Consider the following 56914-nt stretch of genomic DNA (forward strand, 5'->3'; position numbering starts at 1 on the left):
CCTGATGCCACAAGCGACAACTGGCGCAGCGCAGCTCGCTGAACGCCTGAACGAGGTGCTGATGCAACCCGAGAAACTCAACGTCATGGCAGGCACCGCACGGCGCCTGGCCAAACCTGCCGCAACCAGCACCGTGGTCGATATCTGCCTGGAGGTGGCCCATGGTTGAGAGCCAGAAAGCCATGCCCCAGCCGAAGATGGGCCGTATCCGCCGTATTCACTTCGTCGGTATCGGCGGCGTAGGCATGTGTGGCATTGCCGAAGTGTTGCTGAACCTGGGCTATGAAGTGTCCGGTTCCGACCTGAAAGCCTCGCCGGTCACCGAGCGCCTGGAATCGTTCGGCGCCCAGATCTTCGTCGGCCACCGCGCCGAGAACGCCGCCACCGCCGATGTGCTTGTGGTGTCGAGTGCCATCAACCCGGCCAACCCGGAAGTCGCCACCGCCCTCGAACGGCGCATTCCGGTGGTGCCGCGTGCCGAGATGCTCGCCGAGCTGATGCGCTACCGCCACGGTGTGGCCGTTGCCGGTACCCACGGCAAGACCACCACCACCAGCCTGCTGGCTTCGGTGTTCGCCGCCGGTGGCCTGGATCCGACTTTCGTCATCGGTGGCCGCCTGACCGCTGCCGGCACCAATGCCCAACTGGGCACCAGCCGCTATCTGATTGCCGAAGCGGACGAGAGCGATGCCAGCTTCCTGCACCTGCAGCCGATGGTGGCCGTGGTTACCAACATCGACGCCGACCACATGGCGACCTACGAAGGTGACTTCAACAAGCTGAAGAAGACCTTCGTCGAGTTCCTGCACAACCTGCCGTTCTACGGCCTGGCCGTGATGTGCCTGGACGACCCGGTAGTGCGCGAGATCCTGCCACAGGTCAAGCGCCCGACCGTGACCTACGGCTTCAGCGACGAGGCCGACATCCGTGCCATCAACGTGCGCCAGATGGGCATGCAGACCCACTTCACCGTGCTGCGCCGTGACCGCGAGCCGCTTGAGGTGTCGGTGAACATGCCCGGCAACCACAACGTGCTCAACGCCTTGGCCACCATCGCCATCGCCACCGACGAAGGCATCACTGACGAGGCCATCGTCCAGGGCCTGTCCGGCTTCCAGGGCGTCGGCCGCCGCTTCCAGGTGTACGGCGAACTGCCGGTCGATGGCGGTAGCGTGATGCTGGTCGACGACTACGGCCACCACCCGACCGAAGTCGCCGCAGTGATCAAGGCTGTGCGCGGTGGCTGGCCAAGCCGTCGCCTGGTGATCGTCTACCAGCCGCACCGCTACAGCCGTACCCGCGACCTGTACGACGATTTTGTCCAGGTGCTGGGCGATGCCAACGTGTTGCTGCTGATGGAGGTCTACCCGGCCGGCGAAGAGCCGATCCCCGGTGCCGACAGCCGCCAGCTGTGCCACAGCATCCGCCAGCGCGGCAAGCTGGACCCGATCTACATCGAACGTGGCGTCGACCTGGCGCCGCTGGTCAAGCCACTGCTGCGCGCTGGCGACATCCTGATCTGCCAGGGTGCCGGTGATGTCGGCGGCCTGGCCCCGCAATTGATGAAAAGCCCGCTGTTCGCTGGCGCCAAGCAGGAGAAGTCGAAATGACCAGCGCCTACGAAAAGCTGCACTCGACCCTGGACGTCAAGGCGTTCGGCCGTGTTGCCGTGCTGTACGGCGGCAAGAGTGCCGAGCGTGAAGTGTCGCTCAAATCCGGCGCCGCAGTGATCGACGCGCTGACCACCGCCGGTGTCGACGTGGTCGCCATCGACGTGGGTGACGACCTGCTCGACCGCCTGCAAAGCGAGAAGATCGACCGCGCCTTCATCATCCTCCACGGTCGTGGCGGTGAAGACGGCAGCATGCAAGGCCTGCTCGAGTGCCTGGGCATCCCCTACACCGGCAGTGGCATCCTTGCCTCGGCACTGGCCATGGACAAGCTGCGCACCAAGCAGGTATGGCAGAGCCTGGGCATTCCGACCCCGCGCCACGCCGTGCTGGCGAGCGAAAGCGATTGTTTGGTGGCCGCTACGGAACTGGGCTTCCCGCTTATCGTCAAACCCGCCCATGAAGGGTCCAGCATCGGCATGGCCAAGGTGAACAGCGCCCAGGAACTGGTCGCCGCCTGGCAGGATGCCGCCAGATACGATTCCCAGGTACTGGTGGAGCAGTGGATCCACGGCCCGGAGTTCACCGTCGCGGTATTGCGCGGCCAGGTGCTACCTCCGATCGCCCTGGGGACGCCGCACGTGTTCTACGACTACGACGCCAAGTACATCGCCAACGATACCCAGTACCGCATTCCGTGCGGCCTGGACAGCGTCAAGGAACAGGAACTGATCGACCTGACCGCGCGCGCCTGCGATGCCATCGGCATCGAAGGCTGGGGGCGGCTGGACGTGATGCAGGACGAGCAGGGCCGGTTCTGGCTGCTCGAAGTCAACACCGCACCCGGCATGACCGACCATAGCCTGGTGCCCATGGCGGCCCGCGCGGCCGGCCTGGACTTCCAGCAACTGGTGCTGGCGATCCTGGCCGAAAGCGTGGCGACGCGAGGTTAACAACCATGCAAGGCGCGATGATACGTCAGCAGCAACCCGTTACCGGCCGTAGCAAGCCGGTGCCGCGTGGTGCCAGCCGGCTGGTGGCCGACGAGCCCGTATCGGCGCGCCTGCCGCGGCCAAGCCTGGGTGGCCTCAAGCGCCTGCTGTGGCCGGTGCTGCTGGTAGCGGCCGGGTTTGGTGCCTACGAGGGCGCCATCCGCCTGATGCCGTACGCCGACCGGCCGATCACCAAGATCGACGTGCAGGGCGACCTCAGCTACATCAGCCAGCAGTCGGTGCAGCAGCGTATCGCGCCCTACGTGGCGGCGAGCTTCTTCAGTGTCGATCTGCCGGCGATGCGCGCAGAGCTCGAACAGATGCCGTGGATCGCGCATGCCGAAGTGCGCCGGGTGTGGCCCGACGAGGTGGTGATCCGCCTGGAAGAACAGTTGCCGGTGGCACGCTGGGGTGACGAAGCCTTGCTCAACAACCAGGGCCAGGCCTTCACCCCGCGCGAACTGGCCAACTACGAGCACCTGCCGCAGCTGGCCGGGCCGCAGCGTGCTCAGCAACAAGTGATGCAGCAGTATCAGGTATTGAGCCAGATGCTGCGCCCCCTGGGCTTTTCCATCGCTCGCCTGGAGCTGCGCGAGCGAGGCAGCTGGTTCCTGACCACGGGCGCGAGCAGCGCCGGGCCGGGCATCGAGCTGCTGCTGGGGCGCGATCATCTGGTGGAGAAGATGCGCCGTTTCATTGCCATTTACGACAAAACACTCAAAGACCAGATCACCACTATCGCCCGCATTGATCTGCGTTACTCCAACGGACTTGCCGTTGGTTGGCGGGAACCGATTGCACCGACGACGGCCCAACCCGCCGTTGCGAAGAATTAGAGAGAGGCAGGACCATGGCAAACGCGCATAGCGGCAAAATGATCGTCGGGCTGGACATCGGCACCTCCAAGGTGGTGGCGCTGGTGGGCGAAGTGGGCGAGGACGGCACCCTGGAAATCGTCGGGATCGGTACCCATCCGTCCCGCGGCCTGAAAAAAGGCGTGGTGGTGAACATCGAGTCCACCGTGCAGTCGATCCAGCGCGCCGTGGAAGAAGCGCAGTTGATGGCCGGCTGCCGCATCCACTCGGCCTTCGTCGGCGTGGCCGGCAACCACATCCGCAGCCTGAACTCCCACGGGATCGTCGCCATCCGCGACCGCGAGGTCAGCCTGGCCGACCTGGAGCGCGTACTCGACGCCGCCCAGGCCGTGGCCATCCCGGCCGACCAGCGCGTGCTGCACACCCTGCCGCAGGACTACGTGATCGACAACCAGGAAGGCGTGCGCGAGCCGCTGGGCATGTCTGGCGTACGTCTGGAAGCCAAGGTCCATGTGGTCACCTGCGCGGTCAACGCGGCGCAGAACATCGAGAAATGCGTACGCCGCTGCGGCCTGGAAATCGACGACATCATCCTTGAGCAGCTGGCTTCGGCCTACTCGGTGCTGACCGACGATGAAAAAGAGCTGGGCGTGTGCCTGGTGGACATCGGTGGCGGCACCACCGACATCGCCATCTTCACCGAGGGCGCGATCCGTCACACTGCGGTGATCCCGATTGCTGGCGACCAGGTGACCAATGACATCGCCATGGCCCTGCGTACCCCTACCCAGTACGCCGAAGAAATCAAGATCCGCTACGCCTGCGCCCTGGCCAAACTGGCTGGTGCGGGCGAGACCATCAAGGTGCCGAGCGTGGGTGATCGCCCACCGCGCGAGCTGTCGCGCCAGGCCCTGGCCGAGGTGGTGGAGCCACGTTACGACGAGCTCTTCACCCTGATCCAGGCCGAACTGCGCCGCAGCGGCTACGAGGACCTGGTGCCGGCCGGCATCGTCCTCACCGGCGGCACCGCGAAGATGGAAGGCGCCGTGGAACTGGCCGAGGAAATTTTCCACATGCCGGTACGCCTGGGCGTGCCGCACAGCGTTCGGGGGCTTAGCGACGTGGTTCGCAACCCGATCTATTCCACCGGCGTGGGCTTGCTCACCTACGGCCTGCAGAAGCAGACCGAAGACCTGCCCCTGACCGGTAACAGCAGCAACAACAGCTATGGCGATGAACCGAAGGCTCCAGTGCTTGAACGCTTCAAGCGCTGGGTCCAGGGCAACTTCTAAGTTTCAAAGCAGTAGTGGTAGGCGCGACAACTAGAGAACTGTAAGGAGAGGGAAAATGTTCGAGCTCGTAGACAACGTCCCGCAAAGCCCGGTCATCAAAGTGATCGGTGTTGGCGGTGGTGGCGGCAATGCCGTCAACCACATGGTCAAGAGCAGCATCGAAGGCGTGGAATTCATCTGCGCCAACACTGATGCTCAGGCGCTGAAGAACATCGGCGCGCGCACCATCCTGCAATTGGGCACTGGCGTGACCAAGGGCCTGGGTGCCGGTGCCAATCCGGAAGTCGGCCGCCAGGCCGCGCTGGAAGACCGTGAGCGCATCGCTGAAGTGCTGCAGGGCACCAACATGGTGTTCATCACCACTGGCATGGGCGGCGGTACCGGTACCGGTGCAGCGCCGATCATCGCCGAAGTGGCCAAGGAAATGGGCATTCTCACCGTTGCCGTGGTGACCCGTCCGTTCCCGTTCGAAGGCCGCAAGCGCATGCAGATCGCCGATGAAGGCATCCGCATGCTGGCTGAAAGCGTCGACTCGTTGATCACCATCCCCAACGAGAAGCTGCTGACCATCCTGGGCAAGGATGCCAGTCTGCTGTCCGCCTTCGCCAAGGCTGACGACGTACTGGCCGGTGCCGTGCGCGGTATCTCCGATATCATCAAGCGCCCGGGCATGATCAACGTCGACTTCGCCGACGTGCGTACCGTGATGGGTGAAATGGGCATGGCCATGATGGGTACTGGCTGCGCCAGCGGCCCGAACCGTGCGCGTGAAGCCACCGAGGCAGCGATCCGCAACCCGCTGCTGGAAGACGTCAACCTGCAGGGCGCCCGCGGCATCCTGGTGAACATCACCGCAGGCCCGGACCTGTCGCTGGGTGAGTACTCCGACGTGGGTAGCATCATCGAAGCCTTCGCCTCCGACCACGCCATGGTCAAGGTCGGCACCGTGATCGACCCGGACATGCGTGACGAACTGCACGTGACCGTAGTGGCCACCGGCCTGGGCGCGCGCATCGAGAAGCCTGTGAAGGTGGTCGACAACACCCTGCAGACTGCCCAGCAGGTGTACGAAGCGTCCAACCCGGCGCCGGTTCGCCAGGAGCAGCCTGCGGTCAACTACCGTGACCTGGAGCGCCCGACCGTAATGCGCAACCAGGCCCATGCAGGTGCTGCAGCAGCCGCTAAACTGAACCCTCAGGATGACCTGGACTACCTCGATATCCCGGCATTCCTGCGTCGTCAGGCTGATTAATGGAATTTATCAGGGGTATAAAGGTGATTGGTATTCATCAAAGGTTGGGTCTGTTATCATCCCCAGCCTTTGTTGATACCTGTTCGCAATTTGCGCTGAAGCGGCCAATGCCATGATTAAACAACGCACCCTGAAGAATACCATCCGTGCCACAGGTGTCGGTCTGCACTCCGGGGAGAAGGTTTACCTGACCCTCAAGCCTGCACCTGTTGACACCGGCATCGTCTTCCGCCGCGCCGACCTCGACCCTGTGGTCGAAATCCCGGCGCGCGCGGCCAACGTCGGCGAGACAACCATGTCGACGACGCTGGTCAACGGTGACGTCAAGGTCGATACGGTCGAGCACCTGCTCTCCGCCATGGCGGGCCTGGGCATCGATAACGCCTACGTCGAGCTCTCCGCCTCGGAAGTGCCGATCATGGATGGCAGCGCCGGACCCTTTGTATTCCTGATTCAGTCTGCCGGCCTGGAAGAACAGGACGCAGCCAAGAAGTTCATCCGCATCCTGCGTGAGGTGACTGTGGAAGAGGGCGACAAGCGCGCCACTTTCCTGCCTTTCGACGGCTTCAAGGTGAGCTTCGAGATCGACTTCGATCATCCGGTGCTTCGCAACCGGACCCAGAGCGCCAGCGTCGACTTTTCCAGCACCTCGTTCGTGAAGGAAGTCAGCCGCGCGCGTACCTTCGGTTTCATGCGTGACATCGAGTACCTGCGCAAGCACAACCTTGCGCTGGGTGGCAGTGTCGAGAACGCCATCGTGGTCGATGAGGACGGCGTGCTCAACGAAGACGGCCTTCGTTACGAAGACGAATTCGTCAAGCACAAGATCCTCGACGCCATCGGCGACCTCTACCTGCTGGGCAACAGCCTGATCGGCGAGTTCAAGGGCTACAAGTCCGGACACGCGCTGAACAACCAGCTGCTGCGCAAGCTGATCGCCGAGAAAGACGCCTGGGAAGTGGTCACTTTCGAAGATGCCAGCACGGCACCGATCTCGTACATGCGCCCTGTTGCGGCCGTGTAAGTTCGAACACTCTCTAGTTCATTAAGGCCACCTTCGGGTGGCCTTTTTTATGGCTTGTCCTGGGCGTGGGCGGCCAATCGTTCCAGTGCTGCGCGCAGTTTGGGGTCGGTGATGCCCTCGGCAGTATCGCGCAGGCTCTCGGCTGCGTTGTTCGACAGCTCTGCAGCATGGCCAGCACGCTTGGCTGGCACCAGCGGCGGCTGCACCTTGTACAGGATGCGCCTGAGGTTGCCGAAGGCTTCCATGCCCTGCAATGCCGCCAGCAAGCGCTTCTGCTGGTAGCGCAGGCGGGTTGCCCAGTGGCCGTCGGTTACCACCAGCAGCAAGGTGCCGTCACGCCACGACGCCACGTGGCAGTGCTCGCGGGCAGCCGGTTGCAGCTGGCTTTCCAGCAGGCGCTGCAGGTGTTCCAGGCGTTCGGCCTGGTTCAGCAGCAGGCGCAGCGGGCGCACCTGGCGGAGCAGGGCCGAGGGTGGCTGGGCGGGGGAGGGTTTGTAGGCCATGGGGGTACGCATGAGGTTACATGGTCCGCAGTCTAACATCTCTATAGCCTGCACTGGCCTCTTCGCGGGTGAACCCGCTCCCACAGGATCACCTATACATCAAGGGCGGTGCTTTACCCGCGAAGAGGCCAGGACAGGCCAGAAAGATGCAACTCATTCTCGATACGTTTCATCTTCCCGAACCTTGAACTCAGGGAAAATACCCCTATCTAAAACAAGCCCCCGCCAAAACGCTGTACAAGCATCGTGGCAATCCACCACTTTCCTCACCATCGTTTCCGGGTAGAATGCTCGTTCGCATGCGGCCTCAGGGCTGCACGGGCGACTCATGGGGCCGCCCTCCATCCCTACGTGTGGAAGATCCTGCCGATATGTTTGCGCCTTTGTTAAAAAAACTTTTTGGAAGCAAGAACGAGCGTGAAGTCAAACGCATGCTCAAGACGGTGAACATCGTCAATGCTCTCGAAGAGAAGATGGTGGCCCTCTCCGACGAGCAACTGCGGGGCAAGACCGCAGAGTTCAAGGAGCGCCTGGCCAAAGGCGAGACACTGGACCAGTTGCTGCCTGAAGCCTTCGCCGTGGCCCGTGAGGCCGGCAAGCGCGTGATGGGCATGCGCCACTTCGACGTGCAGTTGATCGGTGGCATGACCCTGCACGAGGGCATGATCGCAGAAATGCGTACCGGTGAAGGCAAGACCTTGGTCGGTACCCTGGCCGTGTACCTCAACGCACTGTCCGGCAAGGGCGTGCACGTGGTCACCGTCAACGACTACCTGGCCCGCCGCGACGCCAACTGGATGCGCCCGCTGTACGAGTTCCTCGGCCTGTCGGTCGGCATCGTCTCGGCCTTCCAGCCGCCGGAAGAAAAGCGCGCCGCCTACGCGTCCGACATCACCTACGGCACCAACAACGAATTCGGTTTCGACTACCTGCGCGACAACATGGCGTTCAGCCAGGAGGAGAAGTTCCAGCGTGAACTGAACTTCGCCGTGATCGACGAAGTCGACTCCATCCTGATCGACGAAGCGCGTACCCCGCTGATCATTTCCGGCCAGGCCGAAGACAGCTCCAAGCTGTACATCGAGATCAACCGCCTGATCCCGCGCCTGACCCAGCACATCGAAGAAGTGGAAGGCCAGGTCACCCAGGAAGGCCACTTCACCATCGACGAGAAGAGCCGCCAGGTCGAGCTGAACGAAGCCGGTCACCAGTACATCGAGGAAATGCTCACCCAGTCCGGCCTGCTGGCCGAGGGCGAGAGCCTGTACTCGGCGCACAACCTGAGCCTGCTGACCCACGTCTACGCCGGCCTGCGCGCGCACAAGCTGTTCCACCGCAACATCGAGTACATTGTCCAGGACGGCCAGGTCCTGCTGATCGACGAACACACCGGCCGTACCATGCCCGGTCGTCGCCTGTCCGAAGGCTTGCACCAGGCCATCGAAGCGAAAGAAAACCTGAACATCCAGGCCGAGAGCCAGACCCTGGCTTCGACCACCTTCCAGAACTACTTCCGCTTGTACACCAAGCTGTCCGGCATGACCGGTACCGCGGACACCGAAGCGTTCGAGTTCCAGTCGATCTACGCCCTCAACGTGATGGTCATCCCGCCGAACAAGCCACTGGCGCGTAAAGACTTCAACGACCTGGTGTACCTGACCGCCGACGAGAAATACGCTGCGATCATCACCGACATCAAGGAAAGCATGAAGCAGGGCCGTCCGATCCTGGTGGGTACCGCGACCATCGAAACTTCCGAGCACATGTCGAACCTGCTCAAGAAGGAAGGCATCGAGCACAAGGTACTGAACGCCAAGTATCACGAAAAGGAAGCCGAGATCATCGCGCAAGCCGGTGCCCCGGGTGCACTGACCATCGCCACCAACATGGCCGGCCGCGGTACCGATATCCTGCTGGGCGGTAACTGGGAAGCCGAAGTGGCTGCCCTGGAAAACCCGACCGCCGAGCAGATCGCCCAGATCAAGGCCGACTGGCAGAAGCGTCACCAGCAGGTGATCGAAGCCGGTGGCCTGCATGTGATCGCTTCCGAGCGCCACGAATCGCGCCGTATCGACAACCAGCTGCGTGGCCGTTCCGGCCGTCAGGGCGACCCGGGTTCCAGCCGCTTCTACCTGTCGCTGGAAGACAGCCTGATGCGGATCTTCGCCTCTGACCGGGTGAAGAACTTCATGAAAGCGCTGGGCATGCAGTCGGGCGAGGCCATCGAGCACCGCATGGTCACCAACGCCATCGAGAAGGCCCAGCGCAAGGTCGAAGGCCGCAACTTCGATATCCGCAAGCAGTTGCTGGAATACGACGACGTGGCCAACGAGCAGCGCAAGGTGATCTACCACATGCGCAACAGCCTGCTGGCCGCCGAGAACATCGGCGACACCATCGTCGAATTCCGCAAAGAAGTCCTGGACGCTACCATCAGCCAGCACATTCCGCCGCAGTCGCTGCCCGAACAGTGGGACGTGGCCGGCCTGGAAGCTTCGCTGGCCAGCGATTTCGCCATGAAGCTGCCGATCCAGCAGTGGCTCGACGAGGACGATCACCTCTACGAAGAGACCCTGCGCGAGAAGCTGCTGAACGAAATCACCACTGCGTACACCGAGAAGGAAGACCAGGCCGGTATCGAAGCCCTGCGTACCTTCGAGAAGCAGATCCTGCTGCGCGTGCTGGACGACCTGTGGAAAGACCACCTGTCGACCATGGATCACCTGCGTCACGGTATCCACCTGCGTGGTTATGCGCAGAAGAACCCGAAGCAGGAGTACAAGCGCGAATCCTTCAGCCTGTTCCAGGAGCTGCTCGAGTCGATCAAGCGCGACACCATCCGTGTGCTGTCGCACGTTCAGGTACGCCGCGAAGACCCGGCCGAAGAGGAAGCCCGCCTGCGCCGCGAGGCCGAGGAACTGGCCAGCCGCATGCAGTTCCAGCACGCCGCTGCTCCGGGTCTGGAAAGCGAGCAACTGAGCGAGGAGGGCGCCGAAGTGGCCGTCGCCTCGGCACCGGTGCGCAACGAACAGAAACTGGGCCGCAACGAGCCGTGCTGGTGTGGTTCGGGCAAGAAGTTCAAGCATTGCCACGGGCAGATCGAGTGATCTGACCTGAATGGGGCCGCTTCGCGGCCCTATCGCGACACAAGGCCGCTCCCACAGGGATGGTGCACAGCCGCAAGGCTGCGCCGTCCCATGTGGGAGCGGCCTTGTGTCGCGATGGGGCGCGAAGCGGCCCCGCTTTTCGATATCAACCGTAATTTCTAGGAGCGCTCTAATGGCTGTTGGTCTTGGTCCTTTGCCCACCCTGCACCCGGTTCCGGGTTTTGAACTCGGCATCGCTTCTGCCGGCATCAAGCGCCCCGGGCGCAAGGATGTGGTGGTCATGCGCTGTGCCGAAGGCTCCAGCGTGGCTGGCGTGTTCACCCTCAACGCCTTCTGCGCAGCGCCGGTGATCCTGTCCAAGCAGCGTGTGCAGGGCACCGTGCGCTACCTGCTGACCAACACCGGTAATGCCAACGCCGGCACCGGCGCGCCAGGCCTGGCCGCCGCCGAGCGCACCTGCGCCAAGCTGGCCGAACTGGCCGGCGTACCGGCCGAGTCGGTACTGCCGTTCTCCACTGGCGTAATCGGCGAGCCGCTGCCGGTCGAGAAGATCGAAGGTGCGCTGCAGGCCGCCCTCGACAACCTGTCGGAAAACCACTGGGCCGAAGCCGCCACCGGCATCATGACCACCGACACCCTGCCCAAAGGTGCCAGCCGTCAGTTCCAGCACGATGGCGTGACCGTTACCGTCACCGGCATCAGCAAGGGTGCAGGCATGATCCGCCCGAACATGGCCACCATGCTCGGCTACATCGCTACCGACGCCAAGGTGGCACCAAAGGTGCTCAAGGACTTGATGCTGGACGGCGCCAACAAGTCGTTCAACCGCATCACCATCGACGGCGACACTTCGACCAACGACTGCTGCATGCTGATCGCCACCGGCAAGGCCAACCTGCCGGAAGTCACCGAAGCCAGCGGCGCACTGTTCGAAGCGCTGAAGAAGGCGGTGTTCGAGGTGTGCATGGAAGTGGCCCAGGCCATCGTCCGTGACGGCGAAGGCGCTACCAAGTTCGTTACCGTGCAGGTCAACGGCGGCGGCAACCACCAGGAGTGCCTGGACGTCGGCTACGCCGTGGCCCACTCGCCGTTGATCAAGACCGCGCTGTTCGCCTCCGACCCGAACTGGGGTCGTATCCTCGCTGCCGTTGGCCGTGCCGGCGTACCGGAGCTGGATGTGAGCCTGATCGATGTGTACCTGGACAGCGTGTGCATTGCCAGCAAAGGCGGCCGCAGCCCAAGCTACACCGAAGACCAGGGTGCCAAGGTAATGGCTCAGGAAGAGATCACCATCCGTATCGAACTGGGCCGTGGCCAGTGCAGCGAAACCATCTGGACCACCGACCTGTCCCACGAGTACGTGAAGATCAACGCCGAGTACCGTACCTGATCTAATACTGGGGCCGCTTCGCGGGCAAGCCCGCGAAGGGCTGCAAAGCAGCCCCAAAATCCCAGATACATGGAGCCGAACCATGAGCTATCACCTGATCATCGGCGACAAGCTGTATTCCTCCTGGTCGCTGCGTGGCGCCCTGGCCCTCGAGCTGGCTGGTGTGCCTTACGAAGAAACCCTGATCAAACTCAACCAGCCTGACACCCGTCAGCGCATCCTCGCCTTCTCCGCCACCGGCAAGGTACCGCTGCTCAAGACCGAGCACGGTGTGATCGCCGACTCGCTGGCCATTGCCGAATACCTCAACGAACAGCACCCCGATGCCCAGCTATGGCCTGCCGATGTGGCGGCCCGGGCCCAGGCCCGTTCGGCTTGCGCGCAGATGCACAGCGGCTTCTTCGCCTTGCGCGGCGCCATGCCGTTCGACCTGTCGCGCGACCAGGCGCTGGACAGCGTACCGCTGGAGGTACAAATCGATATCGACCGTATCGTCGCACTGTGGTCCGAATGCCGGCTGGTGGCCAAGGACAGTGGCCCGTTCCTGTTCGGCAAGCCGAGCCTGGCCGATGCCTTCTTCGCCCCGGTGGCGGTGCGCCTGCGTACCTACCGCGTGGAAGTGCCTGCGGATGCTGCGGCCTATATCGAAACCATTTACCAGTGGCCGGCCTTCCAGGCCTGGCAGCAGGCTGGCCTGGCGGAGCGTGAAGGGTGAAACGGATTCATGTTGTAGCGGCTGTCATTCGCGGTACTGATGGCCGCATTCTGATCGCACGCCGGGCCGATACCCAGCACCAGGGTGGCCTGTGGGAGTTCCCGGGCGGCAAGGTTGAACAGGGTGAAGGCGTCGAGGCGGCGCTGGCCCGTGAGCTGCGCGAAGAGCTGGGCATCGAGGTAAGCCGTTCGCGCGCGCTGATCAAGGTCAGCCACGACTACCCGGACAAGCAGGTGCTGCTGGACGTGCGCGAAGTCGAGGCGTTCAGTGGCGAGCCGCATGGCGCCGAGGGCCAGCCGCTGGAATGGGTTGCCCCGCGCGATTTGCCCCAGTACGAGTTCCCCGAGGCCAATAAACCGATCGTTGCCGCCGCGCGCTTGCCGGAGCAGTACCTGATCACCCCCGATGGCCTGGAAGTACCGCAGATGCTCAAGGGCATCCAGAAGGCGGTGGCCAGCGGCATTCGCCTGATCCAGCTGCGTGCCCCGGACATGTACGACCCCAAGTACCGCGATGTGGCGGTGGATGCGGTCGGCCTGTGCGCGGGCAAGGCGCAGTTGATGCTCAAGGGGCCGCTGGAGTGGCTGGGTGACTTCCCTGCGGCAGGTTGGCACCTGACGGCTGCACAACTGCGCAAGTATGCCGCCAACGGCCGGCCGTTCCCCAAGGAACGCTGGCTGGCGGCATCCTGCCACAGTGCCGAAGAGCTGGCGCTGGCGGAGCAGATGGGTGTGGACTTCGTCACCTTGTCGCCGGTGCAGGCGACTCGGACTCACCCCGAGGCGCTACCACTGGGGTGGGACGAGGCGCAGCGGTTGATCACTGGGTTCAACAAGCCGGTCTACCTGCTGGGTGGGGTAGGGCCGGGTGAGCGTGAGCAGGCCTGGGAAGCGGGAGCACAGGGTGTTGCCGGGATCCGGGCGTTCTGGCCCGAGATCTGAGTCGCCTGTAATTGGGGCCGCTTTGCGGCCCATCGCCGGCAAGCCAGCTCCCACAGTGACGGCACAGACCTCAAACCCTGTGCGCTCTCTGTGGGAGCTGGCTTGCCGGCGATGGGCTGCAAAGCAGCCCCAGCACTTTCAGCCTTTAGGCTTTTCAGCAGGCTGCCACAAAACCTCAGCCACCCCCTGCCGCCGTCCAATGATCCGCGCCGCCACAAACAATAGGTCCGAAAGCCGGTTGATGTACGCCAACCCAACCCCCGGCAACGGCTCCAGCGCATTCAACTGCTGACACCGCCGCTCGGCACTGCGCGCCAGGCTTCTGCACACATGCGCCTGGGCCACCAGCGCCGAGCCACTGGGCAAAATGAAGTTCTTCAGCGGTCCCAGCTCTTCGTTCCAAACATCGATCGCCGCTTCCAGCCGTTCCACCTCCGCCAGGTTCAACGCCTGATAACTGGGCATCGCCAGCTCACCGCCCAGGTCGAACAAGCGGTGCTGACATGGCGCCAAAACCGCGCTCACTTCATCCAGCTCTTGTTCGGCCAGCCCCGCCAGCAGCAAACCCAGCTGGCTGTTCAGGCTGTCCACCTCGCCAATCGCCTCGATCCGTGGATGGTCCTTGGGCACCCGGCGTCCGTCGCCCAGGCCGGTTTCGCCTTTGTCGCCGGTGCGGGTGTAGATTTTTGACAGGCGATAGCCCATATCACTTCTCCGTTCTGGCCGGCGCCGCCGTTGCCGGCTGGCCGAGGGGCAGGCGCAGGGTGAAGCAGGTGCCCTGGCCGGGCGTGGACTGCACTTCCATCTGCCCCTTGTGGTTGTTGGTGATGATGAAGTACGAGACCGACAGGCCCAGGCCAGTGCCCTGGCCGATTTCCTTGGTGGTGAAGAACGGCTCGAAGGTGCGCTTGCGCACCCCCTCGGGCATGCCGACGCCGTTGTCCTCGACCTGGATTTCCGCCCATGGCGGGTTCAAGCGGGTGCGCAGGGTGATGCGTCCGGGCTCGCTCGGCTGCGGCCGCTGGTGGATGGCCTGGGCGGCGTTTTTCAGCAGGTTGAGCAGCACCTGCTCCAGTTCGTTGGCGGTGCACGGCACCTGCCCGAGTTCGGGGTCGAACTGGCGCACGATGGCCTGGCCCTTGAAGTCGAAGCCGATGGCCAGGTCGAAGTCGTTGCCGGCAATCTCCACCGCCTGGTCGATCAGTGCCGGCAGGTCGCACGGCGCCAACTGGCGGTTGCTGCGGCGGCTGAAACTGAGCATATGGGTGACGATCTTCGCCGCCCGGGCACCGGCCTGCTGGATGCCGTCGAGCAATAGCGGCACTTCGCGGCTCTCCAGGTAGCGGTTGACCGTGGGCAGGTCGATGCCCAGTTCTTCGGCTTGCTCCTGGTTGCGCGGCAGCTCTGGTGACAGGCGCCGGCGAATGTTCTGCACGTTATGCAGGATCGCGCCCAGCGGGTTGTTGATCTCGTGAGCCATGCCGGCGGCCAGGCCACCGACCGAAAGCATCTTCTCCGATTGCACCATCATTTCTTCCAGCGACAGGCGCTGGGTGATGTCGTCGATGCGGATGACCACGCCACGGCCGCCGCCACCAGTCAGCGGGTAGAAGGTCAGGGCGTAGTGGCGCAGGTCGTCGCCCTTGGGCCAGGTGACCCGCTCGATCTTCGCCACCCGGTGTTTTTCCACGGTTTCCTTCAGCTGCGGCAAGAACGGCTTGAGCGGCTCGAAGGCGATGAAGATCGGCTGGTTAAGTGCTTCGTCCAGGGGCGTGCCGGAAAGCACCGTGGCTTCGTGGTTCCACTGGGTCACGTAGAGCTGTTCGTCGAGGGCGATCAGTGCCGAGGGCATCGAGTCGATGATGCTGTTGAGGTAGTTCTGGAAGCCGGTGAGTTTTTTCTCGATCTTGCTGCGCACCTGGACTTCCAGCTCCAGCTTGCGGTTGGTGTGGCGGGTTTCCTCGGCCAGCCCCTGGGCCTGATCATAGGCCTCCTGGAACTCGTCGCGGGTGCGCTTGAGCTGCTGTTCGCGGGCTTCGATGCGCGAGAGCATGGTGTTGAACGCTTCGGCCAGGCTGCCGATTTCGTCGTCGTTGCCGCGCTGGGCACGCAGGGCATAGCTCTCTTCGCGGGTGACCTGGCGGCTGAGCTCTTCGAGCTGGTTGATCGGCTGGGTGATCAGGCGTTTGATCTGCCGGGCGATGATGATCCACAGCAGGATGCTGAACACCAGGATGCCCAGGCTGGCACTAAGGGTGCCGGTGTAGAAAGCCGTGGGCAATTCGCTGCTGGCGACCAGCAGCAGGTGCGCCGGCGGGTTGGCGTCACGCGGCATGCGGATCAGCTGGGTGCTGCGAAACTCCATCAGGCGCCAGCTGTCGATGTCGCGAAAACGCTTGGGCAGAGCCAGCGGTTCGCCGTGCTGCAACTGCGCCAGGATGCGGCCATCGCCACCATAGACGGCGGCGGCGCGCAGCGGCGTGTAGCTGTCCAGTTCCTTGAGCAGGGCGCTGGCGGTGTCCGGGGAGTCGCCGGCGCGGGCCGCCAGTTGCGGGGTGGCCACCAGCCGGCCGATGGTGTGCAGCGCCTGCGGTGCCATGCTTTCCTGGGTGATCCAGTAGGCGGCGCTGATGAAGGTAAGGTTGGCCACCAGCAGGATGGTCACCAGCAACACCAGCAGGGCCGCCAGCAGCTTCTGCCCGACCGGGAGGTTTTCCAGGCGTTGGCGCAAGGTCATGGGCTAGGCAATGTCCGTATCCGGTTGAAAGGGCTGCGTCAGTCGCAGGGCAAGCCACGCACGCGCAGGTTATCGACCAGGCGCTGCAGCAGGCGTTCCAGCTCTGGCAACTGCAAGCCATGACGGCCAGCGGCGCGGCAGGCGTGGCCAAGCAGGTAGTGCACCTCGGTGCGCCGGCCCGCACGTACATCCTGGTACATGGAAGAGTAGTTGGCTGCGGTGGCGAGGATCACCCGCTGTACTTCTTCGTCCAACCCGTCTGCCGCTTCTGGCTGGCCACAGCGGTGTAGCAGTTGGGCCAGTTCGGCGCACAGGGCATCCACTTCACCCAGGTGCCCCAGCAGCCCACCGTTCTGGCACTCGTGCAGTACGGTCAGCGGGTTGATTGCGCAGTTGAGCGCCAGCTTGCGCCACAGGCGGGTGAGAATATCCACCGTCCACTCGGCGGGGATGCCGGCCTGGTGCAGGTCATCGAACCAGGCGGGGATCGCCGGGTTGCCTGGGTCACCCAGCCAGTTGAAGCCGTGGCCGGCAAAGCGTACCTGCCAGTCACCCTCGCGGAACGCCCCTTCGGTACTGGAGACGAAGATGCAGCGCGCGTGCGGTACCAGGTCGGCGACTTCGTCCTGGCTGCCCAGACCGTTCTGCAGCAGCAGCACTTCGGCGCCCTCGGCCAGGCGCGGTGCCACGCCGGCAATGGCCGGGGCGGCGTCGTAGGCCTTGCAGGCCACCAGCAGACGGTGGATCGGGCCGCGTGCCTGCGCGGTTTCGGCAGGGATGGCGTAGTGGCGGGGCTGGTCCTGTTCGACCAGGGTCAGGCCGCCGGCCTGCTGGTAGGCCAGCAGCCGTTGCCCGTCACGCAGGATCAGGCGCACTGCCTTGCCCGCGCGCGCCAGGCGGCAAGCCCACAGGCTGCCCAGGCTACCGGCGCCGAGAATATGCCAGGTGCTGCTCATATGCGTTTCGCAACCCGTTATAATGAGCCCGCATTTTAACCGTCAAACCCAGCGCGCTCCATCTTCAACCTGAGCGCGCTTTTATTTTGGGAGAACAACCATGCCTTCGTTCGACGTGGTATCGGAACTGGACAAGCACGAAGTGCAGAACGCGGTCGATAACGCCATCAAGGATCTGGACCGCCGCTACGACCTCAAGGGCAAGGGTACCTTCGAGTTCAAGGACAAAGAGCAGACCGTGATGCTCACCGCCGAGGAAGAGTTCCAGCTCGAAGCGATGCTGGAAATCCTGCGCCTGGCGCTGGTCAAGCGCAAGATCGACGTGAAGTGCCTGGAAACCAAGGACCCGTACGCCTCGGGCAAGGAAAAGAAACAGGAAGCCAAGTTCCGCGAAGGCATCGACAAGGACCTGGCGAAGAAGATCGTCGCCACCATCAAGGATGCCAAGCTGAAAGTGCAGGCCGCCATCCAGGGCGAGCAGGTACGCGTGACCGGTAAAAAGCGTGACGACCTGCAGGAAGCCATCGCCCTGCTGCGGACCAAGGAATTCGACATGCCGCTGCAGTTCAACAACTTCCGCGACTGATGCAAGTGCTACCCGGAACCTCGATGGCGAAATGATGTCCATGGGGGCCGGGGCTGCGCAATCGCGCGCGGCCTGTTTTACCGTGTACTTGCCGTTCGGCATCAGGAGATGAATATGGATTTGAATGCTGAAGTCGATCAGCTGGTCCGCCAATCGCAGACTTGGGTTCCCTTGATCATGGAATACGGCAGCCGTGTGCTGCTGGCGCTGCTGACCCTGGCGGTCGGCTGGTGGATCATCAACAAGGTCAGCGCCCGCCTGGGCAAGCTGGTTGGCCTGCGCAACGCCGACCTGGCGCTGCAGGGCTTCATCAGCACCCTGTCGAACATCGTGCTGAAGGTGCTGCTGTTGGTCAGCGTGGCGTCGATGATCGGTATCGAGACCACCTCGTTCGTTGCCGCGATCGGTGCCGCTGGCCTGGCCATCGGCCTGGCCTTGCAGGGCAGCCTGGCGAACTTCGCCGGCGGTGTGCTGATCCTGATGTTCCGCCCATTCCGCATCGGTGACTGGATCGAGGCGCAAGGCGTGGCCGGCACCGTCGACAGCATCCAGATCTTCCACACCGTGCTGCGCACCGGAGACAACAAGACCGTGATCATGCCCAACGGCAGCCTGTCCAATGGCATCATCACCAACACCAACCGCCAGCCGACACGCAAGGTGGTGTTCGACGTGGGCGTGGACTACGAGGCCGACCTGCAGAACGCCCGCAACGTGCTGCTGGAGCTGGCGCAGGACCCGCGTGTGCTGCCCGACCCGGCGCCGCAGGCGGTGGTCGCGACCTTGGGCGACAGCTCGATCACCGTTTCGCTGCGCCTGTGGACCAAGACCGAGGACTATTGGGACGTGATGTTCATGCTCAACGAGCATGCGCGTGACCGGTTGAAGGCCGAAGGGATCGACATTCCGTTCCCGCAGCGGGTGATTCGCGTGGTGCAGGAGACTGCAGCGCAGTAATACCGCGCTGAAGCCGGGGCCGCTTCGCGCCCCATCGCCGGCAAGGCGGCTCCTACAGGGTTATCGCAGCCTTCGGGCCTGTGTTGTACCTGTGGGAGCTGGCTTGCCGGCGATGGGGCGCAAAGCGGCCCCGGCTTTTTACACTTGTTCACAGCAATACCTCGGCATTTCTGGCATATAGCCTGACCCCACCTGCCACACCCGATACGCCATCATGAAACCACTGCTGTACATCACTCCCCTGCGCGCCTTGCTGTTCGGCCTGACCCTGGCCCTGTTCGAGCTGCTCACCTACCTGGCCAGCGACGCGGTCATGCCGGCCATGCCGGTGGTGGTCGGCGACCTGAACGCCAGCCCCGAATACATTCCCCACGCCCTCAACCTGTACCTGCTGGGTGGCGTGGTGCTGCAATGGCTGATCGGCCCGCTGGCCGACCGCTATGGCCGGCGCCCGTTGCTGCTGACCGGCTGCGCGTTCTTCGGCCTGGCCTGCCTGGCGACCTTCTGGGTCCACGACATCGGCCTGTTCAACTTGCTGCGCCTGCTGCAGGGCATCGGCCTAGGCTTTGTGGTCACGGTCAGCTACCCGGCCCTGAACGAAGCCTTCAGCGAAGCGGATGCGGTGCGCATGATGGCCCTGCTGGCCAATATCGCCTTGCTTTCGCCACTGCTCGGGCCGCTGGTGGGCACCTTGCTGCTGCAGTGGCTGGACTGGCGCTGGCTGTTTGTGGCCTTTGCCATCGGCGCGGTTCTGGCCTGGCTGCTGCTGTACCGGCTGATGCCGGAAACCCTGGGTGTGGAGCGGCGTGACGGCTCGCGCCTGGCGCTCACGCCGATCCACCTGCTGCCGCTGCTGGCCGGTTACGGCCAGTTGCTGGCCAACCGCCGTTTTGTCGCTGGTAGCGCGGCTTTGGGTCTGGTCGGTTTGCCGCTGATTGGCTGGATTGGCCTGTCGCCGGTGCTGCTGATTCACGACGAGGGGTTGAGCACCATGGACTACGCCTTGTGGCAGTTGCCGGTGTTTGGCGGGCTGATCCTTGGCAACCTGATCATCAACCGCATCGCCGACCGCTATCCGCTGCCGGCGCTGGTGCGTGGTGCGTTGTGGCCATACCTGGCCGGTCTGTGCCTGATGGTACTGGCGACCTGGTGCTGGCCGAGCGTGACCAGCGTAGTGGCGGGCATGTCGCTGTACGCGCTGGGGCTGGGGGTGGCCAACGCGGTGCTGTATCGCATGACGCTGTTCGCCAGCGAGCAGAGCAAGGGGCTGGTCTCGGCCATGCTGGGGATGATCACCATTGCCTTGCTGGGGCTGGGTGGGGCGGTGCTGGCGATGATTGGCGCCGGGGCCAGCCTGCTGCACTTTGCCCTGGCGGCGGGTGTGGCGGGGGCCTTGGCGCTGTGGCCGTTGTGGTTTGTGGTGGGTGGACGGCCTGGTGAGGGGGCTGTTGCTCAATAATCTCTATTACCTGTACCGGCCTCTTCGCGGTAAACCCGCTCCCACAGGGACTGCACAGCTCTCGAGGCCAGTGCTGTAGCTGTGGGAGCGGGTTTACCCGCGAAGAGGCCGGTACAGGTACAAACCTGTCAGGGCCGCTCGACCGCCGAACCTTCCTCTGCCACCGGTTTGCCCGGCCCGGCCTCCTGGCGCCACTGCAGGGCAATCAGGATCAGGGTCGGCACGCCCAGCAGGGCAGTGATCAGGAAGAAGTCGTGGTAACCGAACTTCTCCACCATCACCCCCGAATAACCGCCGATCAACCTTGGCAACAGCAGCATGATCGAGCTGAGCAATGCGTACTGGGTCGCCGAGAACTTCAGGTTGGTCAGGCTCGACAGGTAGGCGACGAAGGCCGAGGTGGCCATGCCGGAGCTGAAGTTGTCCAGCGAGATGGTCACCACCAGCATTTGCAGGTTCGGGCCCATGTCGGCCAGCATCAGGAACAGGATGTTGGTGCCCGCCGAGGCCGCACCGCCGATGAACAGGATCGGCATGATGCCGAAGCGCACGATCAGCAGGCCGCCAATCCCGGCGCCGACCAGGGTCATGATCAGGCCGAAGATCTTGCTGACGCTGGCGATCTGGTCCTTGGTGAAGCCCATGTCGATGTAGAACACGTTGGCCATCACGCCCATTACCGTGTCCGACATGCGATAGGTGGCGATCAGACCGAGCAACAGCAAGGCCTGCCAGCGGTAGCGGGCGATGAAGTCGTTGACTGGGGTCAGCACCGGGGCCAGGCCGCGACGGCCCAGGCTCGACAGGCATGCCCAGGTCAGTAGCACGTAGAGGATCAGGCGCAGGAAGGCGCGGTCTTCCAGCAGCAGGTCCAGTGGCGTGGCATCACCGGAGATGACGCTGGACCAGCCGGTATTGAACATCTGGGTGAAGCTGGCCGGTACCGACACCAGCAGGATGATCAGCACGAACACCGAGGCCAGCTGATGCACCAGCCCATAGCGCGCTGCCGACAGCTGGGTACGCATGGGTACGGGCGGCTCGCGCATGATCAGGGTGGTGAACACGGCGGGCAGCATCATCACCGCGAACATGACGTAGGTGCCGGCCCAGGCCTTGTGCAGGTAGCTGAAACCGGTGGAGCCGAACCACTCGGCGAAGAACAGCGCGCCAGCGGTGGCCAGCAGGGCCGCCACCCGGTAGCCGGCCATGTAGCTGGCGGCGAGCGCGGCCTGGCGCTGGTCGTCGGCGATTTCCAGGCGGTAGGCATCGACGGCGATGTCCTGGGTGGCCGATGCGAAGGCCACCAGCACCGCCAGGGCGATCAGCCATGACAGGTGTTGCTGCGGATCGCACAGGCTCATGCCGACCAGCCCGATCACCACTAGCGCTTGCGACAGCAGCAGCCACGAACGCCGGCGCCCCAGGCTACCGAGCAGCGGCAGGCGCCATTGGTCGAGCAGCGGCGACCACACCCACTTGAAGGCGTAGGCCAGGCCGATCAGGCTGGCGTAACCAATGGTCTCGCGGGCCACGCCCGCTTCGCGCAACCACACCGAAAGGGTGGAGAACACCAGCATATAGGGCAGACCGGCGGCGAAGCCGAGCAGCAAAAGTACCAAGGTTGACGGGCTGGCATAGGCAGCAAGCGCAGCGCGCCAGGTTTTACGGGGCATGGGCCAACATCTGCCTCAAGTTTGCGAAAACAAAGCGCGCACTCTAACCGCTGTGCTCCATCGGGCGCCAGCCATGGCGCGTCATATCCACACGATTGTTGGTTACATTCACACCCTCCGCGCGCAGCCGCGCCCGTTGTTCATCCCCCGACGGGGTTCCCGGTGCCAGGCTCAACCGGCCGCCTGCGCCAAGCACCCGGTGCCAGGGCAGACGGGTGTTCGCGGGCAGTTGCCCAAGGGTGCGCCCGACCCAGCGTGCCGCCCGCCCAAGCCCCGCCAGCTCGGCCAGCTGGCCATAGCTGACCACCTTGCCGGCCGGCACTTGGCCGAGAACCGAATACAGCGCCGTTCGTCGGCCCTCGGCGGAGTCGAGGGCGTGCTCATATCCATCAGACATCAGGCCCCCCCTGGGCTGCAGATGAAACCGGACCGGCGGTCTGGCAAATGAGAGTTGAACTCAACGGCATGCTCCCGGTCTGTCCTTGCTCTGGTCGTCGTTATCTGGATAATGCCCGGCTTTTTTCGTCAAATCGAACCCGTAGTCCGCAAACAATAGCCCGCTTATGTATTCTAGATCCTTGTTGTGCCTGCTTGCTGTTTCCCTGTGCGCCTCGCCGGTGTTCGCCGACACCGTGTGGATGAAGAACGGTGACCGGCTCAGCGGCAAGATCAAAGTCTTCGACGGCGGCAAGCTGCTGCTGGAAACCCCCTACGGCGGTTCCATCGCCCTGGACTGGAAAGAGGTCCAGACCCTGGAGAGCGACCAGGAGATGCTGGTCAAGCAGGACGCCTACAGCGGTGAGCGGGCCAAGTCGCTGAAGGCCGCCGAGCCCGGCAAGGTGACCCTGGCCAATGGCGATGCACCGAAGACCGTGGAGCTGGCCAGCATCGAGCAGATCATGAAGCCCAAGCCGCTGGTCGAGGACTTCGTGTGGAAGGGCAACGTCGACGTGGCGCTGGACTACAAGCGCGCCGAGAACGACACCGACGACTACGATGTCGGTTTCAAGACCAGCGCCCGCCACGGCCGCTGGCGGCACAACGCCGAGGGCGAATACAACCGCGAGACCAAGGACGACGTCACCACCACCGACAACTGGAGTGCCGAGTACGCCCTGGACCGCTTCCTCACCGAGAAGTGGTTCTGGCAGGGGCGTATGGAGTACAAGCGCGACCGCATCGAAGACCTGGCCCGCCAACGCACCGTGGGTACCGGCCCGGGTTACCAGTTCTGGGACGACGAGCTGGGCGCGTTCTCGCTGGGTTCGCTGATCAACCGCACCGACTTCGAATACCAGGATGGCGCCAAGGACAACTTCTATTCCGCGGCGGTGAAGTGGGACTACACCCGCTACCTGATTGGCAAGAACGTGCAGCTGTTCACCAACGGCGAGTTCGCCAAGCCATTGGGTGGCGTGGCCGATTACGCGCTGGATGCCGAGGTTGGCCTGCGCTACAAGGTCACCGAGTGGGCCTCGCTCAACCTCAAGGCGGAGAAGGACATCATCACCGGTACCCGTGAGAGTGATCTGGACAAGACCCGCTATACCGCAGGCTTCGGCGTTACCTGGTAAACCGCCGGGGGCGCGTTGTTGCCCCTATCGCCGGCAAGCCAGCTCCCACAGATACTGCACAGGCCTTGGTATTGCGCGGTCAGTGTGGGAGCTGGCTTGCCGGCGATAGGGCTGCGCAGCAGCCCCATTGGCACTGGACCTGATAATGCTTATCTTGTCCCCCATCCAGTCCGCCAGGAGCCGCCCTCAAGTGAGTACCAATGCCATCCGTCCTGCCCGGGAGCTGCTGCTCAAGGAATACCGCGGCGTGCTCTCGACCCACTCCAAGTCGATGCCCGGCTACCCCTTCGGCTCGGTCGTGCCGTACTGCCTGGATGCCCAGGGCAACCCGCTGATCCTCATCAGCCGCATCGCCCAGCACACCCACAACCTGCAGAAAGACCCCAAGTGTTCGCTGCTGGTAGGTGAACGCGAAGCCGAGGACGTACAGGCCGTGGGGCGCCTGACGGTGATGGCCGAGGCACACAAGCTGGTGGAGGAAGCCGCCATCGAGGCCGCCGCCGAGCGCTACTACCGCTATTTCCCGGACGCGGCCAACTACCACAAGGCCCACGACTTCGACTTCTGGGTGCTGCAGCCGGTGCGCCACCGCTACATCGGCGGCTTCGGCGCGATCCACTGGCTCGATCAGGTGACCCTGGCCAACCCGTTCGCCGGTAAAGCCGAGGCAAGCATGCTCGAGCATATGAACCGCGACCACGCCAACGCCATCGCCCACTATGTGCAACTGACCGAGCTGCCACGCCATGCGCCAGCGCAGATGGTCGGCGTGGACAGCGAAGGCATGCACCTGCGTATCGGCCAGGCGGTGCACTGGTTGCCTTTCCCAAGTACTTGCAATACGCCGACACAAGTCCGCGAAGCCCTGGTTTTACTGGCCCGCGCCGACCAGTGGCCGGTTGCGACGGAAGTCGAGGGTTGAAAAGCCGAGCACACGCATCCATCTGTTGGTCTTACAGGAAGGTTCTCTTCCGACGAGGATTGCTTTGATGCGTGCTTTTCTGCTGCTGTTTCTCCTGTTTCCCGTGCTGGAGCTGTTCGTCTTCGTGAAGGTCAGCGCCGCCATCGGTTTCTTCCCGGCGCTGCTGCTGATCATCGCCGGCTCCGCCCTGGGTGTGCTGGTGATGCGCGTGGCCGGGCTGGCCACCGCACTGCGCGCCCGTGAAAGCCTGCAGCGTGGCGAACTGCCCGCCGAGGACATGTTCCAGGGCTTGATGCTGGCCGTGGGTGGTGGCCTGCTGTTGCTGCCAGGCTTCATCAGCGATGTGCTGGGCCTGCTGTGCTTGCTGCCATTCACCCGTCATTTGGCCGCGCGCAAGATGCGTGAGCGTGCCGAGGCCCAGGCCATGCGCCAGCGGGCGTTCCAGGATGACCCGTTCCAGGCGCAGCCGCGTGATGGCGGCCAGCGCCCGAACGTGATCGAAGGCGAGTACGAGCGCCGCGACAAATAACCTCTGGTTTGCGGGCAAGCCCGCTTCAACATCGATCCCTCGGTCTTGAACACTGTGGGGACCATGTGCGAGCGGGCTTGCCTGCGAATGGGGCCGGCAAAAAATCGTGATCAACCGGCTAATGAAAATTTTTCTGAACCAAGCCTTGTAATTGAATATGGCGACCTCATGTATGTGGTCACCGCAAGGTTTCTGGTGGCAACACCAGTCATTACTCAGGCGGTTCGCCTAAGGCGAGCGGCCTTCCGGCAACGCCGGGATAGCATCAACCCGCCGGTGTCGACACCGGCCGATGAAAACCACACTTTGGGAGAGATCGACAATGAAGCTTCGTCCTCTGCATGACCGCGTAGTCATCCGTCGCAGCGAAGAAGAATCGAAAACCGCTGGCGGTATCGTCCTGCCAGGTTCGGCCGCTGAAAAACCAAACCGCGGCGAAGTTGTCGCCGTCGGCGCCGGTCGCATCCTGGACAACGGCGAAGTTCGCGCGCTGGCCGTGAAAGTGGGTGACAAAGTGGTTTTCGGCCCTTACTCGGGCAGCAACACCGTGAAAGTCGATGGCGAAGACCTGCTGGTCATGGCCGAGAACGAAATCCTCGCCGTTATCGAAGGCTGATTTCCCGACTTCCCGTTACTCCAAAGAATTTCAAGGATTAAACGATCATGGCTGCTAAAGACGTAAAATTCGGCGATTCCGCTCGTAAGAAAATGCTGGTTGGTGTCAACGTTCTGGCTGACGCGGTAAAAGCTACCCTGGGCCCGAAAGGCCGCAATGTGGTGCTGGCCAAGAGCTTCGGCGCGCCGACCATCACCAAGGACGGCGTTTCCGTCGCCAAAGAAATCGAGCTGAAAGACGCTTTCGAAAACATGGGCGCCCAGCTGGTCAAGGAAGTTGCTTCCAAGGCCAACGACGCTGCCGGTGACGGCACCACCACCGCTACCGTTCTGGCTCAGGCCATCGTCAACGAAGGCCTGAAAGCCGTCGCTGCCGGCATGAACCCGATGGACCTCAAGCGCGGCATCGACAAGGCCACTGCTGCCGTTGTCGCCGAGCTGAAGAACCTGTCCAAGCCATGCGCCGACTCCAAGGCCATCGCCCAGGTAGGTACCATCTCCGCCAACTCCGACAACTCCATCGGTGAAATCATCGCCGAAGCCATGGAAAAAGTCGGTAAAGAAGGCGTGATCACCGTTGAAGAAGGCTCGGGCCTGGAAAACGAACTGTCGGTCGTGGAAGGCATGCAGTTCGACCGTGGCTACCTGTCGCCGTACTTCGTCAACAAGCCGGACACCATGGTTGCCGAGCTGGAAAGCCCGCTGCTGCTGCTGGTCGACAAGAAAATCTCCAACATCCGTGAGCTGCTGCCAGTTCTGGAAGCCGTTGCCAAGGCCGGCCGCCCACTGCTGATCGTTGCCGAAGACGTTGAAGGCGAAGCCCTGGCTACCCTGGTAGTCAACAACATGCGCGGCATCGTCAAGGTTGCAGCGGTCAAGGCTCCGGGCTTCGGCGACCGCCGCAAGGCCATGCTGCAGGACATCGCCGTCCTGACTGGCGGCCAGGTCATCTCCGAAGAAATCGGCCTGTCCCTGGAAACCGCTACCCTGGAGCACCTGGGTAACGCCAAGCGTGTCATCCTGTCCAAGGAAAACACCACCATCATCGACGGCGCTGGCGCCGACACCGAGATCGAAGCACGCGTCAAGCAGATCCGTGCCCAGATCGAAGAAACTTCCTCGGACTACGACCGTGAGAAGCTGCAAGAGCGTCTGGCCAAGCTGGCTGGCGGTGTTGCCGTGATCAAGGTCGGTGCCGGCACCGAAGTTGAAATGAAAGAGAAGAAAGCCCGCGTTGAAGACGCCCTGCACGCTACCCGTGCAGCCGTTGAAGAAGGCGTGGTGCCTGGCGGTGGTGTGGCCCTGGTTCGCTCCCTGGCTGCCATTGTCGACCTCAAAGGCGACAACGAAGACCAGAACGTCGGTATCGCCCTGCTGCGTCGCGCCGTTGAAGCGCCGCTGCGCCAGATCACTGCCAACGCCGGCGACGAGCCAAGCGTTGTCGCTGACAAGGTCAAGCAAGGTTCGGGTAACTTCGGTTACAACGCTGCTACCGGCGAATACGGCGACATGATCGAGATGGGTATCCTGGACCCAGCCAAGGTCACCCGTTCGGCGCTGCAAGCTGCTGCTTCGATCGGCGGTCTGATGATCACCACCGAAGCCATGGTTGCCGACCTGCCGGAAGACAAGCCAGCTGCTGGCATGCCTGACATGGGCGGCATGGGTGGCATGGGCGGCATGATGTAAGCCAGCCTTACCCCCTGCACCATCAAAAAGCCCCGGTTCGCGAGAACCGGGGCTTTTTGTTTTTCTGTTGGGGGCATTGGGGCTGCTGCGCAGCCCATCGCCGGCAAAGCGGCCCGCCGCTTCAGGCGGCGCTGCGCTCAGCGGCTGGCACCGCAGCCATTCCCCGTCGATACAGAACCAGGTAATACGACCCCAACCCGATTAACCAGCAGAACACCGCTGTCCACACGTTGTGCGACAGGAAGTGCGCCCCCTGCATCATCCGCCCCAGCGACAGCACCGACCCGGCCACGAAGGCCACCGCCAACGCTACCCGCGCCAGCCGCGGCTTGCGATCACGCAGCATGAAGAACAAGCCGAACAGGCAGAACCCGGTCGCCGCATGCCCACCCGGCCAGCACAGCCCGGGCTTGTCGGTTGTCGGCCGTGGTTCCAGCAGCTTGCTGTAGGTTTCGGTACCGCCAAACTGGGTCAGGCTCCACGGACACTGGACCTGGGTGACCTTTTTCAGCGGCGTGACAAACGCCGTGGACAGGCCCAGCGCCAGCACCAGGCAGCCCAGCTCACGGCGCCAGCCGAACAGGCGCTTGCAGAAGAAGCTGGCAGCAAAGGTCACCAGCGACAACACCCCCAGCAGGATCACCCCTTGCTTGACCCGGTCATGCAGGATGTTCTCCAGCAAATAGCTGTGGCGTCCGATGAACTGCCCGGCAGCAGGGTCGAAGAACAGATTGGCAATGTCCATGTCGACCGCGGTCAGTTCCAGCAGGATCAGGCCCAGCGCGGTCGCCAGGGGTAGCCCCAGGTACAGCCGGAAATTGATCGGGCGAGGGCGGGTTGGTTGCTGCATGACGGCTCCAGGGCGTGAAAAAGATCGGGCATTGTCGGCCGCCCGCTATCCTGTGTCCGTGAAGGATCAGTGAAAAAACCGTCAAGTGCGGTGAATTTCTCCGGGGGCTGGCACCCTGCAGGCATAGGCCTTAAGCTGCGCCTGCCGCGCACCACAGCGAGAAGCGCCGCACAGGAGAAACCGATGCGCATTCTTTTGGTTGAAGACAACCGCGATATCCTGGCCAACCTGGCCGATTACCTGGGCATGAAAGGCTACACCGTCGACTGCGCCCAGGACGGCCTGTCCGGCCTGCACCTGGCTGCCACCGAGCACTACGACCTGATCGTGCTCGACATCATGCTGCCCGGTATCGACGGCTACACCCTGTGCAAGCGCTTGCGCGAAGACGCCCGCCGCGACACACCGGTGATCATGCTCACCGCCCGTGACCAACTGGACGATCGCCTGCAAGGCTTCCGCTCCGGTGCCGACGATTACCTGCTCAAGCCCTTCGCCCTGTCGGAGCTGGCCGCCCGTATCGAAGCGGTGCTGCGCCGGGCCCAGGGCGGCGGGCGCCGCACCCTGCAGGTGGCCGACCTCAGCTATGACCTCGACACCCTCGAAGTCACCCGTCAGGGCCGCCTGCTCAAGCTCAACCCGGTCGGCCTCAAGCTGCTGGCGGTGCTGATGCAGAAAAGTCCGCACGTATTGCGCCGCGAAGTGCTGGAAGAAGCCCTGTGGGGCGATGACTGCCCCGACAGCGACAGCCTGCGCAGTCACGTGCACCAGCTGCGGCAGGTGATCGACAAACCGTTCGAAAAACCGCTGCTGCATACCGTCCATGGCGTCGGCTATCGCCTCGCCGAGGGCCGTGATGGAGTTTAAGCAAAGCCTTGCCCAGCGCATCATCATCGCTTTTGCCCTGATGAGCGCGCTGGTGGCCGGGGCCTTCGCCTTCGGCATCGTCGGCACCGTGCACCTGGTCGAAGAGCGGCTGATTTCCTCGGTGCTGGGCGGTGACCTGCAGCGCTTGCTGCGCATGGACAGCGTCAGCGACTGGAGCCACCGGCCACGCCCCGACCAGTTGTTCTATTTCAGCGGCGGGCGTGACGACTTCGAACTGCCCAAGGACCTGCGCCACCTTGACCGTGGCTTCCACGAGGTATTCCGCGACCAGCTGTCGTACCACGCCATGGTCGAGATCGTCGATGGCCGCCGCTATGTGCTGCTGCAGGACCAGAGCGACTTCGAAGAGCGCGAGCGCGTACTGTTCGCGGTGGTGGTGGTGGGCTTCGTGCTTAGCCTGGTGCTGGCGGTCATCCTCGGCTGGCTGGTGGCGCGCCGGGTGATGGCGCCGGTGATCCGCCTGGCACGCCAGGTACGTCACCGTGACCAGTTGCTGGGGCTGGCCCCGCCGCTGGCGCCGGACTATGCCGCGGACGAAGTCGGCCAGCTGGCGGTAGCCTTCGACGATACCCTGGGCCGCCTGCGCGATGCGCTGACCCGCGAACGGTTGTTCACCAGCGACGTCAGCCACGAACTGCGCACACCCTTGATGGTGCTGGCCACCTCGTGCGAACTGCTGATGGAGAACCCGACGCTGGACGCTCGTTCGCGCAGCCAGGTGGAGCGTGTGGCGCGTGCCACGGAAGAAATGCGCGAACTGGTCAAGACTTTCCTGATGCTGGCCCGGGCACAGCGCGACGAGGGTGCGGTGGCTTCACGGGCCACCCTGCGGGAAGTGGCTGACGAACTGGTCGGGGTCTGGCGCGACACCATCGAGCAGAAGGGCCTGGCCTTGTATTTCGATGGCCGTGTCAGTGCCAGCCCGGTGCTGTACAACGCCACCTTCCTACAGTCGGTGATGGGCAACCTGCTGCGCAATGCCGCGCACTACACCGACAGCGGCTACATCCGCCTGAGCCTGGAAGCCAACGGCTTCAGCGTGGAGGACAGTGGCGTGGGTATCCCGGAAGAACAGCGCGAGGCAATGTTTCGGCCGTTCGTGCGCGGCGATGAGCGGCGCGGCGAGGGCCTGGGCCTGGGCTTGTCGCTGGTACAGCGGATCTGCGACGACCAGGGCTGGCATGTCACCCTGACCTCAACCTTGCCGCACGGCTGCCGTTTCAGGGTCGACCTGAGCAATACCGCGGCCAAGGGCGACCCGGAGGCTTTGGTCGAGTAACCTGTTGTAACAGGTCATTCGGCGCTCAACATATTTTTCACATCAGCATGACCTGATTCCTACGCTTGCTTACCTAATGTGGGCGCAATGGAGTCAGGAGATGCCCAATGCGTAGCCCCATCAAGCTTGAATTTTCCGAGAAGTACGACAAAGAACATGCGCGTGAGTACTTTCTCAAACACCAGGATGGCCTGGCGCGACGCCTTTCCCACAAGCGAGATGAGCAACTGGCGCGTCGCGCCTTGGCATTGGCTGGTGAGCCAGGCCTGGTCCTCGACCTGCCATGCGGTGCCGGCCGCTTCTGGCCGTTGCTGGCAGAAAAGCCCAACCGGGTGATCATCGGCGCCGACAACTCCGAGGCGATGATCGAGACAGCCTGTACCGCGCAAGCGCCAGAGGTGGTGGCTCGGGTACGGCCATTGCAGACTTCGGCGTTTGCCATCGACTTGCCAGACAACTCGGTGGACAGCATCTTCTGCATGCGCCTGTTCCACCACATTGGCGAAGCGGCGCATAGAAAGACCATTCTTTCGGAATTTCAACGTGTTAGCCGTGATAGTGTGATCCTGTCATTGTGGGTGGATGGTAACTTCAAGGCCTGGCGCCGGAAAAAGCTGGAACAGCGTCGCAGTGCCAGGAAGGGCGACCAGGACAATTACCAGAACCGTTTTGTGTTACCGGCCGACACGGTCGAAGAAGAATTCCGAGCCGCCGGCTTCAGAATCCAGGAGCGCCTCGATTTCCTGCCGTTCTATGCCATGTGGCGGGTCTATGTATTGCGTAAGGGGTAGTGTTTGATGGCTGTAGCCCAGAGAGGGGAGTCGCAGTTCGATTTTTACTGGCGCCAGCAGGGCGAGTGGGTCGAGGAGCCTAACCAGCGGCGCGGTGGCGAGAGTGGTGTGCAACGCCTCAACGATGACAATGGCAAGCTGCTGTATGCCAAGCGCCAGGTCGGGCATATCTACCGTAGCCTGCTGCACCCTTTCGGCCGGCCAACCGTATTGCGTGAACTCGATGCATTGAACAGCTTCGAGCAACTGGGTGTGCGTGTGCCGCGCATCGTCTTCTGCGGCGCCGAGCGTGATGCCGACCAGCAGTGGCGTGCGTTGCTGGTGAGCGAAGCACTCGACGGCTTTGTCGAGCTCGATACCTGGCATGCCGAAGGCGCCCGTGAGCGTTACCCGCAGGTTGTGCATGAGCGCATGCTCAAGGACCTGGCGGACAATCTGGCGCGCATGCACCTTGGGCACTGGCAGCACGGCTGCCTGTATGGCAAGCATGTGTTCATTAAGGTGATTGGCGAGGGCGAGCAGGCCCGAGTCGAAGTCGCGCTACTGGACCTGGAAAAGTGCCGGCGGCGCATCAGTTGCCAGCGCGCGGCGGGCAATGACCTGCGCCAGCTGCGCCGCCATTCGTCGATCAATGACGCAGAATGGCAAACCCTGCTCTATTTTTACCAGATGGCGTTTGGCAGCGCTGTCAAAGGGTTAGAGCAATGAAACTAGAAATAGCTCGAGCTTTGTTCCTGGTAGCTGGCCTGGCGGTGACCACCGTGGCGGTGGCTGCCTGGGAAGAGCCGAGGCCGACAGTATTCAGCAAGGCCGAGATGGCCGACCAGTGCGTGTTGCCGCGGGACGTGAAACCGCAGCAACAGGCCAAGGCCGCGCCTGATCAGGACCTGTTGCTGTTCCTGTTCGGCATGCGCCAGGGGTTGCGGCCGTTCGGTTGAGCCCGATGCTAGATGGAAATGCCAGAGGCCTTGCGATCGCGGGGCCTCTGGCATTTTTGCATCTGCCTTGCCGGCCTCTTCGCGGGTGAACCCGCTCCCACAGGAACTGCACAGGATCCGAACCTGACGCTGTACCTGTGGGAGCGGGTTTACCCGCGAAGAGGCCGGATCAGGCTACAGCGGGTTCTTTGGCCTCCGCCTTGTGCGCCAGCAAGGTGTAGATGCAAGGCAACACAAACAGGGTAAACAGCGTGCCAATCGACATCCCGGTGGCAATCACCGTGCCGATGTCAAAGCGGCTGACCGCCCCCGCCCCGGTCGCCAGAATCAGCGGCACCATGCCGAACACCATCGCCGCCGTGGTCATCAGCACCGGCCGCAGGCGAATCGCCGCCGCCTCCTCGATCGCCTCACGCACGCTCAGGCCGCGTTCCTCACGCAACTGGTTGGCGAACTCGACGATGAGGATGCCGTGCTTGCTGATCAGCCCGATCAGCGTCACCAGTCCGACCTGGGTATAGATGTTCATGCTCGAGACGCCAAGGAACAGCGGCACCAACGCGCCACAGATCGACAACGGCACCGTCACCAGAATCACCAGTGGGTCGCGGAAGCTTTCGAACTGCGCCGCCAGCACCAGGAAGATGATCGCCAACGCCAGGCCGAAGGTCACCCACAGTGCGCTACCTTCCTGCACGTACTGGCGGGCCACGCCGGCATAGTCGAAGGCGAAACCTTCCGGAGCCTCCTCACGGGCGATGCCTTGCACGGTCTGCAGCGCCTCGCCCAGGCTGACCTTGGGCACGCCCTGGATGATCGCCGAGTTCAGTTGCTGGAACTGGTTGAGCTGGCGTGGGCGGGCGCGGTCGGTGAGGGTGATCAGGGTGGATAGCGGCAGCAACTGGCCCTGGTCGTTCTTCAGGTAGTAGTTGTTCAGCCAGCCGGGGGAGTCGCGGTACGGCCGCTCGACCTGGGCAATCACCTTGTAGCTGCGGCCTTCGAGGGTGAAACGGTTGATTTCCGCCTCGCCCAGCAAGGTCGCCAGGGTGCTGCCCAAGGTGTCCATCGACACGCCCATCTGCGCCGCCTTGGCCCGGTCGATATCCACCACCACCTCGGGCTTGTCGAAGGCCAGGTCGATATCGAGGAAGGCGAACTTGCCGGATTCCTGGGCGCGGGCCTTGATGTGCTGGGCCACATCCAGCAGTGCCGGGTAGTCGCCAGCGCTGTTGATCACGAACTGGAACGGCAGGCCCTCGCCGGTGCCGGGCAGCGACGGCAGGTTGAAACCGAAGATTTGCAGGCCGCCGATTTCCGCGAGCTTGGCCTGCACCAGCGGCAATAGCTCCATCTGCGTGCGCTCGCGCTCGTTCCAGGGCTTGAGCAGGAAGCCGCCGATGCCGGTCTGCACGCCATTGAAACCGTTGATCTGGAACGACGAGTAATACTCAGGGAAAGCCTTGAACAGCGGGGTGAATTCGTCGGTGTAGGCGTTGAGGTAATCAAGGTTGGCCGGCTGCGGCGAGCTGCTCATCATGAAGATCACCCCCTGGTCCTCGTTGGGCGCCAGTTCGTTCTGGGTGAACTTCAGCAGCACCGGGATCAGGCACAGGATGATCACGGCGAACACCAGCACCACCGGCCGGCTGTCGAGGGTGGCGTGCAGCAGGTGCTGGTAACGCACCTTCAGGCGCTCAAACAGCATGTCCAGGCGGTGGGCCAGGCCGCTGGGGTTCTGCTCCTGGCGCAGCAGCAGGGCGCACATCATCGGTGACAGGGTGAGGGCAACGATGCCGGAGATGATCACTGCACCGGCCAGGGTCAGGGCAAACTCCTTGAACAGTGCACCGGTGAGCCCGGTAAGGAAGCCGATCGGTGCATACACCGCCGCCAGGGTTATGGTCATCGACACCACCGGCATGGCAATCTCGCGGGCGCCCTCGAGGGCGGCCTCGAACGGCGACTTGCCTTCGTCCATGTGCCGGTGGATGTTCTCCACCACGACAATCGCATCGTCCACCACCAGGCCGATGGCCAGCACCATGGCCAGCAGGGTCAGCAGGTTGAGCGAGTAGCCCATCATCTGCATGAAGAACAGTACGCCGATCATCGACAGCGGGATGGTCACCACCGGGATCAGCACCGAGCGCAGGGCACCGAGGAACAGGAACACCACGACGATGACGATCAGTATCGCTTCGCCGAGGGTCTTGATCACTTCGTCGATGGAGGCCTGGATGAACAGCGTGGCGTCGTAGGCGATCGATACCTTCAGCGCCGAGGGCAGCTGGCTTGCCAGCTCGGGCATGATGCGCCGCACTTCCTTGATGACGTCCAGCGGGTTGGCGGCCGGTGTGGCCTTGATGCCGATGTACACCGATGGGGTACCGTCGAACGAGCTGACCGTGTCATAGTTTTCCGCTCCCATCTCGACCCGCGCCACATCGCCCAGCAGCACGCGGCTGTCGCCACTGGTCTTGACCGGTAGGGCGGCGAACGCCTCGGCCGACTTCAGTTCGGTGTTGGCGTTGATGCTGGTGACCACGTATTCGCCCTTCACCTCGCCGGCGGCGGAAAGGAAGTTGTAGCGGCGTACGGCATTGGTCACGTCGGTGGCCGACAGGCCATAACCGGCCAGTTTCACCGGGTCGATCCAGATGCGCATGGCGAACACCTGGTTGCCGAGGATTTCCGCTTCGGCCATGCCCGGCAGGGTTGCCAGCTTGGGCTGGATCACCCGCGACAGGTAGTCGGTGATTTGCGGGTTGCTCATCTGCTTGCTGTAGAAACTGATGTACATCAGCGCCGAGGCATCGGCAGCTTCCTTGCTCAGTACCGGGTCTTCCGAGTCCTGGGGCAGCTTGTTGCGCACCTCGTTGGCCTTGGCCAGCAGCTCGGTGAACAACCGATCGCTGTCAGCGCCGATGCGTGCGTAGATGGAAATGATCGAGAAGTTCTGCCGGCTCACCGAGGTCATGTAGTCGATGCCTTCGGCGCTGGCCAGGCTTTGCTGCAGCGGCTGGGTGATATAGCCCTGGATGGTCTCGGCGTTGGCACCAGGATAGGCGGTGGTCACCGTGATCAGGGCGTTTTCCATTTGCGGGTACTGGCGGATCTGCAGCTTGTTCCAGGCCTGGAAGCCCAGCAGCAGGATCAGCAGGCTGACCACGCTGGCCAGCACCGGGCGACGGATGAACGGGTCGGTGAACGCCATGCCAGCCTCCTGTCAGTCCTTGCCCGGCGCGGCCTGTACGGGCTTGAGGGTTTTGTCCTGGCCGATGCGGATCGCGGCGCCCGGGGTGAGCTTCAACTGGCCGGCGGTGACCACCTGTTCCCCGGCCTGCAAGCCCTTGCTGATTACCACCACACCGTCACGGCGCTCGCCGGTCTGCACCGTGCGCTGCTCGGCGGTGAGTCGCGGCTGGCCCTTTTCGTCGTTTTCCGGCTTGCCGTCCTTGTCCTTTTTCGGCGTGGCGACGTACACCGAGTTGCCATACAAGGTGTAGGTGATGGCGCTTTCCGGTACTACCACTTGTGGCTGCGGGTTGGGCAGCAGGATCAGCAGGCTGGCGAACATGCCCGGCAGCAGCTTGCCGTCCGGGTTGGCCATGGTTGCGCGCACCAGCAGGTTACGCGTGGTTTCCTCGACCTTGGGGTTGATGGCACTGAGGCTGGCGGAGAAGGTCTGGCCCGGGTAGGCGGCCACCTGCACCAGCACCTGCTGCCCCAGGCTCAGGTGTGGCAGGGCCTGTTCCGGTACGTTGAAGTCGACGTAGAGGCTGGATGTGTCCTGCAGGGTGGCGATCACCGTGCCGGCGGCCAGGTAGTCGCCGATGTCCACCTGGCGAATGCCGATGGTGCCGCTGAACGGGGCGCTGATGCTTTTCTTGGTCTTCGATGCCTTGAGCTGGTCGACCACCGCCTGGTTGCGCCGGTACTGGGCGGTGAGGCGGTCGAACTCGCCGCGGGAGATGGCCGAGTCGCCGACCAGCTGGCTGCCGCGGCCGAAATCGACCTTGGCCAGGCCCAGATCGGCCTGGGCGGTGCCGAGCAGGGCGGTTTCCTGGTCGTCGTTGAGTTGCAGCAGCAGTTGCCCGGCCTTGACCTGCTGGCCTGAGTCGAAGTGCAGGGCCTTGACGATGCCTTCCACCTCCAGGCTCAGCTCCACGCCTTGTAGCGCCTTGAGGCTGCCGACGGCGGGCAGGCGCTCTTGCCACGGGCGCTGTTCGGCCAAGGTGGCCGCCACGGTGATGGGCGGCTTGGGGGCAGTGAAGATCTGTATCTGCTGGTAGATCGAAAAGGCTTTGTAGCCCCCCAGGGCCAGCAAGATCAGCAGAACCACGGCCAACATGATGAGCATGCGGCGGCGCAGCATAGGTCCGGTTCCTTGGATGCGGTTGTTATTCGCTTGGACACGACAACGGGCGATCCTGCCCACGTGTGGATGGGGGAAGTATTGACTTTTTTTTGGGGGAAGGGGAGTGGAATGCCTGGGCCGGCCCCTTCGCGGCTAGAGCCGCTCCCTCAGGGACCGCGCAGTCAGTGGGTTGCGCTGTTCCTGTGGGCGCGGCTTTAGCCGCGATGGGGCCAGTACAGCCAGCCCGAAAATCAGACGAGATGCAGGTGGTTGTCCCAGAAGCCGGACGGCAGGTTCATCGGTTGCCCGGCCAGCTCGGCCTTGCGGCAATCATAGAACCGGCAGCGGCCCTGCCCGGAGGTGACGACAAAACCGTCCTGCACCGCGCCCACCCCCGCGCAATCGGGCATTGGCGCATCCAGCCGCACCGCGCCGCTGTCCAGGTCCCAGATGAACAGGCGGTTGGCCCGTGGCGCGGTCAGCGCTACCAGTCGCAGCTCGCTGTGGATAGCCACGCTGGCGGTGTACTGGGCCATGGCCTGCAACTGCCGCTCCGGCACCGGGAAGGCCTTGAACGGCTCGCCCGGGCGTTTGATTGCCAGCAGTTCGGCGGTTTCATCGGCGTCGCCCATGAACTGTTGGCAGGCGGCGATGGTGCCATCGCTGCCCACCGCCAGGTGGCGCACGCTGTTCATCTGCTGGGCCAGGGTTTCCTTGCTCAGCAGGGTACCGTCGCGCTGCATCAGCACCAGGCTCGGTTCCATGGCGTCGAGGTTCATCTCCACCCGGCTTTCAGCTTCGGTGCGGATACCACCATTGGCGACGATCAGCGTCTCGCCGTCCGGTAGCCAGGCCACTTCGTGCGGGCCGATGCCATGGGTCGGAATTTCGCCGCTGTGCACCAGGCGCTCGCCTTCGAAGCGGTACACACCGAGTACGCCACGCCCCGGGTCGGTGGTGTCGTTCTCGGTGGCATACAGCCATTCGCCACCTTTGTGGATGACCGCGTGGCCGTAGAAGTGCCGGTTCGGCTGCGAGCTGACGGTCTGCAGCAGGCGCCCGTTGCGCAGGTCGACCAGGTAGCTTTCGGTGCCGGGGCGGCGGGCGACGAACAGGGCGATCGGCAGTTGCGGGTGATGGATGATGGCATGGCAACGTTGGGCGACCTGGGTGCTGAACACCTGGGTGCCGTCCAGGCGGAACCCGACCGCATAGTGCTTGCCGTCGCCGTCGTCACGCGCCGACAGCAGCAGGGGCTCGCTGCCTTTGTTGCGGAACAGGCTCCAGCCGCCCAGGGTGAGGGCGCTGAGCAATACGCTACCGAGTTTGAGGGCCTGACGTCGCAGCATGATCAGTCACCGTCGTTGGCATTGAAGCCCAGCTGGATGTTCAAGGCCTTGGCCAGCTCGCCTTCATGCAGGCGGTGGACGGCGTTGAGGCTGTCGTAGATCTGGTTCAGGGTTTGCTGGCCGGCGTCGTCGGCCAGCAGCTCGCCCAGGGGCTTCTGGTTGTCGGCCAGTAGTTTGAGCGAGGCAGCGTAGGCGGCGTCGATCTTGTCCGCCAGGGCTTTCTGATCGCTGGACAGCAAGCCGCGCAGGCCCTGGTTGTCGACCCCGACCCAGACCGCTTCGGCGGCCTTGAGGCTGGCCTCCAGGCTCTTCAGCGAGCTGTGGCTGCGCCAGGCTTCGGCCTGCAGTGGCTGCGGAATACCCTTGCTCTGGCGGCCCATCGGCGCACCGAGCTTCTTCTTCAGGCTGTCCAGGGCGGTGACCTGGGCGCGCAGCAGGTCGGCGATGGCCTCGTGGGAATCGGCGTAGCGCTGGTTGGGGAACTTGGTCATCTGCGAGAGCATGCCGTCGGTGCTGTTCCAGCCCTTGAGGATCTCTTCGGCGAGGGCCTGCTGGTGTTCCCCGATGGCCACCAGCAACGGGCAGTAGCGGGCTTTCTGCTCGGCAGTGGCGATGTCCGGCTTGCTGTCGAAGAGGATGTACTCGTAGGCCGACAGGCCTCGTACCACCACGCTGGCCTTGCCCAGGGCTGCGGCATTGACCGGCTGCTCGGCGTTGACCAGCTGCTCGACCTGGCGGCCGACCAGGTTCTTCTTGTCGGGCCAGAACTGTACCTGCCAGGCGCGGTTGCCTTCGGCCAGCGGGCCGACCAGCAGCGGTTGCAGCTCGGCCCAGGCCTTTTGCGCGTTGAGGAAGTCGGCACGGGCCTTGTCCAGGCTTTCCTTGCCTTCGCAGTAGGCCAGGGCGCTGGCGGCCAGCGTGCGGTCGGCTTCGACCCAGCGGCTGTAGGTGGGCAGGATCACCTGCTTGGCGATGGCAGCGGAGGTCACGGCCTGCGGGTCCTGCGGCGAGCAGGCGCCGAGGGCGAGTGCGGCGAGGCTGGTGAACAACAGTTTGGGTCGGAACATGCCCGGCTCCTTTGCGCTTTTTAAAGTGAGTTCAGGAAAGCCAGCAACGCAGCACGTTGCTCGGCATTGAAAGTGAGTACGAAATTGCGTGCCGCCTCGGCTTCGCCACCGTGCCAGAGCACGGCTTCGAGCAGGTTGCGGGCGCGGCCGTCGTGCAGGAACTGGCTGTGGCCACTGACCGTTTCGCTCAGGCCGACGCCCCACAGTGGCGGGGTGCGCCAGTCCTGGCCGTTGGCGGTGAACTCGGTGCGCTCATCGGCCAGGCCCGGGCCCATGTCATGCAACAGCAGGTCGCTGTAGGGGCGGATCAGCTGGTTGGCCAGCTCCGGCTCGGCGGCATTGGCTGCGGTGGTGAATTGCGGCGTATGGCAGCCCTGGCAGCCGGCCTGGTAGAACAGGTTCTTGCCCGCCAGTACCTGCGGCGAGCCCACATCGCGGCGGGCGGGCACGGCCAGATTGCGGGTGTAGAAGGTGACCAGCCGCAGGATGTTGTCGCTGACTTCCTTCTCGCCAGCGGCACCGTCGCCGTTGGCCGCGGCCAGGCAGTCGGCCTGCGCCGGGGTGCAGTCGTCGTTCGCCTGCAGAGTGGTGGTCAGGCCCATGTCGCCGGCAAACGCGTGCACGTTCTGCTGGTTGACGTTGGGCTGCCCGGCCTTCCAGCCGAAGCGGCCGAGCACGGTCTTGCCCTGGGCGTCGTCCCACACCCGGTTGGCCCGGCCGCGGATGCCGTCGCGGTTGCGGTCGTCGGGGTCTTCGTTGGCCAGCAGGTCGGCTTCGGGGATGGCTTCGAGCAGGCCCAGGCCGATCATCGGCGGCGCCACCCGCGCCGAAAAGCGCGTGTCGGGGTGCATCACGCCATAGCCAAGCTGGGTGATCTGCAGGGCCGGCTTGCGCAGTTCGACCTGGTGGCCGTCCTCGAACGACAGCGTTTCGCTGGTGTAGCTCACCCGCACCTTGCCTTCCGGCGTCACGCCGGGGATGGCCATGTCCTGCAACTGGGTGCCATAGACCGGCTCCGGCACCACGCCGAGGCGTTCGACCACCTTGGCCAGGTAGGGCTGGTCGGGGATCGACAGGCGTACCAGCATCGATACGGCATTGCTGTCGCCCGGCTCTGGCGGATGGCCGCGGCCGTCACGCACATGGCAGTTCTGGCAGGCATTGGTGTTGAACAGCGGGCCCAGGCCATCACGTGCGGTGGTGGTGGACGGGGCGATCACCCAGGGGTTGCGGAAGAAACTGTTGCCGACGGCGAAGTCCAGGCGCCGCTCGGGCGAGAGGTTGGCCGAGGGCAGGGAATAGGCATTGCGGTCAGCGCGCTGCACGGTGGCTTTGCCGCCCGACAACGCTTCGCCGGGCTCGGCCTGGGTGAAACGCGGGGCGTCGTCACAGGCGGCGAGGGCAAAGGCCAGCAGCAGGGGGGAGAGTCGGGACAGCGACAAGGACATCGAGAATCCTGGGCGTGAGCGAAAAACCGGCGTGCAAGCTTAGCAGGGTGGGGGGGTTTGAATAAGAGCAATTTGCAATTGCTGGATGAAATCGGTGTCAGTTGGCCATGGTTTGTGCTTGCCTGGTCGGGCCCTATCGCCGGCAATAGGGCCGGAAGCAAAAAAGGCGACCCGAAGGCCGCCTTTCCAGAACCGCTACAGCAGGATCAGAACTCGTGATCCGCGGTATCCGGGTTCAGGTTGGCAATCCCCAGCTTGCCCGCGGCCTGCTCGATCGCACTGGTCTGCTTGACCAGGGCGGCGATGGCGTCACGCACGATCTGGTTGCCGGCGGTGTTGTCGGCAGCGATCAGTTGGTCGTAGTGCTCGCCTTTGAGGGCGTGGTCGACGATTACCTGGATCTTGGCTTCGGTGGCTTCCAGGTCGGCCTTGAGGGTGGCGTCGGCGGCCGGGTCGACCTTGGCTACCAGCGACGACAGGCTCGGGCCGGTCACCTTGCTGCCGTCCGGGCGGGTGTACTCGCCCAGGTAGACGTTGCGGATGCCCTTGGCGTCGTAGAAGTGCGAGTAGTGGGTGTTGTCGCTGAAGCAGTCGTGCTCGTCTTCCGGCGAGTTGGCTTCCAGCGAAACCTTCATGCGCTCGCCAGCCAGTTCGCCCAGCGACAGGCTGCCCATGCCGAACAGCATCTTGCGCAGGCCGTCGTTGACCGACTCGGCTTCCAGCTTGGCGCGGTAGTTGTCAGCAACGTTCGGTGCCCAGTTGCCGACCATCTCTTCGAGGTCCTTGACCAGCAGGTCGGTGACCGCTTTGAGGTAGGCGCGGCGGCGGTCGTTGTGGCCGCCGGTGGCGTCCTTGCCTTCCAGGTAGTCCGACGCCGGGCGGTTGCCCGCGCCCGGGCCAGTGCCGTTCAGGTCCTGGCCCCAGAGCAGGAACTCGATGGCGTGGTAGCCGGTGGCGACGTTGGCTTCGGAACCGCCCAGCTCGTTCAGGCTGGCCAGCTTCTCGGGGGTGATGTCCTTGACGTCGATTTTCTCTTCGCCCACCTGGATCTCGGTGTTGGCGATGATGTTGGCGCTGGCTGCCGGGTTGCCCAGGGCGTGCTCATAGCTTTTGTCGACGTAGTCGATCAGGCCTTCGTCCAGCGGCCAGGCATTCACCTGGCCTTCCCAGTCGTCGATGATGGTGTTGCCGAAGCGGAAGGCTTCGCTCTGCAGGTACGGTACGCGCGAGGCGACCCAGGCTTCCTTGGCTGCCTTCAGGGTTTCATCGTTGGGCTTGGCCAGGAACGTGTCGACCGCGGTCTGCAGGGTCTTGGCGGTGCTCAGCGAGTCGCTGTAAACGGCGTAGACCAGCTCGGCGTAATGCTTGACCACGGCTTTGCCGGCAGCTTCGTCGACAGCCCCGGGCGCTGCAGCGGTGGTGCTGGCGGCAGCAGGTGCCTGGGCTTGCGGCGCGGCGGCCTTGTCGTCCTTGCCTTCACCGCAACCGGCGAGAGCGATGGCAATGGCCAGCAGACTGGCGGAGGCCAGAGGCATTCGAATCATTATTGGTTTTCCTGCGTCGTGTGGTTGGACCAAGGGTGGACCGTGCGCCGTGGCACGCGAAACTACAACATCATGCGAAAGATTTGCATTTGCTGTAAAGGGGGAGGGCGTGCAATTCGTGTAAATGCCAGTCACGGCTGGTAACCGGGCGGGCGGTTCAGAACATCGAAACCTGGTTGCGCTGTGCCTGCTTGAGGAAGTTGGTCAATTCACGGGCCGACAGCGGCTTGCTGTAGTGGTAGCCCTGGCCCTCGTGGCAGCCCTGGGCGACGATGTAGGTTTCCTGTTCGACGGTTTCCACACCTTCAGCGATCACCTGCATCCCCAGGCTCTTGCCCAGCTGGATGATGGCGCGCACGATGGTGGCGTCGTCATCGTCGTCCAGCAGGTCCTGGACGAAGCTCTTGTCGATCTTGATCTTGTCCAGCGGTAGCGATTTCAGGTAGCTGAGCGACGAGTAGCCGGTGCCGAAGTCGTCGATGGCAATCAGTGCTCCGGAGCGGCGCAGGCTCAGCAGGTGCTGGGCAGCGGTGCTGATGTCTTCCATCAGGCCGGTCTCGGTGACTTCCAGCTCCAGGCTGCGTGGCGGCAGGCGGTAGGCCTGCAGCAGGTTGTTGACCACCCGCGGCAGTTCGTTGTGGTGCAGCTGCACGGTGGACAGGTTGACCGCCATGCGCAGTTCGCTGAAGCCCACGTCGTGCCATTCGCGCAGTTGCCGGCAGGCCTGGTCGAGCACCCATTCGCCGATGCCGATGATGCTGCCGTTCTGTTCGGCGAGGGGGATGAACTGGTCGGGCGGCACCATACCCAGCTCCGGGTGCTGCCAGCGCAGCAGTGCCTCGACCCCGACCACGCTGTGGTCGCGGTAGCTGATCTGCGGCTGGTACACCAGGTACAGCTGGTTGCGCGGCAGGGCTTCGCGCAGGTCCTTTTCCAGCTCGCGACGGCGGCGCATCTCGCTGTCGACGCTGGCGATGTAGAACTGGTAGCGGTTGCGCGAACGGGCCTTGGCCAGGGTCATGGTCTGTTCGGCTTTCTGCAGCAGCTTCTCGGTGCTGTTGCCGTCTTCGGGGAACAAGGTGATGCCGATGGTGGCGCGCAGGCGGATCTGCCGGTGGTGGTCGAGGTCGAACGGCACTTCCAGGTCGTCGAGGATGCTCTGCGCCAGTTCGGCGGCTTCGTAGGGCTGCTCGATATTGGCCTGCACCAGGGCGAACTGGTCACCGCCCAGCCGTGCCAGGGCGCCCAGGCGGCCGCTGTGGGCGCGCAGGCGATCGGCCAGGGCCAGCAGCAGCTGGTCGCCGACCTGGTAGCTGAACTGCTCGTTGATGCCCTTGAAGTCGTCCAGGCCCACGCACAGCACCGCCACGCGGTGTTGCAGGCGGCCGCCGTCGACGAGGATCTTGTCCAGTTGCTGCTGTAGCTGCTGGCGGTTGGGCAGGCCGGTGAGAAAGTCGTACTGGGCCATGCGTTGCAGACTGTTTTCCGCCTCGTGGCGCAGGTGGGTGTTGCGTTCGATCGAGGCCAGCAGCTGGTTGGCGGTGTTCACCCACAGACCCAGCTCGTTCTTCTCGTGGCCCTTGAGCAGCGGCAGCTGGTGCTGGCTGGGGCGGTCGGGGTTGATCTGGGTGAGGTGCTCGATGATCTTCGATAGCGGTTTGGTCAGCAGCCAGTGATAGACCAGGTACAGCACCAGGCCCATGGCCAGGGCCCGCAGCACGCCGGAAATGAAGATGATCACGGCGTTGATCAGAAAGTCTTCGCCGTAGGACGAGGTGTCGAGGGTGATGCTCAGGTCGCCGTAGTACTCGCTGTAGGGGCCGCGGCCGACCAGTTGCGTGGTGTAGGTGCGTTCCTGGCCGAGGATCAGGTCGGTCAGCCAGCGCATGGACATTTCCTGCAGCGGGCGGGATTTTTCTGCCAGCATGGTTTCGTTGGGGTGGCCGATGGAGGCCATGCGTACCGATTCGTCCTGGAACAGGCCTTCCATTACCTGCATGCCCATTTCGCGGTCGAGGCTGTACACCGCCTGGGTCGAGGGGTCGCGGAACATGTCGAGGATGCGCTGGGCATCGTTGTTCACGGCCTGGCGGGTCTTGTAGGTGTCATAGATGATTTGCGCACAGCTGAGCACGACACCGACCGCCAGCGCCGACAGCAGCACGACCCTGAGCAACTTGACCGACAAGCTGTTCCGCAATTCCAGCTTCAATGGGGTTTCCTTAATCCATGCGCATGGCATCATTTTGCCATCAACGATGACGATACACTATCGGCCGACCATTAGTAGTGTATCGGTTGCCTGACCCCGCAACTTGAATGCGCTGTATCAATCTTCCAGAGGTTTGATGTTAGCGTGGTATGCGGGTTGAGCAAGCATTTTGCGGGTGGGGCGCAGGTGAAAACTGTGCAGGCCACTTCGCGGGCAAGCCCGCCCCCCACAGGCATTGCACATTCTTCGAACAGTGTAAAGCCTGTGGGAGCGGACCGGGATTTGCTCGCCGCTGGAGAAGCGGACGGATCCCAGCGATGAAAGGCAACCACCTGTGTACGCATGCAGACGAGCACAGCATCCGCCATCAGGCAGGCACTGTGAAGGCACGCGTTATCGGGCAGTTACAGTAGTGCGGGGAAAGGGTTATTGGCGATTGGCACTGCTGGCCGGCCATTGTTCAAGTTCGGCACAGGGCGGGGTCAGGAACATGTCCGACTGAAACCGAATCCCGCAACTGTAATCGATGAAGGCAGGCGCGTTCTCGGCGGCGGCAATATTGTATTTCTGGAACGGCAACATGGCCCTGCGCACCGGCGACTGGTTGAGAATATTCTTGAATACCATGCTGGTGTCATCGGCAATCCACAGCCGACGGACTTTTCTTTTCATGTTGCCGTCAGTGAACTGGTGGCGTGCGTGCAATACTCGCAAGTTGTCCATGACCAGGATTTCGCCGGGTTCCAGGCTAATGTTGGTGATGTAGTCCGGGTTGGTTGAATATTTATCCTGGATATACTGGAAGGCGGAACTGGCCCATTCCGGACTGAACGCAGTGCTGTCATAGCGGTAGCGAATACGCAGTTTGTTCTCGTTGACCTTTTCGAAGACAGAACAATCGATCGACAGCAGGTCATCACGGCAGTACGTGACACTGCCACTGGTCATCAGGATCTTCAGGATGTCGGGATGATTCACCAGCAGGTCATTATAAATGCGTTGCCCATCCACCAGGAAGTTGTCACCGCCAAACTGCGGTTTGGAAACGCACTGCAGAATGACGTATTTGGGCGGGGTAATCTTCCTGGCAACCCCATCGATATACGCCATGCCATTGAGGAACGAGCCATCCGTATGGGGATAGAAGTCGCTCGACAGTTCGCCGTGGTAGTCGTCCCTGAACGCTTGCCAGTCCTTGTTGATCGGATCGCCGCCGCCGACCACGCCAGTCTTGTCGGATTTGGTATGGAACTGGATCAGGCCGAACCGGCCTGCCACCGCGCGAAAGGCCTCGAGCGAATCGTCCTCGGGGTTGATTACGCAATATCCATGTTCATGAAGAAAAGTCGAGATCCCCTGGGTGTCCTTGGAATCAAACTTTTTACGCGCGATCATTTCAAACTCCTTGTTTGAATGGATGAAGCTCAGACGTTTTGAATAAAGTGGTCCAAAATCATTTTCAAACCGAAGAACGTCACCCCGGCTTTAAGCAGGATGGCGCCAACACGTTGCGATATTCGATTTCGAAGAAAGCCGCCCAGGTAGGAACCGGCGATGGAGGCGGTGATCATGATGATGATCAACTGGGCATAGTCCATGAAGGCGAAGCCGGCAAAGACAAAGGCAGCTACTTTCAGGCCGTGCAATACACTCATCTGCATGGCGTGGGTGACGATGACCTGATCCTTGTTGATGTTCATCCTCATCAGGATCGGTTGGGAAATAAGCCCGGTGACGGCAACGAACAGTGATAGAAACGTTTGCAGGAAGCCAACGATGGCAAAGTTTTTCAGGACAAAGCCGAGCGAGGCGACCAGCTTGGTCCAGGTAATCGCCAGGATGAAGATGCCGAGAATCAACGACAGGTACTTTTCCGGGAAATGCCCAATGAAGAAGTAACCGATGGCTGCCCCTGAAAGGCAGCCGATGACATAACGCGGGAGAATCTCGATTTTTGCGTGCTTGTAATCGAAGGCGAAGCGGCTGCCGTTGCTGACCATCTGAATCAGGCCATGCACCGGCACAACGGCAGAAATGGGCAGGAACTGCGGCATGACTGCCAATAGGCCAATCCCGCCGCCTACGCCGATAGCGGCAGTCATCAAAGAAGTTAGAAAGCTGACGCCCACCAAAACATATAGGCCAGCGGATAGTTCAAACATTGTCACTCCTGTCTGATTGACATGAATTCAAGCGGGCACTTCTGTACCGCAGTTGCTCGTTGCTGTTTGTGGCGCGCACGCAGCCACCCGACGGCGCACGGCGCGCCATCGGCTGTCGATGATTGGTTGATAGCGGGTATGTCAGCGCCTGGCTTTCAGTGCCGAGCAGCGCCTTTACGCAGCGGGTGCGCTATTTTTCCGGCAGCGCCCAGGCAATGATGCTGTCACCCAGCTTGGTCGGAATCCGGTCATGCCCGCCGACCACGGCAACAACGTACTGCCGCCCTTCGCTCATGTAGGTCAGGGGCGAAGCCTGGTTGCCGGCCGGTAGGCGCTCCTCCCACAGCAATTCACCACTTTCGCTGTTGTAGGCGCGCATGAAACGGTCGATGGCAGCGCCAATGAAGGTCACGCCTCCTGCTGTAGCCACGCCAGTGGCGTCGCTCGGTGTGCCGATTTCGAAGCGCAGTTTCGAGGCGATGCCCAAGGGCCCACTGTCATAGCCGGTGCCGAACGGGCGGCTCCAGCGCACTTCACGTGTGCGCAGGTCGATAGCGGAGATGAACCCCCAGGGTGGTGCGATGCACGGCTGTTCCAGCGCTGACATCCATGGGTCCTTGATTGCCCCGAACGGCAGACCGGCCTGGACGCGGAACCCCTGGTTATTGCCCGGCGACTCCTGGAACGACTTGGCATTGATCGCATCGAGCTGCTCCCGTGGAACCAGCCCCTGCATGTACGGCAGCCGCTGGTTGTTGATGATCAGCAGGCCTCGTTGCAGGTCCACCATCACCCCGCCCCAGTTCAGGCCGCCGTGATGGCCGGGGAAGATCAGGCTTTGCTGGCCGACCACCGGTGGCGTAAAGATCCCTTCGTAACGCGCCTGGCGAAACTCGATGCGGCATTGCAACTGATCGAACGGCGTCAGGCCCCAGGCATTGGTTTCGTTCAGCACTTCCGGGGTTTTCGATGGGCGGCCCATGGTGCTCGGCATGCCCGGTGACAGCGGCTGCGTGGCCGCGGTGTAGTCCCCAGGGGCCGTGCCTTGCGGGACGGCAGCCTGCACGACATCGACCAGCGGTTCGCCGGTGGCGCGGTCGAGGACGAACAACTGGCCTGATTTGGTGGCTTGAATGACTGCCGGGCGTGGGCCGCTGCTCGTGGGGAAATCGATCAGCGCCGGTTGTGGGCTCAGGTCGTAGTCCCAGAGGTCGTGATGGACGGTCTGGAAATGCCATTTGACCTTGCCGGTGAGCGCATCCAGGGCCACCAGTGAAGAGCTGAACTTGTCTTCCTGTTCGGTACGTGTACCGCCATAGAAGTCGCCTGCAGCATTGCCGGTGGTGATGTAGACCAGCCCCAGTTCGTCGTCGGCGGAAATCGGCGCCCATGAGTTGGGCGTGCTGAGCGTATAGGTTTCATCGGCGTCGGCAGGCGCAGTGCTGTCGGGGCGACCGAGGTCCCAGGCCCACTTCTGTTTGCCGCTGACTGCGTCGTAGGCGCGAACCACACCTGACGGCGCCGGGCGCACATCCGAGTCAAGCACCCGGCCACCGGTAATGACCACACCGCGGATTACCAATGGTGCAGAAGTGATGCCGGTGGAGCCTTTGCGGAACGTGCCCAGGCCGTCCTTGAGGTCGGCAAAGCCTGCCGTGCCGAAATCTGGGCAGGCCTGCCCGGTGAGCGCATCAACTGCACCCAGGCGGATGTCGTTGGTGCCCCAGATGATGCGTTTGGCGCACAGGCCACTGGCATTGGGTACTTCGTAGTACGAGACACCACGGCAATAGGCACCACCGTTGGCGAAATAGTCCGGGTCGACTTTCGAGTCGTAGCGCCAGTTCTCTTTGCCGGTAGTGGCGCTCAACGAAATGATGATTTGCTTGGGCGTGCAGGTATACAGCGAGTCGCCAACCTTGATTGGCGTGGCCTCGTTCAGATACTTGGTTTTTTCGCCAGGCTGTTTCACATCGCCATGATGATACTCCCAGGCCTTGACCAGGCCGGAAACGTTGCTTGGGGTAATCTGCGCCGCAGCGGAATAGTGGTTGCCGAGGTTGGAGCCGGCATAGGCGGTCCAGTTGGTCTTGTCGTGCGACGCGGCGACATTGGCGTCCGGTGAGGTCACCGTACTGCGGCTGAAGGGTTGCTGTGTATGCGCGGTGATAGCGGGCGAGTCGGCCAGGTGAACGGTGTTGGGGAAGAACAGCGGTGTCAGGATGGTGGCCGCCATCAGCAGCGGCAGCCCCCCCATGATGCTGAAATACAGTGCCTTGTTGACTTTGGCAAAGTCGCGCCGGACAAGAGGCCAGAAGGCCAGAAAGATCACACTGAGAAGTACCAGCCATGCCAGACGTGGGATATAGGCCCAGCCGTTGTAGCCGGATTCCCAGATTGCCCAGCCGTAGGTGGCCAGGGATGCTGCACCGTAGAGATAGATGCCGAGCGACTTCTTCAGGCCCATGAGTGCGGCTGACAGCAGCAATGCGGTACCCATCATTGCGTAGTAAGGCGAGCCGCCGGCACTGACCAGCGTGCTTCCCTGACAGGCCAGCGTCAGGCCAAGCAGGGCCAGCAGAATCGTGTACACCCCGAACAGCAGGCTGGAGACCCCCGTCCCGTTAGCCAACGTTCCTTGTTTCATTGCAATCATCCCTGTGTGATTCGGTGCCACAGTGCGTCCGAGCGGCGCGCATAATTGCTTATTCTTTCAATGAAATACAATAAGTGGCGCGAAATTTACTCCTGGCGCTGAATCTCAGGGTTGTTTTGTATCTTGCGTGAAAAGAAGGCAATGTCTAAGCTGCCTTCCCTGATCTGAACGCGCGGGTAATGAAAGGTAGGCGGGGGAAGGGGTTACGCCTGCTGGCTTTCCAGCAAGGCATCCTGACGGGTCTTGAGCCGGCCGACTTCGTCCAGATGTTTCCAGAGAAACTGAGCGGCTTCTTCACGCCGACCGGACTCGATCAAGTCGAGCAGGTGCAGGTGCTCCAGGCATTGCGTCATCAGGCGACTGCGGTCGACGTTGGCTTTGTAGCTCATGAAGCGTCTGAGCTGGTTTTGCCGGCGTATGGCATCTATGAAGAAGAGATTGCCCGAGCACTGCACGATCATTTCGTGAAACTGGGCGCCAATTTCGAACAGTTGGGCACGTGACAGCTGGTGAATTTCGCCGTCGAGCATGGCCTGCTGTTGCTCTCGGGCTTTGGCAAATGCGGCCTGGTTGACCTTGTAGCCTGGCTCGCGCAGTGCGGCCGGCTCGATGGCCATGCGGAAGCGGTAGCTCTGGATGTGGGTCTGGGCGTTGTGTACGAATTCGTTAAGGCTCCAGCCTTGCCCGGGCTTGCGCTCGACCATGGCTTCGCTGGCCAGCCGGTTGAGGACCTTGAGCAGTTGCCCGCGGGGCACGGAGTAGCGTCGCAGTAATTGGGCCTCAAAGAATTCGGCAGGGACTTCCCCGCTGAGGATGTCGTCCACCACGCGCAGGTAGAAGTCTTCGAATGGGTCGCAGGTGGGCGGTACAGTGGTTTCCTGGATCTGCCCGGCGTCCTGTTTCAGAAAGTAGCCGCGATTGGGCTCCTGCACCGCGATGTTCCACTCGGCGAGCAGGGCAAATACCCTGCGAATGGGGGAGCGGGAGACATCGAAGGCTTGGGCGAAGGTCTGCTCGCGCAATGGCTCGCCGGCCTTCATCGACCGGGCGCGGATCATCTCGATGACGCGAGGGGCCAACTGCAGGGCGAGATCTTTCTTTATCACAGGCTGTATTCCGAATGGTTATCTTCAGTCGATCCAGCAGATTCGGGTCGGACTGGGGGCAGGAAAATACCACACACGGATGGATCTATACGCATGCTCAAATTCAATGCTCATCTCGGCTTCCAGTTCAATGAACTGCCTTTTCTGCAGCGTATCGAAGCCGCTGCCGCCGCCGGATTTCGTGCGGTGGAATTCCCGTCGCCCTATGAATTCGATGCGAGTTTGTTGGCTGATCAACTGGCGCAATATGGGTTGCCATTGGTCCAGTTCGCTGCGCCGGCTGGCGTTTCCAAGGGTATTGCCGCGGTGGCAGGCAAGGAGCCCGAGTTCCGTGACGGGTTACGCCAGGCCGTCAGCTATGCCCGCGCACTGGCGTGTGCGGATGTGCACCTGATGTCCGGGGTAACCCACGAGGATGGCGCCGACAAGGTGTATGCGAGCAACCTGGACTATGCCGTGAAGTATTTTGAAGACCAGGGGCTGCGGCCATTGATCGAGGTGATCTGCACGCAGGCAATGCCGGGGTATTACATGTCCGACTTCGGCAAGGCGCAGCGGGTGCTGGAGGCGCATCCCGGTATGGGGCTGATCCTTGATCTTTATCATGCACAGTTGCTGACCGGAAATGCTGCCGATGTGCTGGCGCAGTTCTTTGAGCGGACAGTGCATGTGCAGGTGGCCGACTGCCCGGGGCGGCATCAGCCGGGGACGGGGCAGATGGATGTTGCAGGGTTGCTGGCGGCGCTGGAGCAGCGCGGGTATGCAGGGTGGGTTGGATGTGAGTATCGGCCTACGGGTGCCACTGTAGATAGCCTTGGCTGGCTTGATCGGTACGTTTCCTGAAAATACGGCGTCCTGGCCCCTCGCATGCCCCGAAAAAAAATCCGATACCAGAGGACTGGCATCGGATTTTCGAAGAGCCCCGGCGTGGCGCCGGGGTTCTGTCTCAAGGCTGGATGACTCAGGCCTTGAAGATCTTGCCTTCGAACTGTTCGGCAACGAAGGCCCAGTTGACCAGGTTCCAGAACGCCTCGACGTACTTCGGACGCAGGTTGCGGTAGTCGATGTAGTAAGCGTGTTCCCAGACGTCGCAGGTCAGCAGCGGGGTGTCGCCGCTGGTCAGCGGGCAGCCGGCGCCGATGGTGCTGGCCAGGGCCAGGGAACCGTCAGCCTTCTTCACCAGCCAGCCCCAGCCGGAGCCGAAGGTGCCAACCGAAGTCTTGGTGAACTCTTCCTTGAACTTGTCGAAGGAACCAAAGGCGGCATTGATGGCGTCAGCCAGGGCACCGGTCGGTTGGCCACCGGCGTTTGGTGCCAGGCAGTTCCAGTAGAAGGTGTGGTTCCAGACTTGAGCGGCGTTGTTGAAGATGCCGCCCGAAGAGCTCTTGACGATCTCTTCCAGGGTCTTGCCTTCGAATTCGGTGCCTGGGACCAGGTTGTTCAGGTTCACGACATAGGTGTTGTGGTGCTTGTCGTGGTGATACTCCAGGGTTTCCTTGGAGATGTGCGGCTGCAGGGCATCGTGGGCGTACGGCAGCGGCGGCAATTCAAAAGCCATGGTGGATCTCCTGATTCAGGTCTGTTTGCGGTTTGCGCAAGGCCGATCACGGGCGGCCCGATGAGCGTCGGCGAGGTTGTACTCTTTGCGACGCAAGGGCTGGATCATAGCACCGGGCCCGGCGCATAACCACGCAACAAAGATAGGGAATAGAGGTTCCGGAGCGGTTGGGCAGTGCCGACCGGTGGTCTCTGGTTTTGCCTGCCAGGGCCTCATCGCCGGCAAGCCCCACAGGGATACACCAGGCCTGGGGTCGGTGATATCCCTGTGGGGGCTGGCTTGCCGGCGATAGGGCCGTTCAGGTCAGTTGAAGATCAACTGCGCCGCCACCGCGAACATCATCACCGCCACCATCAGGTCGAGCATGCGCCAGGTCGCCGGCCGGGCCAGCCACGGTGCCAGCCAGGCCGCGCCGAGCGCCAGGGTCGAGAACCACAGCAGCGAGGCACTGGCGGCGCCGGCCACGTAGGCACCAGGCGCAGTCTGCTGGGCGCCCAGCGAGCCGATCAGCAACACTGTGTCGAGGTACACGTGCGGGTTCAGCAGGGTCACTGCCAGGGCACTGAGCAGCACGGCACGGCGCGAGCGCATGCCTTGGCCTTGCTGGTGCTGCAGGCTCTGCCTGGCGCAGGCGCTGCGCAAAGCCTTGGCGCCGTACCAGAGCAGGAACACCGCGCCGCCCCAGCGAGCCACCGCCAGCAAGGTCGGGTTGTGCGCCAGCACTGTTGCCAGGCCGAACACCCCGGCTGCCACCAGGATGGCGTCACAAATGATGCACAGTGCCGCCACTGGCAGGTGATGCTCGCGGCGCAAGCTCTGGGCGAGGACGAAGGCGTTCTGTGCACCGATGGCCATGATCAGGCCGAAGGCCACGAGCATGCCGTTGAGATAGCTTTGCCACATGGCGTGCTCTCCAGAAATGAATTGCCGTAAAAGATGCTGGCCATTGTGATGAATCACGCTGTATAAGAAAAACAAATAGAGCTGATCCGTCATTAGGAAAATCGATGTTCGACTACAAACTGCTGGCCGCCCTCGCCGCGGTGATCGAACAGGGTGGTTTCGAACGTGCGGCGCAGGTGCTGGGCTTGTCGCAGTCGGCCATCTCCCAGCGCATCAAGCTGCTCGAGGCGCGGGTCGGCCAGCCGGTGCTGGTGCGTGCCACACCGCCCAGCCCGACCGAAGTCGGCCGCCAGTTGCTCAATCATGTGCAGCAGGTGCGCCTGCTCGAACGCGACCTGCAGCGCCAGGTGCCGGCGCTGGACGAGGAGGGCATGCCGGAGCGCCTGCGCATCGCCCTCAACGCCGACAGCCTGGCCACTTGGTGGGCCAGAGCGGTGGGCAACTTCTGCGCACAGCAGAACGTGCTGACCGACCTGGTGGTGGAAGACCAGGAAGTGGGCCTGAAACGCATGCGTGCGGGCGAAGTGGCGGCCTGCCTGTGTGGCAGCGAGCGGCCGGTGGCCGGGGCGCGCAGCCTGCCACTGGGCGCCATGCGCTACCGGGCGCTGGCCAGCCCCGGGTTCATGGCGCGGCATTTTCCCCAGGGCTTCGCCGCCAGCCGCCTGGCCCGTACCCCGGCGATCGTGTACGGTCCGGACGACTTCCTGCAGCACCGCTACCTGGCATCGCTGGGCATCGAGGACGGCTTCCTGCACCACTTGTGCCCGTCGTCCGAAGGCTTCCTGCGCATGACCGAAGCCGGTCTGGGCTGGGGCCTGGTGCCCGAACTGCAGGCTCGCGAGCAACTGGCCAGCGGCCAGTTGGTGGAAATCTGCAGCGATACCCCCATCGATGTGCCGCTGTACTGGCATCATTGGCGCAATGGCGGGCAGCTGCTCGCGCAACTGACCGACCACCTGCGGCACACCGCACAGCAATGGCTGGTGCCCTTGTAGCCACGGCTGGCGTCAGTTGCATCTGAAATCTGGCAAGACGGAGTCTTACATGCGAATTCTGGTCACCGGCGCGAGTGGCTTCATTGGCGGGCGCTTTGCGCGCTTTGCCCTGGAGCAGGGCCTGGACGTGCGGGTCAGCGGCCGTCGAGCCGAAGGGGTCGAGCACCTGGTCAAGCGCGGCGCCCAGTTCATCCCTGGCGACCTGGGGGATGCCGAGCTGGCCCGCCGCCTGTGCCAGGGCATCGAGGCGGTGGTGCACTGCGCTGGCGCGGTGGGCAACTGGGGGCGCTATCAGGACTTCTACCAAGGCAACGTGGTGGTCACCGAAAACGTCGTCGAGGGCTGTTTGAAGGAGCACGTACGACGCCTGGTGCACCTGTCGTCGCCGTCGATCTACTTCAATGGCTGCTCGCGCCTGGACATCCGTGAAGAGCAGGTGCCGCGCCGCTTCCACGACCACTACGGGCAGACCAAGTACATGGCCGAGCAGAAAGTGTTCGGTGCCCAGGAGTTCGGCCTCGAGGTGCTGGCGCTGCGCCCGCGCTTCGTCACCGGCGCCGGCGATGCCAGTATCTTCCCGCGGTTGATGCAGATGCAGCGCAAAGGTCGCGTGGCGATCATCGGCAACGGCCTGAACAAAGTCGATTTCACCAGTATGCACAACCTCAACGAAGCGCTGCTCAGCGCCCTGTTCGCCGACGACCGGGCGCTGGGCCAGGCCTACAACATCAGCAACGGCCAGCCGCTGCCGCTGTGGGACGTGGTCAACTACGTAATGCGTCAGATGCAGCTGCCGCAAGTTACCCGTTACCGTTCCTACGGTCTGGCCTACAGCCTGGCCGCGCTGAACGAGGCGGCCTGCATGTTGTGGCCGGGGCGACCGCAACCGACCCTGTCGCGCCTCGGGATGCAGGTGATGAGCCGCGATTTCACCCTGGATATCAGCCGCGCCCGGCAGTACCTGGACTACCAGCCCAAGGTCAGCCTGTGGACGGCGCTGGATGAATTCTGTGCCTGGTGGAAGCATCTGCCGCCGGGGCAGTGAAACCGTCGGGCCGACAATGGACATCAACGCACCGCGCTGGCGGTTTATACTCGTGCCTCTTTGCGACTACCGCGGTTGAATGTATCCATGCGTAACCATGCTCACGATGACTACGATGACGTGCCTACCCTGCGGGCCGGCACCCCTGACGATGACGAACTGATGCCGGCGCATGTGGTGCGCAGCCGCCAGAAAGCCGCTCGCGGTGCCAGCACGGCGCCGCTGTGGGCATTGCTCGGGGCCTCGTTCATCGCCTTGGCGGGCCTTGGCTGGTGGAGCTTCCAGCAGATCTCGCTGATGGAGCAGCAACTGGTGGCGACTCAGGAAAGCTTTGCCCGCATCAGCGAAGAGGCGGCCGGGCGCCTGCAGGCGATCAGTGGTAAGGTGGCAGCCAGCGAGTCCGGCGCCACTACCAACAGCGAGGCGCTGAAGCTGCAGCTACGCCAGTTGCAGAAGGGTGTGGCCGGGCAGACCGGCGACCTGGGCAAGCGCCTGGAGCAGGTGCTGGCCGATACCCGTGAACAGCAGAAGGCCGTGACCGAGCTGCAAAGCCAGTTGCAGGCGCAGTTGAAGCTGGTGAATGGCGAGCTGGCTGCGTTGCGCTCGGGCCAGGTCGATGGTGGCAAGCTGGATACCCAGTTCAAGGGCCTGAACGAACAGGTTGCTGCGCTGAAGGCCACGCAGGTGGATGGCGCCAAGCTGGAAGGGCAGCTCAAGAGCCTGGGCAGCGAGGTGGCGGCGCTGAAGAAGCAGGGTAACCCGAGCGCGGCCATCCAGGACCTGGAGCAGGACATCCTGGTGCTCAAGAGCCAGATCGACAACCGCCCGGCTGCTTCGTCGGCGGGTGGTGCTTCGGTGCAGGAATTCGACGCCTTCCGGGCGCAGACGACCCGCAACCTGAATACCTTGCAGAGCCAGATCCAGAACCTGCAGCAGCAGATCAACGCCCGGCCCTGAGATCACCTGAGCCTTCTTCGCGGGCTTGCCCGCGAATGGCCCTCAATCACAACCGCGGATAGTCGATATACCCCACCGGCCCCTTGCCATAGAAAGTCTCCGGTCGTGCCTCGTTCAACGGCGCATCCGCCGCCAGCCGCGCCGGCAGGTCGGGGTTGGCGATGAACGGCACGCCAAACGCTACGGCGTCGGCCTTGCCACTGGCCAGGGCCGCATTGGCACTGGCCTTGTCAAACCGCTCATTGACAATGTACGGGCCACCAAATGCTTCTTTGATCAGGGGGCCGATGCTGTCATCGGCTTGCTTTTCCCGCGAGCAGATGAAGGCAATGCCCCGCTTGCCCAGTTCTCGGGCCACGTAGGTAAAGGTTTCGGCACGGTCGGCATCGCCCATGTCATGGGCATCGGCACGCGGCGCCAGATGCACGCCCACGCGGTTCGCGCCCCATACCGCGATGGCCGCATCGGTCACCTCAAGCAGCAGGCGCGCACGGTTTTCCAGCGAGCCGCCGTAGCGGTCGGTACGCTGGTTGGTGCTGCTCTGCAGGAACTGGTCGAGCAGGTAACCGTTGGCAGCGTGGATCTCCACGCCATCGAAACCGGCCGCCTTGGCATTCTCGGCACCGCTGCGGTAGGCCTCGACGATGTCGATGATTTCTTCGGTTTCCAGCGCGCGCGGGGTGGGGTAGTCACTGAGCGGGCGCACCAGGCTTACATGGCCCTTGGGCTGGATCGCGCTGGGGGCCACCGGCAGTTCACCGTTCAGGTAGCTGGGGTGGGAGATGCGGCCAACGTGCCACAGTTGCAGGAAGATGCGCCCGCCGGCGGCATGCACGGCCTTGGTCACATTGTTCCAGCCACGTACCTGCTCGTCGTTCCAGATACCGGGGGTATCCGGATAGCCGACGCCCATGGCGCTGACCGAGGTTGCCTCGCTGAGAATCAGCCCGGCGCTGGCGCGTTGCACGTAATACTCGGCCATCAGCGCGTTGGGCACGCGGCCTTCGTCGGCCCGGCAGCGGGTGAGCGGGGCCATGATGATGCGGTTGGGCAGTTGCAGGTCGCCCAGGGTGATTGGATCGAAAAGCGTGGTCATGACGGTTACCTGCCTGTTCAGAGTGCTTGGCGCAGTTGTTCGAGAAACGCCTGGATGGTGGCTTCGTTGCGTTTGAAGAAGTGCCATTGGCCGATCTTCTGGCTGCTGATAAGTCCGGCGCGCTGCAGGGTGGCCAGGTGGGCGGAGACGGTTGACTGCGACAGGCCGCAGCGTTGGTCGATCTGCCCGGCACACACACCGTTCTCGGTGCTGTGGTACTGGTCGGGAAATTGCGTTGCCGGGTCCTTCAGCCAGCTGAGGATTTCTCGCCTGACCGGGTGGGCCAGCGCTTTGATGATTTCGTCGAGATCGAGAGGCATGGGTTGAGGCTCGTTGTAGCGGTATATCGCGATGGGGCGAAATATAAATCGT

The 56914-nt window shown here is 63.0% G+C and carries 50 protein-coding genes (1 of these 50 only partly in view); 28 read left to right on the forward strand and 22 right to left on the reverse strand.

The window, feature by feature from the left end; translation table 11 throughout:
• From murG to lpxC, 7 genes are all read left to right on the forward strand, one after another.
• Positions 1-169 carry the 3' portion of an undecaprenyldiphospho-muramoylpentapeptide beta-N-acetylglucosaminyltransferase gene (gene murG / locus FQ664_RS07240; protein ID WP_144171181.1) on the forward strand. Its footprint begins 911 nt before the window's first position, so the window shows 169 of its 1080 coding nt (coding positions 912-1080); its start codon lies beyond the left edge, outside the window; it ends in the stop codon at positions 167-169.
• The gene (gene murC / locus FQ664_RS07245; protein WP_144171183.1) at positions 162-1610 is read left to right on the forward strand and encodes a UDP-N-acetylmuramate--L-alanine ligase; all 1449 of its coding nucleotides are present in this window, start codon (positions 162-164) and stop codon (positions 1608-1610) included. The genes murG and murC overlap by 8 nt, the downstream gene beginning before the upstream one ends.
• Positions 1607-2563 carry a D-alanine--D-alanine ligase gene (locus tag FQ664_RS07250; protein ID WP_144171185.1) on the forward strand — a complete coding sequence of 319 codons (957 nt, stop codon included), beginning with the start codon at positions 1607-1609 and terminating at the stop codon, positions 2561-2563. The genes murC and FQ664_RS07250 overlap by 4 nt, the downstream gene beginning before the upstream one ends.
• A gap of 5 nt (positions 2564-2568) precedes the next feature.
• A complete protein-coding gene (locus FQ664_RS07255) occupies positions 2569-3438 on the forward strand; it encodes a cell division protein FtsQ/DivIB (protein WP_012274056.1) in 870 nt (289 codons plus the stop codon).
• Positions 3439-3452: 14 nt separating this feature from the next.
• Positions 3453-4709 carry a cell division protein FtsA gene (ftsA, locus tag FQ664_RS07260; RefSeq protein WP_015271706.1) on the forward strand — a complete coding sequence of 419 codons (1257 nt, stop codon included), beginning with the start codon at positions 3453-3455 and terminating at the stop codon, positions 4707-4709.
• 55 nt (positions 4710-4764) lie between these two features.
• Positions 4765-5961 (forward strand): cell division protein FtsZ, encoded by a 1197-nt coding sequence (gene ftsZ, locus FQ664_RS07265; protein ID WP_003260772.1) that lies wholly within the window; start codon positions 4765-4767, stop codon positions 5959-5961.
• A gap of 112 nt (positions 5962-6073) precedes the next feature.
• Complete coding sequence (lpxC, locus tag FQ664_RS07270) at positions 6074-6985, forward strand: UDP-3-O-acyl-N-acetylglucosamine deacetylase (protein ID WP_063913302.1); 912 nt, start codon at positions 6074-6076, stop codon at positions 6983-6985.
• A 47-nt stretch (positions 6986-7032) separates the two neighbouring features.
• On the opposite strand, the gene FQ664_RS07275 is transcribed toward lpxC, so the two are convergent.
• The gene (locus FQ664_RS07275; RefSeq protein WP_144171340.1) at positions 7033-7488 is read right to left on the reverse strand and encodes a DUF721 domain-containing protein; all 456 of its coding nucleotides are present in this window, start codon (positions 7486-7488) and stop codon (positions 7033-7035) included.
• Positions 7489-7859: 371 nt separating this feature from the next.
• Between FQ664_RS07275 and secA the strand changes: the two genes are divergently transcribed.
• The 4 genes from secA (at position 7860) to FQ664_RS07300 (ending at position 13641) form a co-directional block, all read left to right on the forward strand.
• Positions 7860-10595 carry a preprotein translocase subunit SecA gene (gene secA / locus FQ664_RS07285; protein WP_144171187.1) on the forward strand — a complete coding sequence of 912 codons (2736 nt, stop codon included), beginning with the start codon at positions 7860-7862 and terminating at the stop codon, positions 10593-10595.
• 172 nt (positions 10596-10767) lie between these two features.
• Entirely contained in the window at positions 10768-11985 is a 1218-nt protein-coding gene (argJ, locus tag FQ664_RS07290) for a bifunctional glutamate N-acetyltransferase/amino-acid acetyltransferase ArgJ (RefSeq protein WP_063913299.1), read from the forward strand.
• Positions 11986-12067: 82 nt separating this feature from the next.
• Entirely contained in the window at positions 12068-12700 is a 633-nt protein-coding gene (locus tag FQ664_RS07295; protein ID WP_144171189.1) for a glutathione S-transferase family protein, read from the forward strand.
• The gene (locus FQ664_RS07300; RefSeq protein WP_144171191.1) at positions 12697-13641 is read left to right on the forward strand and encodes a Nudix family hydrolase; all 945 of its coding nucleotides are present in this window, start codon (positions 12697-12699) and stop codon (positions 13639-13641) included. Before FQ664_RS07295 ends, FQ664_RS07300 begins: the two co-directional genes overlap by 4 nt.
• A gap of 138 nt (positions 13642-13779) precedes the next feature.
• On the opposite strand, the gene FQ664_RS07305 is transcribed toward FQ664_RS07300, so the two are convergent.
• From FQ664_RS07305 to FQ664_RS07315, 3 genes are read right to left on the reverse strand one after another with little or no spacing between them, the layout of a single operon-like run.
• On the reverse strand, positions 13780-14346 hold the full coding sequence (locus FQ664_RS07305; protein ID WP_144171193.1) for a cob(I)yrinic acid a,c-diamide adenosyltransferase: 567 nt from the start codon (positions 14344-14346) through the stop codon (positions 13780-13782).
• A 1-nt stretch (position 14347) separates the two neighbouring features.
• The gene (locus tag FQ664_RS07310; protein WP_144171195.1) at positions 14348-16378 is read right to left on the reverse strand and encodes a sensor histidine kinase; all 2031 of its coding nucleotides are present in this window, start codon (positions 16376-16378) and stop codon (positions 14348-14350) included.
• A 38-nt stretch (positions 16379-16416) separates the two neighbouring features.
• Positions 16417-17334, reverse strand: coding sequence for a putative 2-dehydropantoate 2-reductase (locus FQ664_RS07315; RefSeq protein ID WP_144171197.1), 918 nt, complete (start codon positions 17332-17334; stop codon positions 16417-16419).
• Positions 17335-17434: 100 nt separating this feature from the next.
• On the opposite strand from FQ664_RS07315, the gene FQ664_RS07320 reads away from it, so the two are divergent.
• From FQ664_RS07320 to FQ664_RS07330, 3 genes are all read left to right on the forward strand, one after another.
• The gene (locus tag FQ664_RS07320) at positions 17435-17920 is read left to right on the forward strand and encodes a YajQ family cyclic di-GMP-binding protein (RefSeq protein WP_013974099.1); all 486 of its coding nucleotides are present in this window, start codon (positions 17435-17437) and stop codon (positions 17918-17920) included.
• Positions 17921-18034: 114 nt separating this feature from the next.
• Positions 18035-18877, forward strand: a complete 843-nt coding sequence (locus tag FQ664_RS07325) for a mechanosensitive ion channel family protein (protein WP_144171199.1) — start codon at positions 18035-18037, stop codon at positions 18875-18877.
• A 214-nt stretch (positions 18878-19091) separates the two neighbouring features.
• Positions 19092-20336 (forward strand): MFS transporter, encoded by a 1245-nt coding sequence (locus FQ664_RS07330; RefSeq protein WP_144171200.1) that lies wholly within the window; start codon positions 19092-19094, stop codon positions 20334-20336.
• A 128-nt stretch (positions 20337-20464) separates the two neighbouring features.
• Here the strand turns inward: FQ664_RS07330 and FQ664_RS07335 are convergent, their stop codons facing one another.
• Positions 20465-22012 carry an AmpG family muropeptide MFS transporter gene (locus FQ664_RS07335; protein ID WP_144171202.1) on the reverse strand — a complete coding sequence of 516 codons (1548 nt, stop codon included), beginning with the start codon at positions 22010-22012 and terminating at the stop codon, positions 20465-20467.
• Positions 22013-22055: 43 nt separating this feature from the next.
• Positions 22056-22409: an MGMT family protein gene (locus FQ664_RS07340; RefSeq protein ID WP_144171204.1), complete on the reverse strand. Its 354-nt coding sequence runs from the start codon at positions 22407-22409 to the stop codon at positions 22056-22058.
• A gap of 166 nt (positions 22410-22575) precedes the next feature.
• Between FQ664_RS07340 and FQ664_RS07345 the strand changes: the two genes are divergently transcribed.
• From FQ664_RS07345 to groL, 5 genes are all read left to right on the forward strand, one after another.
• Positions 22576-23586 carry a DUF481 domain-containing protein gene (locus FQ664_RS07345; RefSeq protein ID WP_144171206.1) on the forward strand — a complete coding sequence of 337 codons (1011 nt, stop codon included), beginning with the start codon at positions 22576-22578 and terminating at the stop codon, positions 23584-23586.
• Between the two features lie 190 nt (positions 23587-23776).
• Complete coding sequence (locus FQ664_RS07350; protein WP_144171208.1) at positions 23777-24508, forward strand: HugZ family pyridoxamine 5'-phosphate oxidase; 732 nt, start codon at positions 23777-23779, stop codon at positions 24506-24508.
• A 67-nt stretch (positions 24509-24575) separates the two neighbouring features.
• Positions 24576-25037 carry an FxsA family protein gene (locus FQ664_RS07355; protein WP_144171210.1) on the forward strand — a complete coding sequence of 154 codons (462 nt, stop codon included), beginning with the start codon at positions 24576-24578 and terminating at the stop codon, positions 25035-25037.
• A gap of 322 nt (positions 25038-25359) precedes the next feature.
• On the forward strand, positions 25360-25653 hold the full coding sequence (locus FQ664_RS07360) for a co-chaperone GroES (protein ID WP_016395539.1): 294 nt from the start codon (positions 25360-25362) through the stop codon (positions 25651-25653).
• Positions 25654-25700: 47 nt separating this feature from the next.
• Positions 25701-27341, forward strand: a complete 1641-nt coding sequence (gene groL / locus FQ664_RS07365) for a chaperonin GroEL (protein WP_144171212.1) — start codon at positions 25701-25703, stop codon at positions 27339-27341.
• Positions 27342-27462: 121 nt separating this feature from the next.
• On the opposite strand, the gene FQ664_RS07370 is transcribed toward groL, so the two are convergent.
• Complete coding sequence (locus FQ664_RS07370; RefSeq protein ID WP_144171214.1) at positions 27463-28191, reverse strand: phosphatase PAP2 family protein; 729 nt, start codon at positions 28189-28191, stop codon at positions 27463-27465.
• 183 nt (positions 28192-28374) lie between these two features.
• On the opposite strand from FQ664_RS07370, the gene colR reads away from it, so the two are divergent.
• From colR to FQ664_RS07395, 5 genes are all read left to right on the forward strand, one after another.
• Positions 28375-29058 (forward strand): two-component system response regulator ColR, encoded by a 684-nt coding sequence (gene colR / locus FQ664_RS07375; RefSeq protein ID WP_003255215.1) that lies wholly within the window; start codon positions 28375-28377, stop codon positions 29056-29058.
• The gene (locus FQ664_RS07380) at positions 29048-30358 is read left to right on the forward strand and encodes a sensor histidine kinase (protein WP_144171216.1); all 1311 of its coding nucleotides are present in this window, start codon (positions 29048-29050) and stop codon (positions 30356-30358) included. The genes colR and FQ664_RS07380 overlap by 11 nt, the downstream gene beginning before the upstream one ends.
• A 107-nt stretch (positions 30359-30465) precedes the next feature.
• Positions 30466-31149 carry a class I SAM-dependent methyltransferase gene (locus FQ664_RS07385; RefSeq protein ID WP_025340527.1) on the forward strand — a complete coding sequence of 228 codons (684 nt, stop codon included), beginning with the start codon at positions 30466-30468 and terminating at the stop codon, positions 31147-31149.
• A gap of 6 nt (positions 31150-31155) precedes the next feature.
• Positions 31156-31857 carry a lipopolysaccharide kinase InaA family protein gene (locus FQ664_RS07390; RefSeq protein WP_144171218.1) on the forward strand — a complete coding sequence of 234 codons (702 nt, stop codon included), beginning with the start codon at positions 31156-31158 and terminating at the stop codon, positions 31855-31857.
• Positions 31854-32087, forward strand: coding sequence for a hypothetical protein (locus FQ664_RS07395; RefSeq protein ID WP_144171220.1), 234 nt, complete (start codon positions 31854-31856; stop codon positions 32085-32087). Before FQ664_RS07390 ends, FQ664_RS07395 begins: the two co-directional genes overlap by 4 nt.
• Positions 32088-32256: 169 nt before the next feature.
• Here FQ664_RS07395 and FQ664_RS07400 read toward each other — a convergent pair whose 3' ends face one another.
• The 11 genes from FQ664_RS07400 to FQ664_RS07450 all read right to left on the reverse strand — a co-directional run bounded on the left by FQ664_RS07400 (position 32257) and on the right by FQ664_RS07450 (position 49988).
• Entirely contained in the window at positions 32257-35301 is a 3045-nt protein-coding gene (locus tag FQ664_RS07400; protein WP_144171222.1) for a multidrug efflux RND transporter permease subunit, read from the reverse strand.
• A gap of 12 nt (positions 35302-35313) precedes the next feature.
• Positions 35314-36462: an efflux RND transporter periplasmic adaptor subunit gene (locus tag FQ664_RS07405; RefSeq protein ID WP_144171224.1), complete on the reverse strand. Its 1149-nt coding sequence runs from the start codon at positions 36460-36462 to the stop codon at positions 35314-35316.
• Between the two features lie 233 nt (positions 36463-36695).
• Positions 36696-37793, reverse strand: coding sequence for a DUF1513 domain-containing protein (locus FQ664_RS07410; protein ID WP_144171226.1), 1098 nt, complete (start codon positions 37791-37793; stop codon positions 36696-36698).
• 2 nt (positions 37794-37795) lie between these two features.
• Positions 37796-38860 (reverse strand): imelysin family protein, encoded by a 1065-nt coding sequence (locus FQ664_RS07415; protein WP_144171228.1) that lies wholly within the window; start codon positions 38858-38860, stop codon positions 37796-37798.
• 20 nt (positions 38861-38880) lie between these two features.
• Complete coding sequence (locus tag FQ664_RS07420; protein WP_144171230.1) at positions 38881-40308, reverse strand: di-heme oxidoreductase family protein; 1428 nt, start codon at positions 40306-40308, stop codon at positions 38881-38883.
• A gap of 206 nt (positions 40309-40514) precedes the next feature.
• Positions 40515-41852: an imelysin family protein gene (locus FQ664_RS07425; RefSeq protein WP_144171232.1), complete on the reverse strand. Its 1338-nt coding sequence runs from the start codon at positions 41850-41852 to the stop codon at positions 40515-40517.
• 157 nt (positions 41853-42009) lie between these two features.
• Positions 42010-44064 carry a putative bifunctional diguanylate cyclase/phosphodiesterase gene (locus FQ664_RS07430; RefSeq protein ID WP_144171234.1) on the reverse strand — a complete coding sequence of 685 codons (2055 nt, stop codon included), beginning with the start codon at positions 44062-44064 and terminating at the stop codon, positions 42010-42012.
• A gap of 426 nt (positions 44065-44490) precedes the next feature.
• Entirely contained in the window at positions 44491-45459 is a 969-nt protein-coding gene (locus FQ664_RS07435) for a TauD/TfdA family dioxygenase (RefSeq protein ID WP_144171236.1), read from the reverse strand.
• 29 nt (positions 45460-45488) lie between these two features.
• Complete coding sequence (locus tag FQ664_RS07440) at positions 45489-46226, reverse strand: TSUP family transporter (protein WP_144171238.1); 738 nt, start codon at positions 46224-46226, stop codon at positions 45489-45491.
• Positions 46227-46416: 190 nt separating this feature from the next.
• Entirely contained in the window at positions 46417-48873 is a 2457-nt protein-coding gene (locus FQ664_RS07445) for a membrane-bound PQQ-dependent dehydrogenase, glucose/quinate/shikimate family (RefSeq protein WP_144171240.1), read from the reverse strand.
• A 212-nt stretch (positions 48874-49085) separates the two neighbouring features.
• Entirely contained in the window at positions 49086-49988 is a 903-nt protein-coding gene (locus FQ664_RS07450; RefSeq protein ID WP_015271681.1) for a GntR family transcriptional regulator, read from the reverse strand.
• 93 nt (positions 49989-50081) lie between these two features.
• Here FQ664_RS07450 and FQ664_RS07455 point away from each other — a divergent pair, with 93 nt between their 5' ends.
• The gene (locus tag FQ664_RS07455; RefSeq protein WP_054573318.1) at positions 50082-50831 is read left to right on the forward strand and encodes a hydroxypyruvate isomerase family protein; all 750 of its coding nucleotides are present in this window, start codon (positions 50082-50084) and stop codon (positions 50829-50831) included.
• A 118-nt stretch (positions 50832-50949) separates the two neighbouring features.
• Here the strand turns inward: FQ664_RS07455 and FQ664_RS07460 are convergent, their stop codons facing one another.
• Both FQ664_RS07460 and FQ664_RS07465 read right to left on the reverse strand, forming a co-directional pair.
• Complete coding sequence (locus FQ664_RS07460) at positions 50950-51546, reverse strand: superoxide dismutase (RefSeq protein WP_144171242.1); 597 nt, start codon at positions 51544-51546, stop codon at positions 50950-50952.
• Positions 51547-51849: 303 nt separating this feature from the next.
• Positions 51850-52449 (reverse strand): LysE/ArgO family amino acid transporter, encoded by a 600-nt coding sequence (locus FQ664_RS07465; protein WP_144171244.1) that lies wholly within the window; start codon positions 52447-52449, stop codon positions 51850-51852.
• Between the two features lie 104 nt (positions 52450-52553).
• On the opposite strand from FQ664_RS07465, the gene FQ664_RS07470 reads away from it, so the two are divergent.
• The 3 genes from FQ664_RS07470 (at position 52554) to FQ664_RS07480 (ending at position 55446) form a co-directional block, all read left to right on the forward strand.
• On the forward strand, positions 52554-53444 hold the full coding sequence (locus tag FQ664_RS07470; RefSeq protein WP_144171246.1) for a LysR family transcriptional regulator ArgP: 891 nt from the start codon (positions 52554-52556) through the stop codon (positions 53442-53444).
• 49 nt (positions 53445-53493) lie between these two features.
• Positions 53494-54489 carry an NAD-dependent epimerase/dehydratase family protein gene (locus FQ664_RS07475; protein WP_144171248.1) on the forward strand — a complete coding sequence of 332 codons (996 nt, stop codon included), beginning with the start codon at positions 53494-53496 and terminating at the stop codon, positions 54487-54489.
• Between the two features lie 87 nt (positions 54490-54576).
• Positions 54577-55446 carry an ATPase gene (locus FQ664_RS07480; RefSeq protein ID WP_144171250.1) on the forward strand — a complete coding sequence of 290 codons (870 nt, stop codon included), beginning with the start codon at positions 54577-54579 and terminating at the stop codon, positions 55444-55446.
• A gap of 46 nt (positions 55447-55492) precedes the next feature.
• Here FQ664_RS07480 and FQ664_RS07485 read toward each other — a convergent pair whose 3' ends face one another.
• Together FQ664_RS07485 and FQ664_RS07490 are read right to left on the reverse strand one after the other, a co-directional pair.
• The gene (locus FQ664_RS07485; protein ID WP_144171252.1) at positions 55493-56542 is read right to left on the reverse strand and encodes an alkene reductase; all 1050 of its coding nucleotides are present in this window, start codon (positions 56540-56542) and stop codon (positions 55493-55495) included.
• Positions 56543-56559: 17 nt separating this feature from the next.
• Complete coding sequence (locus FQ664_RS07490) at positions 56560-56862, reverse strand: ArsR/SmtB family transcription factor (RefSeq protein ID WP_003258229.1); 303 nt, start codon at positions 56860-56862, stop codon at positions 56560-56562.
• Positions 56863-56914: the final 52 nt, after the last annotated feature.

The sequence above is a fragment of the Pseudomonas persica genome, from assembly GCF_900291015.1.
Classification (GTDB): Bacteria; Pseudomonadota; Gammaproteobacteria; order Pseudomonadales; family Pseudomonadaceae; genus Aquipseudomonas.

Bases quoted from the DNA above. Each gene is read 5' to 3' on its own strand.
- murC (WP_144171183.1), top strand. From the start codon at position 162: ATGGTTGAGAGCCAGAAAGCCATGCCCCAGCCGAAGATGGGCCGTATC.
- FQ664_RS07250 (WP_144171185.1), top strand. From the start codon at position 1,607: ATGACCAGCGCCTACGAAAAGCTGCACTCGACCCTGGACGTCAAGGCG.
- FQ664_RS07255 (WP_012274056.1), top strand. From the start codon at position 2,569: ATGCAAGGCGCGATGATACGTCAGCAGCAACCCGTTACCGGCCGTAGC.
- ftsA (WP_015271706.1), top strand. From the start codon at position 3,453: ATGGCAAACGCGCATAGCGGCAAAATGATCGTCGGGCTGGACATCGGC.
- ftsZ (WP_003260772.1), top strand. From the start codon at position 4,765: ATGTTCGAGCTCGTAGACAACGTCCCGCAAAGCCCGGTCATCAAAGTG.
- lpxC (WP_063913302.1), top strand. From the start codon at position 6,074: ATGATTAAACAACGCACCCTGAAGAATACCATCCGTGCCACAGGTGTC.
- FQ664_RS07275 (WP_144171340.1), bottom strand. From the start codon at position 7,488: ATGGCCTACAAACCCTCCCCCGCCCAGCCACCCTCGGCCCTGCTCCGC.
- secA (WP_144171187.1), top strand. From the start codon at position 7,860: ATGTTTGCGCCTTTGTTAAAAAAACTTTTTGGAAGCAAGAACGAGCGT.
- argJ (WP_063913299.1), top strand. From the start codon at position 10,768: ATGGCTGTTGGTCTTGGTCCTTTGCCCACCCTGCACCCGGTTCCGGGT.
- FQ664_RS07295 (WP_144171189.1), top strand. From the start codon at position 12,068: ATGAGCTATCACCTGATCATCGGCGACAAGCTGTATTCCTCCTGGTCG.
- FQ664_RS07305 (WP_144171193.1), bottom strand. From the start codon at position 14,346: ATGGGCTATCGCCTGTCAAAAATCTACACCCGCACCGGCGACAAAGGC.
- FQ664_RS07310 (WP_144171195.1), bottom strand. From the start codon at position 16,378: ATGACCTTGCGCCAACGCCTGGAAAACCTCCCGGTCGGGCAGAAGCTG.
- FQ664_RS07315 (WP_144171197.1), bottom strand. From the start codon at position 17,334: ATGAGCAGCACCTGGCATATTCTCGGCGCCGGTAGCCTGGGCAGCCTG.
- FQ664_RS07320 (WP_013974099.1), top strand. From the start codon at position 17,435: ATGCCTTCGTTCGACGTGGTATCGGAACTGGACAAGCACGAAGTGCAG.
- FQ664_RS07325 (WP_144171199.1), top strand. From the start codon at position 18,035: ATGGATTTGAATGCTGAAGTCGATCAGCTGGTCCGCCAATCGCAGACT.
- FQ664_RS07330 (WP_144171200.1), top strand. From the start codon at position 19,092: ATGAAACCACTGCTGTACATCACTCCCCTGCGCGCCTTGCTGTTCGGC.
- FQ664_RS07335 (WP_144171202.1), bottom strand. From the start codon at position 22,012: ATGCCCCGTAAAACCTGGCGCGCTGCGCTTGCTGCCTATGCCAGCCCG.
- FQ664_RS07340 (WP_144171204.1), bottom strand. From the start codon at position 22,409: ATGTCTGATGGATATGAGCACGCCCTCGACTCCGCCGAGGGCCGACGA.
- FQ664_RS07345 (WP_144171206.1), top strand. From the start codon at position 22,576: ATGTATTCTAGATCCTTGTTGTGCCTGCTTGCTGTTTCCCTGTGCGCC.
- FQ664_RS07355 (WP_144171210.1), top strand. From the start codon at position 24,576: ATGCGTGCTTTTCTGCTGCTGTTTCTCCTGTTTCCCGTGCTGGAGCTG.
- FQ664_RS07360 (WP_016395539.1), top strand. From the start codon at position 25,360: ATGAAGCTTCGTCCTCTGCATGACCGCGTAGTCATCCGTCGCAGCGAA.
- groL (WP_144171212.1), top strand. From the start codon at position 25,701: ATGGCTGCTAAAGACGTAAAATTCGGCGATTCCGCTCGTAAGAAAATG.
- FQ664_RS07370 (WP_144171214.1), bottom strand. From the start codon at position 28,191: ATGCAGCAACCAACCCGCCCTCGCCCGATCAATTTCCGGCTGTACCTG.
- colR (WP_003255215.1), top strand. From the start codon at position 28,375: ATGCGCATTCTTTTGGTTGAAGACAACCGCGATATCCTGGCCAACCTG.
- FQ664_RS07380 (WP_144171216.1), top strand. From the start codon at position 29,048: ATGGAGTTTAAGCAAAGCCTTGCCCAGCGCATCATCATCGCTTTTGCC.
- FQ664_RS07385 (WP_025340527.1), top strand. From the start codon at position 30,466: ATGCGTAGCCCCATCAAGCTTGAATTTTCCGAGAAGTACGACAAAGAA.
- FQ664_RS07390 (WP_144171218.1), top strand. From the start codon at position 31,156: ATGGCTGTAGCCCAGAGAGGGGAGTCGCAGTTCGATTTTTACTGGCGC.
- FQ664_RS07395 (WP_144171220.1), top strand. From the start codon at position 31,854: ATGAAACTAGAAATAGCTCGAGCTTTGTTCCTGGTAGCTGGCCTGGCG.
- FQ664_RS07400 (WP_144171222.1), bottom strand. From the start codon at position 35,301: ATGGCGTTCACCGACCCGTTCATCCGTCGCCCGGTGCTGGCCAGCGTG.
- FQ664_RS07405 (WP_144171224.1), bottom strand. From the start codon at position 36,462: ATGCTGCGCCGCCGCATGCTCATCATGTTGGCCGTGGTTCTGCTGATC.
- FQ664_RS07410 (WP_144171226.1), bottom strand. From the start codon at position 37,793: ATGCTGCGACGTCAGGCCCTCAAACTCGGTAGCGTATTGCTCAGCGCC.
- FQ664_RS07415 (WP_144171228.1), bottom strand. From the start codon at position 38,860: ATGTTCCGACCCAAACTGTTGTTCACCAGCCTCGCCGCACTCGCCCTC.
- FQ664_RS07420 (WP_144171230.1), bottom strand. From the start codon at position 40,308: ATGTCCTTGTCGCTGTCCCGACTCTCCCCCCTGCTGCTGGCCTTTGCC.
- FQ664_RS07425 (WP_144171232.1), bottom strand. From the start codon at position 41,852: ATGATTCGAATGCCTCTGGCCTCCGCCAGTCTGCTGGCCATTGCCATC.
- FQ664_RS07435 (WP_144171236.1), bottom strand. From the start codon at position 45,459: ATGATCGCGCGTAAAAAGTTTGATTCCAAGGACACCCAGGGGATCTCG.
- FQ664_RS07440 (WP_144171238.1), bottom strand. From the start codon at position 46,226: ATGTTTGAACTATCCGCTGGCCTATATGTTTTGGTGGGCGTCAGCTTT.
- FQ664_RS07445 (WP_144171240.1), bottom strand. From the start codon at position 48,873: ATGAAACAAGGAACGTTGGCTAACGGGACGGGGGTCTCCAGCCTGCTG.
- FQ664_RS07455 (WP_054573318.1), top strand. From the start codon at position 50,082: ATGCTCAAATTCAATGCTCATCTCGGCTTCCAGTTCAATGAACTGCCT.
- FQ664_RS07460 (WP_144171242.1), bottom strand. From the start codon at position 51,546: ATGGCTTTTGAATTGCCGCCGCTGCCGTACGCCCACGATGCCCTGCAG.
- FQ664_RS07465 (WP_144171244.1), bottom strand. From the start codon at position 52,449: ATGTGGCAAAGCTATCTCAACGGCATGCTCGTGGCCTTCGGCCTGATC.
- FQ664_RS07470 (WP_144171246.1), top strand. From the start codon at position 52,554: ATGTTCGACTACAAACTGCTGGCCGCCCTCGCCGCGGTGATCGAACAG.
- FQ664_RS07475 (WP_144171248.1), top strand. From the start codon at position 53,494: ATGCGAATTCTGGTCACCGGCGCGAGTGGCTTCATTGGCGGGCGCTTT.
- FQ664_RS07480 (WP_144171250.1), top strand. From the start codon at position 54,577: ATGCGTAACCATGCTCACGATGACTACGATGACGTGCCTACCCTGCGG.
- FQ664_RS07485 (WP_144171252.1), bottom strand. From the start codon at position 56,542: ATGACCACGCTTTTCGATCCAATCACCCTGGGCGACCTGCAACTGCCC.
- FQ664_RS07490 (WP_003258229.1), bottom strand. From the start codon at position 56,862: ATGCCTCTCGATCTCGACGAAATCATCAAAGCGCTGGCCCACCCGGTC.